This window comes from Nocardioides sp. NPDC004968 (assembly GCF_040608935.1).
Classification (GTDB): Bacteria; Actinomycetota; Actinomycetes; order Propionibacteriales; family Nocardioidaceae; genus Nocardioides.
This window is the reverse complement of sequence record NZ_JBEXJF010000001.1, coordinates 394,073-451,743: the sequence shown is the minus strand read 5'-3', so window position 1 is coordinate 451,743 and position 57,671 is coordinate 394,073. Positions and strand designations below refer to the sequence as shown.

The following is a 57,671-nucleotide window of genomic DNA, read 5'->3' as shown; positions in this document are numbered from 1 at the left end:
CGCCGTAGCGGTAGAAGTCGACGTAGCCCGTCGCGGGCTCGCCGGACCGGTCGAGCGCGGTGATGTCGAGGCCGTAGCGCTCCTCCTCCTTGACCAGCGCGGTCGCGGTGCGCACGGTGATCTCGCCGGAGGTGGCGACGACGGCACCGCTGTACTTACCGGTGAGGGCGGCGTCATCGGCGTCGGCCGTGATCGTCACCTCGGCGCTTCCACCGGCAGGGACCACGACCTCCTCGGCCGAGAGCGAGACGAGGTCGCTCGCCTTGCCGTCGGGCCCGACGACGTCGGTGCTCAGCGCGAGGGTCACGTCGGCGTCCGTGGAGTTGGTGTAGGTGACGGTCTCGCTGACGGGCTCGTCGCCGTCGTGCGGCCAGCCGTAGAAACCGAGGAACCCGTCGCCGGAGCCGTCCACGCCGTCGAGAGCGGCGGGTACGTCGAGGCGGCCGGTGCCGACCTCGTACGCCGGTGCGTCGATGTCCGCGGCCGAGGAGACCAGGGCGTTCTTGAGCTGCTCACCGGTGAGGTCGGGGTGGGCGCCCTTGAGGATCGCGGCGGCTCCCGCGACGTGCGGGGTGGCCATCGAGGTGCCGTTCATCGAGGTATACCAGCCCTCGCCGGACGCCTGCTGGGAGCGAGCCGCGACGATACCGACGCCGGGGGCGGTCAGGTCGGGCTTGATCGCGTGGTCGCCGACCCGCGGACCGTAGCTGGAGAAGTCGGCGCGTACGTCACCGTCGTCCACCGCACCGACAGTGAGGGCGGCGTCCGCGGTGCCGGGGCTACCGAGCGATCCTTCGGCGTAGCTGTTGCCGGCGGCGACGACGAACAGGGCGCCCGTCTGCTCGCTCAGCGCGTTGAGCGCCTGCGCCATCGGGTCGGTGCCGTCGTTGAGGCTGGAGTCGCCGAGGCTCATGGAGACGATGTCGGCGTTCGCGGCACCCCACTCCATGCCGGCGATGATCCAGGAGTCCTGGCCGTACCCGGCGTTGTCGAGGACCTTGCCGACCATCAGGTCGGCGCCGGGGGCGACGCCCTTGTAGGAACCCTCGCTGGCCGAGCCGGTGCCCAGGACGGTCGAGGCCACGTGGGTGCCGTGACCGTGCGCGTCGCTGGTGGCCTCCTCCCCCGGGACGAACGACTGCGCCCCGTCGACCTGGTCGGCGACGTCGGGGTGGGTGGCGTCGATGCCGGTGTCGAGGACCGCGACGGTCGCACCCTTGCCCTCGAAGCCCGCGGCCCACGCCTCGGGCGCACCGATCTGCGCGGTACTGCGGTCCAGGGTCGTCTCGGCCTTGCCGTCGAGCCAGATCTTCTCGACGCCGCCGCCGAGCTTCCCGGCCGCACCGGCGGCGCGAGCGGACGCCCCGCCGTCGGTGGCCACGGCCGACCAGAACGCGGACGACTTCTTCTTGTTCACCGCGACGGCGTCGGCGTCGATGCTCGGCAGGTCGAGCGTACGCTCGGCACCCGGCAGCTTCGCCGCCTTGGCGCGGGTCGAGGCCTGCTCCAGGATCAGCGGAGTGGCCTCGACCGTCTCGTCGTCGTAGCGCATCTCGAGGAGCGCGGTGACGTCGAACAGCCGGCGGTCGAGAGTGCCCGCGGCCAGGTAGGGCTTGGCAGCGGTGGGGATGGCGTAGAGGTGGTCGCCCACCTGCTGTGTCTCGATGGCAGCGCCGGCGGGGTCGAACCCGAGCGTCAGGACGCCGTCGTCGGTCGCGGTCACGTCGATGACGTCGCCGGTCACGAGGGTGATCGTGGTCCGTCCGTCGTCGAGGGCGGGCGTACGTGGTGCCGTGCCGGCCGTGGTGCTGCCGGCATCGGTCTGGGGGCCCTCAGGCGTGGGGTCGGTGCCTGGGGTCGCATGCGCGCTGGTGGCCATGGTCGCGACCAGGGCGGTCGCCGCAGCAGCTGCCGCGACGGCCTTGGTAGCGGCCGACAGGCCAGAGGTGGTTGGGGGTCTCATGGGGATGGACCCTGTCAATGGGGCGCGACAGGCGACAAGAGCGTTGTCGTGGCGGTTTTACGGCATGGCGAGACTCCGTCAGCGCTGGAACGCCCCCGGTCTGTCGCAGAAGTGCCATGCTCGGCGACGTGCTCGGTCTGACCCCTGATGAGACCCTCGCCTACGGCGAGCTCATCGCCATGCCCTCCGCCACCGCCGCCGAGTTCGCGGCTGCCCTCAGCGCCTTCGGCACCTCCCCGGGAGAGGCTCATCTGCTGCTGCGCCGCCTCGAGGAGCACGGCCTGGCCGCCCGGATCACCGGCGACGAGCGGCGCTTCGCCGCGGCACCGCCCGCGATCGCGCTCGGCGCGCTGCTCGCCCGGCAGCAGGACGAGGTGCGGCATGCCGAGATCGAGCTCAGCCGGCTCGACGAGGCCTATCGCGTGGCCGCCGCCGGCCGTGGCCCCACGGACGTGGTCGACGTCATCCACGGCGAGGATGCCGTCCGGCACCGGTTCGAGCAGGTCCAGCTCGGCGCGCGCGAGCGCGTCTACGCGTTCGTCCGCCCGCCGGTGATCGTGACCTCCAGCCAGGAGAACTCCGCCGAGAACAAGGCCGTCGCCCGCGGCGTGCTCTACCGCGTCGTCGTGGAACGCAGCATGCTGGAGAGCCACGACGTGACCGTCGACGAGGCGATCGAGGCGACCGACGCGGGCGAGGAGGTCCGGTTCGCCGATCAGGTGCCGCTCAAGCTCATCATCGTGGACCGGCGCCTCGCCCTGATGCCGCTGACCTCCTCGGGCGACGTCGTCGGTGCGCTGCTGGTCCGGGAGAGCACCCTGCTCGACGCGCTGATCGCCCTCTTCGAGAACGTGTGGGACCAGGCGACACCGATGCTGGTCGGCACCTCAGGGCTCACCGGCGACGTCGCTCAGCAGGTCGATGACGAGGACGCGCAGGTCCTCGGGCTGCTGCTCGCGGGGCTCACCGACCAGGCCGTCGCCAAACAGCTCGGTACGTCGCTGCGCACCGTGCAGCGAAGGGTGCGGGCGCTGCTCGACCTGGCCGGCGTGGAGACCCGGATGCAGCTCGGCTGGCACGCCGCGAACAACGGCTGGGTCCAGGCAGGGGCGGACGGTCAGCTGACGCCCGCCCCGCCTGAGGACTAGCGCTTGCGCTTCTCCCGAACCCGCTGCTGGAGCACGATCGGGGTGCCGACGAAGCCGAACTCCTCACGCAGGCGACGCTCGATGAAGCGCTCGTAGGAGGCCTCGAGCTTGCCGCTGGTGAAGAGCACGAACGTCGGCGGCGCGGTCGAGGGCTGGGTGCCGAAGAGGATCTTCGGCTGCTTGCCGGACCGGACCGGGTGCGGGTGCTCGGCGACGAGGCGGCCGAGGAACGAGTTGAGCGCGCCGGTGCCGATCCGCGTCTCCCAGCCCTCGAGCGCCTTGTCGAGAGCCGGGACCAGGCGGTCGACGTGCCAGCCGGTGCGGGCGGTGACGTTGATCCGCGGGGCCCACTGCACCTGGACGAGATCGCGCTCGATCTCGCGGTCGAGCTGCCAGCGACGGTCCTCGTCGACGAGGTCCCACTTGTTGAACGCGATCACCAGCGCCCGGCCGGCCTCGCGGACGGTCTGCAGGATGCGGATGTCCTGCTCGGAGATCTTCTCGCCACCGTCGAGGACGAGCACGGCCACCTCGGCACGATCGATGGCGGTCGTGGTGCGCAGGGAGGCGTAGTACTCGTGGCCCGAGGCCTCCTTGACCCGCTTGCGGATTCCGGCGGTGTCGATGAAGCGCCACTCGCGGCCGCCGAGCTCGATCAGCTCGTCGACCGGGTCGACGGTGGTGCCGGCGACGTTGTCGACGACCGCCCGCTCCTCCTTGGCCAGCTTGTTCAGCAGGCTCGACTTGCCGACGTTGGGCTTGCCGACCAGGGCGATCCGACGCGGGCCACCGATCTCGGTGCCCTCGGGAAGCGGCGGCGGGTCGGGGAGCACCGCGAGGATCGCGTCGAGCATGTCACCCGAGCCGCGGCCGTGCAGCGCGGAGACCGGCCAGGGCTCACCGAGCCCGAGGTTCCACAGCGCGGCGGCCTCGGCCTCGGTGCGCATGTCGTCGACCTTGTTGGCCGCCAGGACGACCGGCTTGCCGGACTTGCGCAGGATGCGTACGACTGCCTCGTCGGAGTCGGTGATGCCGACGGTCGCGTCGACGACGAAGAGGACGGCGTCGGCCAGGGAGACCGCGATCTCGGCCTGGGCGGCGATCCGCTCGGCCAGGCCCTGGGCGTCGGGGTCCCAGCCCCCGGTGTCGACCAGCGTGAACGCCTTGCCGTTCCAGTCGGCGTCGTAGGAGACGCGGTCGCGGGTCACGCCGGGGACGTCCTGGACGACGGCCTCGCGACGACCGATGATCCGGTTGACCAGGGTCGACTTCCCGACGTTCGGGCGGCCGACGACCGCCAGCACCGGCAGCGGGCCGGTCGGGGTCTCGTCGGTCTCGGTCAAGTTCCGTACGTCCTCATACGAAACGTCGGGGTCAGTCATTGTTCTCCTCGCTAGGTAGCGGACCGGGCAGTTCGCGACCGGTCAACGCCAAGGCATGGTCCTGTTGGACCTGCATGTGCTTCTGGATCAAACCCGAGACAAGCCCGACTTGTTCCCTCGTACGCGGCCAGCCTACGCGCTCGACGGCGAAAGGCTCGCCATAGACGATGTCGATGCGCGCACCCTTGTGCGGCAACGACGAGATGCCACCGCCCGGCTCGCGGCTGCCGAGCATCGTCACGGGCACCACGACAGCACCGGAGGCGAGGGCGAAATAGGCCGCTCCGCGGTTGAACCGCACCAGGTCGCCCGCGCCGCGGGTGCCCTCGGGGTAGATCCCCATCGCGTTGCCCTCACGCAGCACTCGCAACGCCAGCTTCACCGCAGCCGGGTCGCTGCCGAACCGGTACAGCGGGATCTGGCCCGCCCAGCGCAGGAACGGACCGAGGAACCAGTGCTCGAACATCTCCGACTTGGTCAGCGCATGCACCGGACGTGGCGTGAAGATCGCCAGCAGCGGACCGTCGATGATGCCGACGTGGTTCGAGGCGAAGACCACCGGCCCCGTCTCCGGGATGTTGGCCGTCTCGTGCAGCCGGACGTCGAAGCGGCGCCGGATCAGCCACCGCGCGTAGACGTTGATGTGATACAGCGCCCACCGGCTTGGATGCGGGACCTCATCCAAGGAGGGGAGCTCGGTGCGGGGCGTACCCGCGTGCGGGCTCGCGCTCACTCCCCCGCCTTCTGAGCGAGGTCGACGACGAGGTCGATGACCTCCTCCAGCGTGTAGGGCGTCGTGTCGAGGTGGGTGGCGCCGTCCGGCACCGCCGCACCGCCCTTCGTGGAGTCGATCCTGTCGCGGTTCTCCAGCGACGCACGGACGGCCTCCGCGTCGGTGCCGCCCTCCTCGGCCGCGCGGCGCGCGGCGCGGGCGGCGGGGTCGGCGGTGACGTACAGCTTCAGGTCGGCCTGAGGCCAGACCGCGGTGCCGATGTCGCGACCCTCGACCACGATGCCGGAGCCGGCGGTGAGCGCTTCCCGGATCTCCTGCTGCTGGAGCGCGATCAGCCGGGCGCGGACCTCGGGGACGGTGGCGACCGGGGAGACCGCCGCGTTGACGCGGTCGCTGCGGATCTCGACAGAGACGTCGGACCCGTCGAGGGCGATCGTCGGTCCGAGCGGGTCGGTGCCGGAGGTGATCACCGGCTTGCCGGCCGCTGCGGCGACCGCGTCCGCGTCGTGCACGTCGATGTCGTTGCTGAGCATCCACCAGGTCATCGCGCGGTACATCGCACCGGTGTCGAGGAAGCGCATGCCCAGGCGGTCGGCGACCCCGCGGGAGGTGCTCGACTTTCCGGAGCCGGAGGTGCCGTCGACGGCGATGACGATGCTTGCGGGGACAGTGGTGGGATTGCTGCTGCTCACGGGCGGGAGCCTACCGGTGAGCGACCCAACCCCGAGACTCCAGAACCGCCTGCATCCGGTCGGCCGCGTCGTCGGCCACGATCAGCTCCATGACACCGACCGGGCGGCCGGGGTCGTGGTCGATGCGTACGTCCTCGATGTTGACGCCGCTCTCCCCCGCGTCGGCGAAGAGACGGGCCAGGTTGCCGGGCTCGTCGGGCACCGTGACGTAGATGGTCGCCTGCGCGGTCTGCGGCCGGCCGTGCTTGCCGGGGATCGCTCTGGTCCCGGCCTGACCTTCTTTGAGCAGTACGTCCAGGGCGGCCGCGTCACCGGTGCCGACCGCCGCGATCATCTCGTCGAGCTGGGTGCGCACCTCGGTCAGCAGGTCGGTCACCGCGCGAGCGTTGCCGGCCACGATCTGGCCGTAGAGGCCGGGGTCACCGGCGGCGACGCGGGTCACGTCGCGTACGCCCTGGCCGCTGAGGCCGAGGTGTCCCTCCGGTGCCACCGCGAGGCGGCCGGCCACCAGGGCGGCCATCAGGTGCGGCACGTGCGAGGTGCGGGCGACGGCCTGGTCGTGGTCGTCGGGGCTGAGGGTGAGCGAAACGGCGCCGCACAGCGTGGCGAGCTCGCCGACGAGCTCGGTCGCCTCGGGGTCGGCCTCCGCGTGCGGCGTGACCGCCCAGGGCCGCCCCTCGAACAGCGTCGCGGTCGCGGCCAGCGGCCCGGAGCGCTCGCTGCCGGCCATCGGGTGCCCACCCACGTAGCGTCGTACGTCGCCGGGGCTGTGCTCACGGACGTAGGCCAGCGGCGAGGCCTTCACGCTGCCGACGTCGGTCACGACGGCGTCGGGGCTGTCGGCGAGCGCTCGGGTGATCACCTCGCCGAGGTGTGCCGGCGGGACCGCGACCACGATCAGCTGCGGCGTGTCGCCGGGCTTGCGGCGGCGGCCGGCGCCGAGGCCGGTCGCGGTGCGCACGTGGCTGGCGACCGAGTCGCTCAGCAGCACCTCGAGGCCGGCGGAAGCGCAGGCGAGCGCGACCGAGGTGCCGAGCAGGCCGACACCGACGATCTCGACCGGCCCGGTCAGCGCTCCCCCGGTTTCACCCATGTCCCCAAGGCTAAAGGGTCGACGCTGCCGAACCCTCTTCGTCTCAGCGCCCGTGGTGCGCTATCGCGACTGACGACCAGGGTGTGCGATATCGCCGTGCGCTCATGACGGCTGGTAGCTGCCGAAGGACCACGAGTTGCCCTCCGGGTCGGTCACCGTGCCGCCTCGGCCGCCGTAGTCCTGGTCGACCATCGGGCGGTCCACGGTGGCGCCGGCGGCGACCGCCTTGTCGAAGAGGGCATCGGGGTCCTGGTCGATCAGGTAGACCCCGGAGCCGCCGGTGACCTTCAGGCTCCCACCCTCGCGTACCTGCCCGAACATCAGCCCTCCCCCGCCGGGCCAGAGCCATTCTGCGTGGGCGACGATGCCGCCCTCGCGGTAGGTGGAGTGCTCGACGAAGCCGATTGCGCTCAGCCACGTCATCATCGCCTCGGCGTCCCGGAACGCCATCGACTGCCAGTACTTGATCTTCGCTACATCGAACTTCTGCTCATTGCTCATGCATCCGAGTCAACCGCCTGCGGGTCGGCCAGGTCTTGCACGAATGGGAACTCCTCACGCAACCAGGTAGTCGGCGTACACCCGGCGAACTCCTGCCACTCACGCGTCAGGTGCGCCTGGTCGGCGTAGCCGCAGACTGTCGCCGCCCGGGCCAGCGGCATCCGGCCGATGAGGCCGCGGGAGCGGTCGAAGCGTGCCAGCCGCTGGAACTGCTTCGGCGCAACCCCGGTCTCTGCGCGTACGAGGTCGCTCATCCTCCGGCGGCTGTAGCCGACGTCGTCGGCCACCTCCTGCACGGCCGCTCCCCCGGTCAGCAGGGCCAGCGCGCGACCCACCTCCGCACTCGGCCCCGGCTCGCCATGCCGCGCCAGCGCCTCGACCAAGCCACTTACGACCAACCGCGACCACTCCCGCGGATCGGCCTCGGCCAGCCGCTCCGGAAGATGACGTACGCCGCCAGGCGCCGCGACCTCGTCGAGGGCGAGGAGCTCGCCCCGCCACGCCGCGGCCGGCATCCCGAACAGCGCCCGCACCCCGGCGGTCGTCAGCCCCAGCTGCACGCCGCGTTGGTAACCGTGATGATGGATCGCCGCCGGCCGGGTGTGCAGCCCGGAGACCAGCGACCATGCCGTGACCGGCTCCGTCCCGCTCCCCCACGAGGTCACCAACGGCTCGTCGACCGAGAGCACGAAAGTGATCTCGGTCGACGGCATCCCCCGATGCACCCCCGGCGCCCCGAAATCCACGTCGTAGGTGACCAGCGAGGTGACATAGGGCCGCAGCACCTCCGGCACGATCATGTCTCGATGGTGCCACGGTCGGCGCGGGTTGCCCATGCGCTATCGCGCTGAGCGGAGATGGTGTGCGATAGCGCTTGGCGGCACGGCCCAGATCTCACCAGGAGATCTCAACCGCCCGAGACACATACGCCGCCTTCATCACCACCACCAGATCGTCGACATCGACCTTCCGCTCGACACCCGCCGCGACGTCGCGTACCTGAACCTGCCCGGCGTCGGCCTCGACCGCCCCGATGATCGCGATCAACGGCTCCCGCCGACGACGAGACTCCCGGATCCTGCCCCCGAGAGAGCCGCCCGCGTCCAGGCGCGGACGGAGGCCCTCGGCGACGAGCGCGTCGACGAGCCTGCGAGCCTCGGAGTCCTGGTCTGCGGAGACCGGGAGGACGGCGATCTGCGCCGGCGCCAGCCACAGCGGGAGACGACCCTGGTAGCGCTCCAGGAGCGCGGCGGTGACGCGCTCCATCGAGCCGACGGTGCCGCGGTGGACCATCACGACCCGTTGCTGGGATCCGTCGGCGGCGTCGTAGGTGAGGTCGAAGCGCTCGGGCTGGTTGAAGTCGATCTGGACGGTGGCAATGGTCTCTTCGTGGCCCGCGGGGTCGATGACCTGCACGTCGAGCTTCGGTCCGTAGAAGGCGGCCTCGCCCGGCGCCACGACGACCTCGACGCCGGCCTCGGCCGCCGCCTTCCTCAGCGCCTCCTCGGCACCGTCCCACTGCTCGACGGAGCCGAGATAGGACGGGGAGGCGTCGCGGAGGGAGAGGCGTACATAGTCGACCCGCAGACCGAGGATCTCCTGGGCCTTCAGCGCCGAGTGCAGCGCCTTCCCCGCCTCCTCGGCCACCTGGTCGGGGCGGCAGAAGACGTGGGTGTCGTCGAGGTTGATCTGGCGTACCCGGCTCAGCCCCGAGAGCACCCCGGAGCGTTCGGCGCGGAACATCGGGGCGAGCTCGTGCAGCCGGATCGGGAGCTCGCGGTAGGAGTGCTGGCGGGCCTTGTAGACCAGCGCATGGTGCGGACAGTTGGCCGGACGCAGCACGAGCTCCTCGCCGCTCTCCCCCGCCGGACCCGATCCCATGGCCATCGGCGGGAACATGTCGTCGGCGAACTTCGCCCAGTGACCCGAACGCTCGAAGAGCGCGCGTTTCCCGAGCACCGGGGTCTTGACCGGTACGCAGCCGTCGGCCCGGGCCAGGTCGGCGGCGAGTCGCTCGAGCTCGGCGAAGATGACGGCCCCGTCGGGCAGCCAGAGTGGCAGCCCGGAGCCGGCCAGCGGGTCGGTGGCGAAGATGGCGAGGTCTCGGTTCAGGTCTCGATGATCGAGGTTCATGGTGAATGCTCCTGGGTCTTGGCCCGGAGCATCACCACCAGAGACGAGAACCGCCCCGGAGCAATGCTCCGGGGCGGTCTGCGAAAAGTGGACAGCAGGTCAGCGCCGGAGTGGGTCCGGCGTCGTCGTGCTCATCGCGCGCTGCTGCATGCCGCTCATCTTAACGGCTCGGGCCGGCGTACGCACCAGGGTTTCCGGGCCCTCAGAGCTCGGTGGTGTCGAGGAGCTCGCCGAGCTCCTCGCGGGAGAGGTCGCGCATCTCACCGGGCTTCATGGTTCCGAGCCGTACCGGGCCGATCCGGGTGCGGGTCAGCCGGGTGACCGGGTGGCCGAGGTGGTCGAGGAGGCGGCGAACGATGCGGTTGCGTCCCTCGTGGATGACCAGCTCGATGATCGACTTGTCCTTGCGGGTCTCCATGATCCGGGCCTTGGTCACGGTGACCGGGCCGTCCTCGAGGGTGACGCCGGCGAGGAGTCGCTTGCGTACGTTGGGGAAGATCTCGCCGGTGACCTCGGCGACGTAGGTCTTGTCGACCTCGTAGCTGGGGTGGGCCAGCCGGTGGGCGAAGTCACCGTCGTTGGTGAGGATGATCAGGCCCTCGGTGTCGGTGTCGAGACGGCCGACATGGAAGAGCCGCTCCGGGCGGTCGGCGACCAGGTCGGAGAGGTTGCGGCGGCCCTCGGGGTCGCTCATCGTCGAGACCACGCCACGCGGCTTGTTGAGGGCCAGGTAGACCTTGCCGGAGATCGGCGGGAGCCGCTTGCCGTCGACGCGTACGACGTCCTTGCCGGGGTCGACCTTGGTGCCGAGGCGGGTGACCACCTCGCCGTTGACCTCGACAGAGCCGTTGAGCATCAGGAGCTCGCTGCCGCGCCGCGACGCGATGCCGGCCAGGGCCAGCAGCTTCTGGAGCCGGATCAGGCCCTCGTCGTCCAGCGGCAGATCGTCTCGCTCAGGCAGGTCACTCACGCTTGCGATTCTGCCGCATCGTCAGAGTCCGACCCATTCGCCGCGCCTTCTTCGGGCTGCGCGGCGAGCGCCTCCTGACTGACCTGCTCGGTCAACTCCTCCTCCATGTCGGCGAGGTCGGGCAGGTAGGGGGCGAGCTCCGGCAGGTCGCCGAGGTCGGTGATGCCGATCCGCTCGAGGAAGTAGCCGGTGGTGCGGTAGAGGTTGGCGCCGGTCTCGTGGTCCTGCCCGGCCTCTTCGACGAGGCCGCGGGTGAGCAGCGTACGCATCACGCCGTCGACGTTGACGCCGCGGATCGCGGAGACCCGGGCGCGCGAGACGGGCTGTTTGTAGGCGACCACGGCCAGCGTCTCCAGGGCCGCCTGGGTGAGCCGGGCCTGCTGGCCCTCGAGGACGAAGCCCTCGACGACGGCGGCGTACTCCTCGCGGGTGTAGAACCGCCAGCCGCCCGCGACGTTGCGCAGGTCGAAGCCGCGGCCCTGCTCGGTGTATTCGGCCGCCAGCGCCTGCAGAGCGTCGATCACCGCGGCCGTCGGGTGGCCCACCGCCGAGGCCAGCGATTCCGCGGCCAGCGGCTCGTCGGCGACCATCAGCACCGCCTCGAGCGCGGGCCGCAGGTCGGCGAACTCGATCGCCAGGGTCTCCTCGGTGGACTCCCCTGTCGCAGCCTCAGTCATCGTCCTTCTCCCCGTCATCGGCGCCGCCCTCCGCGGGCGGCTGCCCCTCGAACTCGTCCTGGATCAGCTCATCGACATCGAGCGCCTCGTCGCCGGTCCAGCGTACGGTCAGCTCGCCCAACGCGGTGACCTGGTCGAAGGCGACCGCACCCTCGCGGAAGAGCTCCAGCAGCGAGAGGAACCGGGCCACCGTGGTCAGCGTGTCCGGCGAGTCGGAGCACAGGCCGCGGAAGGTGACCTGCCCGGAGGCGCGCAGCCGCTCGATGACCAGCGCCGCCTGCTCCTTGACCGACACCTTCGAGCCGTGGATGTGGGCGAGCCCGATCTCGGGTGGCCCTGGCTTGGGCGCCATCGCGGCGGCCGCGAGCTGGGCGAACTGGTCCAGCCCGATCCCGATCAGCACCTCGGGCAGCAGGCCGGCGTAGCGCGGCTCGAGCTGGACCGAGCGCGGGTGTCGCTTGGACTCCTTCGCGAGCCGCTCGCCGAAGACGGCCGCGACCTGCTTGAACGCCTTGTACTGCAACAGTCGGGCGAAGAGGAGGTCGCGCGCCTCGAGCAGCGCGAGGTCCTCCTCGTCCTCGACGTCGCCCTGCGGCAGTAGCCGGGCCGCCTTCAGGTCGAGCAGCGTGCTCGCGACCAGCAGGAAGTTGGAGGTCTGCTCGAGATCCCAGGACCCGCTGTCGGCGGCGCCCTTCTTGACGTAGGCGATGAACTCGTCGGTCACCGTGGCCAGGGAGACCTCGGTGATGTCGAGCTTGTGCTTGGCGATCAGGCTGAGCAGCAGGTCGAAGGGGCCCTCGAAGTTGCCGAGGTGCACCTCGAAACCCCCGGTGCCACTCGGCTCCTGCTCGGCCCCCGCAGGGGCGTCTGGCATCTGCGTGACCGTCACTCGGCGAGCCGGTGCACGAGGGCGCTGTCGTCCCCGTACTCCTCGAGGTCGGCCAGCACGATCGCGAGCGCCTCGCGCACCAGCCGGCCGCGGTCGACCGCGATGCTGTGCTTGGCCCGCAGGTTGAGCCGGGCGTGCTCGAGGTCGAGCAGCTCCTCGGAGGTGATGTAGACCGTCATCTTCTCGTCATGACGTACGCGGCCGCTCGACCGCTTCTTGGCGGCCGGCGTCTCCTCGGCCGGCTCGGGCACGGCGTGCACTGGGCGGGCCTTCGCCTCGGCGGCAGGTCCTGCGGCGGCAGCGCCGTCGGACGTACGCCGGAACAGATCATCGGCGGCCGGAACCCTCACTCGCCGCGTTGCCATCGGGCCAGCACCTCCTTGGCGAGCATCCGGTAGGAGTCGGCGCCGGTGGAGCTGGAGGCGTACTCGGTGATCGGCTCGCCGACCACGGTGGAGTCGGCGAACTTCACGGTGCGGCGGATGACGCTGTGGAAGACACGGTCGCCCCAGCCGTTGACCAGGGTCTCCATGACCTCGCGGCTGTGCATGGTGCGGCTGTCGTACATCGTGCCCAGTATTCCGTCGATCTTCAGACGCGGGTTGAGCCGCTCCTGAACCTTGTCGATGGTGTCCTTGAGCAGCGCGACGCCGCGCAGCGCGAAGTACTCGCACTCCAGCGGAACCACGACGGAGTCGGAGGCGGTGAGCGCGTTGACGGTCAGCAGGCCCAGGCTCGGCTGGCAGTCGATGAGGATCACGTCGTAGTTGGCGACGGCCGGAGCCAGGGCTCGGGCCAGGGTCTGCTCACGGGCGACCTCCTGGACCAGCTGCACCTCAGCGGCGGAGAGGTCGATGTTGGCCGGCAGCAGGTCGACACCGTCGATGCCGGAAGGGACGACGACGTCGTCGAGCGTGATGTCACGCTCCATCAGCAGGTTGTAGACGGTCAGCTCGATCTCGTTGGGCTGGAGACCCAGACCGACCGAGAGCGACCCCTGCGGGTCGAAGTCGACCATCAGTACCTTGCGTCCGTGCTCGGCCAGCGCGGCACCCAGGTTGATGGTGGTCGTGGTCTTGCCGACGCCACCCTTCTGGTTGACCATCGCGACCGTACGCGCGGGGCCGCCGGTGGCGGGGCCGGGCTCGGGAAGGTTGGGCCAGGGGCGACCAGTCGGGCCCTTCTTGTTCTTACCCGGGCCGTCGAACGAACCCGCGTCGGGCTCAGGGGCGTTGGCGCGCAGCCGGGCCGAGGGCGGATAGGCCGGCGGCGGGGCCGCCGGCGTCTGCGGAGGCATCTGCGGCGCGGTCGCACCACCTGCTCCGAAATAGCTGTCTTCCATTCCTCCACCCCCGGTTGAGTTGCCGCGGCCCTGGGTCGATCACGGCTAGCGGGTCTATATGTCGACACGGCGACTCTAAGACCCGGATCTGCGCGACTGTAGGAGCCGCGCCGGGCGTGTCACAAGGCAAATCCGGGTGATTCTGCTACGCGACCCGAATCTGTTGATGACCTGTGCACTTGGCGCACCGCCAGCCCCACAGGAAGGGCCTTCGATGTGGAGAAACCTGTGGAGGAATCTCCGCTCGAACAGCCGGTCTCAGTGCGACCGACGGCGCTTCTGGAACTGGTCGTAGGCCTTGCCCGCTGCGTCCTTGATCTTCTTCTGGTTCTCGGGCTTGCGAGCCTCGTTGGCGATCTTGGCGATGGCCGCGACGACGACGGGGTTCTTCAGTAGCTTGCGCACGCCCCAACGCTAGCGGAACCGAGCAACCCGTCACAGCCGACGCATCGCCACCGTCGCCAGAACCAGCTCGCCGGCCTCGTCGCTCGCGTCCAGGTCGGCCACCGCCTCGATCACCCAGTCGTGGTCGCCGGCCGGGTCGTCGAGGGTCTGGGTGACCCGCCAGATGCGGGTCTCGTCGTACGTCTCGTCATCCTCGTCGACGCCCGCGGGAGCACCGCGCTCGACGGTCCAGGTGAGCAGCTTGGGCGAGCGCGAGTCGGCAGAGATGCCCACGTCGTCGTGCTCGGCGAAGTAGGCCTCCAGGGCGTCGTCCCAGCGAGACCTGGTCATCACCACGTCGCGCGCGGGCTCGAGCCGGTCTGCGGCGGAGCGCTCCAGCGACATCAGCGTGTCGAGGTCGTCTCGCGAGACCGCGTCGACCCGGGCCCACATCGCGTTGCGGACCATGATCTCGAAGGCCCGTTGCTGCTGCGACAGGGACCGCGGGGGCGGCGGCGCCTCGTGGTGGGCCACCGCCGAGGGGATGTGCTCGGGATCGGAGAGCGCCTCCCACTCGTCCAGCAGGCTCGAGTCGGTCTGCCGGATGGTCTCCCCCAGCCACTCGACCAGGTCCTCGATCTCGGGGCTCTTGTGCGTCTCGGGGAGGGTGTGCCGGAAGGTGCGGTAGGCATCGGTCAGATAGCGCAGCACCAGGCCCTCGGAGCGAGCGAGCTGGTAACGGCGTACGACGTCGGTGAAGGTCATCCCCTGCTCGTACATCTCGCGCAGGATCGACTTCGGGTCGAGGGCGTCCTCGGGCAGCCACGGGTGGGTGCCGCGGTAGACCTCGAAGAGCGCCTCGAGGCGCTCGGCCATCGGCTTGGGCCAGGTGATCTCCTCGATGAGGGCCATCCGCTCGTCGTACTCGACGCCATCGGCCTTCATGTTCTCGATCGCCTTGCCGCGGGCCTCGTGCTGCTGGGCGAAGAGGATCTGGCGCGGGGGCTCGAGGACCGACTCGATCACCGAGACGATCTCGAGGGTGTGCTCGGGCGACTCCGGATCGAGCGTGTCCAGCGCGGCGAGGGCGAAGTGCGCCAGCGGCTGGTTGAGCGCGAAGTCGGCGGGAAGGTCCTCGGTGAGGACATAGCGCCGCCCGTACGTGTCGGGCTCGGCGAGCCTGGTCAGGACCCCGCTGTGGACCAGGGAGCGGGTCAGGCGCAGGGCCCGGCGGGCGAGCTTGAGCTGGGTGCGCCGCTCCTCGTGGTTGTCCATGGTGATCCGGCGCATCACCTCGAACGCGTCCTCGTCGCGGGCGACGACGTTGAGGATCATCGAGTTGTCGACCTTCATCTTGCTCTGCAGCGGCTCGGGGGCGCCGTCGACGAGCTTGGTGAAGGTCGCCTCGGTCCACACGACCGTGCCCTCGGGCGGCTTCTTGAGCTGGGCCTTGGAGTTCTTCTTGCCGGCCTTGCGGCGCTCCTCGGACTTCGCCTTGGCCTTCTCGTTCTCGATGATGTGCTCAGGCGCCTGGACGACGACGTAGCCCTGAGTGTCGAAGCCCGCCCGGCCGGCTCTTCCGGCGATCTGGAGGAACTCCCTCGTGCGCAGGATGCGCTGGCGGCGGCCGTCGAACTTGGCCAGGCCGGTGAAGAGCACCGTCCGGATCGGGACGTTGATGCCGACGCCGAGGGTGTCGGTGCCGGCGATGACCTTGAGCAGCCCGGCCTGGGCGAGCTGCTCGACCAGCCTTCTGTATCTGGGGAGCATGCCGGCGTGGTGGACGCCGATGCCCTTGCGCAGCAGCTTGGAGAGCGTCTTGCCGAAACCGGCGGCGAAGCGGACCGGCTCGAGCCGCTTGGCGATCTGGTCCTTCTCCTCGTTGGACAGCTTCAGCCAGCCGGCGTTGAGCAGGGAGGTGCCGTGGGTGACGGCGTCCTTCTGGGTGAAGTGGACGACGTAGACGGGCGCCTGGCCGGTGGTGACGAGCTCCTCGAGGGTCTCCTGGAGCGGCGTGAGGCGCCAGTCGAAGGTGAGCGGAACGGGTCGTTCCGCTTGGTCGACGAGGACGGTCTCGCGGCCGTTTCGCCTGGTCATGTCCTTGGCCAGCGCGCTGGTGTCACCGAGCGTCGCGGAGAGCAGCAGGAACTGGGCCTGCGGCAGCTCGAGCAGCGGCACCTGCCACGCCCAGCCGCGGTCGGGCTCGCCGTAGTAGTGGAACTCGTCCATGATCACGAGCCCGACGTCAGCGTGTTTGCCCTCTCGCAGCGAGAGGTTGGCGAGCACCTCGGCGGTGCAGCAGATGATCGGGGCGTCGGCGTTGACGCTGGCGTCGCCGGTGAGCATGCCGACGTTCTCGGCGCCGAAGGTCTCGACGAGGTCGAAGAACTTCTCGCTGACCAGCGCCTTGATCGGCGCGGTGTAGAAGGAGACCTTGTCCTCGGCCAGCGCGTACGCGTGCGCGCCTGCCGCGACGAGGGACTTCCCCGAGCCTGTCGGGGTCGCCAGGATGACGTTGTCGCCGGCCAGGATGGACATGATTGCCTCGTCCTGGTGGGGGTAGAGGCTGCGGCCACTCCCCTCGACCCACTCCACGACCGCCTCGTAGACGTCGTCGGGGCTCGCCCCGACCTTGGGGATCCAGTCGCCGGCTTTGGTCGAAACGGTCACAGGGCCCTCGGGTGTGCGGTCGCGAAGACCTCTCGGAGATTGTCCACGGTGACAAGAGTGTAGATCTGCGTCGTGGTCACCGACGCATGGCCCAGCAGCTCCTGCACGACACGTACGTCGGCGCCGCCGTCCAGCAGGTGGGTGGCGAAGGAGTGACGCAGGGTGTGGGGCGAGACGTCCTTGTGGATCCCGGCGCGCTCGGCGGCACGGGTCAGGACGGTCCAGGCCGACTGGCGGGAGAGGCGGCCGCCGCGGGCGTTGAGGAAGAGCGCGCCACCCGAGCGGGCGGCTGCGAGGTCGGGTCGTGCCCGGGTCAGGTAGGCCTCGACCGCCTCGATGGCGTAGGAGCCGACCGGGACGATCCGCTCCTTGCCGCCCTTGCCTCGCAGGAGTACGACGTGGTCGACCCGGTCGAGGTCGTCGACGTCGAGGCCGACCGCCTCGGAAATGCGGGCGCCGGTGCCGTAGAGCACTTCGAGGAGGGCCCGGTCGCGCAGCGCGAGCGGCGTCCCGGGCGCGCCCGACGCCTCCAGGATCGCCTCCACGTCGGCCAGCGGCAGGGCCTTCGGCAGCCGCTTCTCCGCGCGCGGCGGCTTCACATGGCCGGCCGGATTGGCCTCGACCATCCCGTCGGCCACCGCGAACTTGTGGAACCCACGCACCGCGACGACCGTCCGCGCCGCCGAGGTCGCGCTGAGCGCCGGGTGCTCCTCGCTGCCTTCGCGCAGGTGTGCCAGGAACGCCGACACCGTCGCCTCCGAGACGCCGGCGAGGTCGTCGATGCTCTGCTGGGCGAGGAACTCGGCGTACCGCCTCAGGTCGCGCCGGTAGGAGGACAGCGTGTTCGCCGCCAGCCCCCGCTCGACGGTGAGGTGGTCGAGGTACGTGCGCATCGCGTGCTCCACCGCCGTAGCGGAGCCCGAGACGTTCGATGCGGTCACGGGTCCATCCAACCAGGGGTGGTGGATCCGGTCGGGGAGGAATACCCGGTTAACCGGGTATTCCGGCACTTCTCGGGCATTGCATTGCCTGAGAAGTGCCGGAATTGCCTGTACGGCGTGACTCCTGTGACTCCTGAGGAGATCAGCCGAGCACGTCCGAGAGCGCGACGGAGTCGATGCCGACCGCCTCGCCCACGGGGCCGTAGGTGAGCTGGCCGGCGTGGGTGTTGAGGCCCTTGGCGAGCGCGGCGTCGTCACGCAGCGCTTGGGCCCAGCCCTTGTTGGCCAGGGCGACGGCGTACGGCATCGTCGCGTTCGTGAGCGCGTAGGTGGAGGTGTTGGGCACCGCGCCGGGCATGTTGGCGACGCAGTAGAAGGTCGAGTTGTGGACCTGGTAGGTCGGGTCCGCATGGGTGGTGGCGTGGGAGTCCTCGAAGCAGCCACCCTGGTCGATGGCGATGTCGACGAGCACCGAGCCCGGCTTCATCCGCGAGACCAGGTCGTTGGTGACCAGCTTCGGCGCGGCCGCGCCCGGGATCAGCACGGCGCCGATGACCAGGTCGGCCTGGAGCACCTGCTCCTCGAGCGCGAGCTTGTTCGACGCGAGCCCGTGGACCTGGTTGGAGTAGCGCCAGAACGACATCCGCAGCTTCTCCAGGTCGGTGTCGAGCAGCGTGACGTCCGCGCCCATCCCCAGAGCGATGTTGGCGGCGTTCTGCCCCGAGACGCCGGCACCGATGATGACGACCTTGGCGTTGGCGACACCGCCGACACCGCCCATCAGCGTGCCGCGGCCGCCCTGGGCCTTGAGCAGGTTGTACGCCCCGACCTGGGGCGCCAGGCAGCCGGCGACCTCCGACATCGGGTAGAGCAGCGGCAGCGCCCGGTTGGGCAGCTCGACGGTCTCGTACGCGATCGCGGTGACCTTCTTGGCCAGCAGCTCCTGCGTCAGCGGCTTGTCGGCGGCCAGGTGGAGGTAGGTGAACAGGGTCAGGCCCTCGCGCAGGCGGTGATACTCCTCCGCGACCGGCTCCTTGACCTTGAGCACCATGTCGGCGTTGCCCCAGGTCTCGTCGGCATCGCCGAGGATCTTGGCGCCGACCGCGGCGTACTCGCCATCCGAGATCGAGGAGCCGACTCCGGCACCGGCCTGGACGAAGACCTCGTGGCCGTTGGCCACCAGCTCGTGGACGCCCGAGGGGGTGATCGCCACCCGGTACTCGTGGTTCTTGACTTCCTTGGGTACGCCGATTCTCATTGTGTTTCTTCCCCTGAATGTGGTGGTCCGTGGGTCTACGGGTCAGCCGGATGTGCGCCGCCTGACGCGGCATGTCTAACCCGGTGTGGCGCAAGTCACCAAAATCACGTCGATCGGTCCTGACCAGACCCCCTGATCAGACTCTGCCACGTGATTTGAGAGCGGCGTACGCAAGCACGGCCTGGACGACCGGCGAGTCGGTCGCCCGGCCGCTCAGCACTGCCTCCAAGAGCTCCTCGAAGGGCACCCAGTGGACGCTCATCTCGGCCTCCTCGTGCTCGAGCTCGAAGCCGTCGCGGTCGCTGGCGGTGAGGCCGCGGGCGAGGAAGAAGTGGTGGATCTCCTCGGTGAGCCCCGGCGAGGCGTACGTCGAGAGCAGCGGCGTCCACTCGGTCGCCTCGTGGGCCACCTCCTCGCGCAGCTCGCGCACGGCGACCTCGAGCGGGTCCTCGCCGGGATAGTCGATCAGGCCGGCCGGCAGCTCCACGAAGCGCCGCTTGGCGGGATGGCGGTACTGGGTGATGACCAGGGCCCGCTCCTCCTCGTCCAGCGCCAGCACGACCGCGGCGCCCGGGTGCTCGACCACCAGACGGCGGAACGGCTCCTCGTCCTCATGGCCGGGGCGGTTGATCCGGTCGGCGCGCAGCGCGACCACCCAGCCGTCACGGTGGAGATCCTCGCTCGAGGCGACCGGCCAGCTCTCCGGGACGTCCCACTCGGTGAGCGGTCCCTGGTCCAGCGGCACGGCGGAGTCGGAAATTCGTGCGTCCGATGTCATGGCCCGAGGCTACCCTCGGCTCATGTCTGACACCTCCCCCGCCGCCCCTGCCTCACTCACCCAGGAGGAGGCGGCTGCGCGGGCCGCCACGGTCACCGTCGAGCGGTACGACATCTCGCTCGACATGACCGGTCTGCTGGAGGGCGAGACGCTCTCCAGCGTCTCCACGATCACCTTCTCCGCCACCCCGGGCTCGAGCACGTTCGTCGACTGCGTGGCCGAGGTCAGCGCGGCCACGCTCAACGGCACGGAGCTCGACCTCGCCACGATCAGCGCCGGCCGGATCCCGCTCGAGGACCTCGCCGAGACCAACACCCTGGTCGTGACCGCCTCCCAGTCCGACACCGCCTCCTCCGAGGGCGTGCTGCGCACCGTCGACCCCTCCGACGGCAACGTCTACGTGTGGACCTCCTTCGAGCCCGACGACGCTCGTCGGCTGTGGGCCTGCTTCGACCAGCCCGACCTCAAGGCCGTGCACGCGTTCACCGTGACTGCGCCCGAGCAGTGGACGGTGCTCTCCAACTCCGCACCTGCGAGCGTCTCGGACGCGGCAGCCGGCGCGCGGACGTGGGTCTTCGAGGACACTCCCCCGCTCTCGACGTACGTCGTGGTGGTCAACGCCGGGCCGTTCGTCGAGGTCCGCGAGGAGCGCGGCGGCTACGACCTGGGGCTCTACGCCCGTCAGTCGCTGCGCAGCCAGCTCGAGCGGGACCGGGAGGAGATCCTGCAGGTCACCGAGCACGGGCTGGCGTGGTTCGGCACCAAGTTCGGGATGCCGTTCCCGCAGCGTCGCTACGACCAGATCTTCGTGCCCGACATGGGCGGCGCGATGGAGAACTGGGGCGCGGTCACCCACAGCGACGTGTTCCTCTTCCGCACGGCGCCGACCCACGCCGACCGGACCGAGCGCACCAATGTGGTCCTCCACGAGATGGCGCACATGTGGTTCGGCGACCTGGTCACGATGCGCTGGTGGGACGACCTGTGGCTCAACGAGGCCTTCGCCTCGTGGGCGGCCGTGTGGGCCTCGGCCGCGCTCCCCGACCACGCCGACGTGTGGGCCTCGATCGCACTGACCGAGAAGAAGGCGGGCTACGACATCGACGCGACGCCGGCCACCCACCCGATCCGCGGGGTGGTCCCCAGCGTCGACGTCGCGATGGCCAACTTCGACGCGATCACCTACATGAAGGGCCAGGCCGTGCTGCAGCAGCTGCACGCCTACATCGGCGAGGAGGCCTACCTCGCCGGGCTGCAGTCCTACTTCGCCGAGCACGCCTACGGCAACACCGTCCTCGACGACCTGATGGGCGCCTTCGGAACGGCCGCGGGCAAGGATCTCTCCGCCTGGACGACCGCGTGGCTCGATCACGCCGGCACCGACGTGATCACCCTCGCCGACGGCAAGGTGTCGGTCACCAGCCCCGACGGGACCGTACGTCCCCACCGGCTCGACATCGCCTCCTACGACGCCTCCGGTGCCCTGCTCGCCACCACTCCGGTCACGGTGGCGGGCGAGCCCGTCGCGGTCTCGCTCCCCGACGCCGCCGCGCACCTGGTCAACGCGACCGACGTGACCTTCGCGGCGGTGCGCTCGGACGAGGCCAGCGAAGCCTGGCTCGGCCAGAACGCCGGCCTGCTGCCCGACGCGGTGGCACGGGCGGTCGCGGTCAGCAGCGCCTGGACGGCCCTGTTCCGCGGCGACATCGCCGGCCCCGAGGTCGTCTCGCGCGTCCTCTCGGTCCTCGAGAACGAGCGCAACCCGCAGGTCACCGGCGAGTTCCTGAGCATGGCCGTCACCGCTGCCGAGCTGTGGACGGCGCCCGAGCGGGTCGCCGAGCAGCGCGCGCTGGTCGCCGGAGCGGCCGCGGTGCTCGCCGAGGACCCGGCCAACCGCGACACCGCTCTTCGCGTCGTCGCAGCGCACGCCTCCACGCCCGAGCAGCTCGCGCTGGCCGAGGCAGGGGCTAGCGAGGACGTACAGGTGGCCTGGCGGCTGCTCGGCCGGCGCGCCGAGACGGGCGACTACGACGCGGAGGCGGTCGCCGCGCTGGAGGCACGCGACCCGGACCCCGAGTCGTGGGTCAGTGCCCTGGGCGTACGCACCGCGCAGCCGCTCGCGGAGGCCAAGGAGGAGGCCTGGCAGGTGTCCATGATCGAGCGCCGGCTGCCGCGCACCGACGGCGGATACGCGTTGAGCTCGGCGTTCTGGCGGCCGGGCCAGGAGGAGATCCTGGCGCCATACGCCCAGCGCTATCTCGACGCCGTCGCCGCGATCAGGGGTGGCGGGCTGCTCGCCTACGGGCTCCAGCTCCGCTTCTACCCGGTGCATGCCGGTGAGGAGGTCGCCGCTGCCGCACGCGCCGCGTGTGAGGGCGACGCGCTGGTCCCCTTCGTACGGCAGACGGTCATCCGGATGGCCGACGTGCACTCGCGGCAGGTAGCGGCTCGCGCCCTGTGAACCGATGAGCCCCTGGGCCCGGCGCGCGCCGGCCCCAGGGGCTCTGTCAACAGATGCTCAGGCGTCAGCCGTCTCCGGGAGCTCGACCTCGCTGACCTCGCGGCGCAGGTTGGTCTCGTCGATCGGGAACCGCTGCTCCTTCTGGCGGTCGAGGGCCGCCTTCACCAGCCCGGCGAAGAGCGGGTGCGGACGGGTCGGCCGCGAGCGGAGCTCGGGGTGGGCCTGGGTGGAGACGTAGTAGGGGTGTACGTCGCGGGGCAGCTCGACGAACTCGACGAGCTGGTTGTCGGGCGAGAGGCCGGAGAAGACCAGGCCGGCGTCCTCCAGTTGGTCGCGGTAGGCGTTGTTGACCTCGTAGCGGTGGCGGTGACGCTCCTCGATGGAGGTCTCGCCGTAGACCTCGGCCGCGATCGAGCCCTTCTTGAGCTCGGCCGGGTAGAGGCCCAGGCGCATGGTGCCACCGAGGTCGCCCGCGCCCTCGACGTACGCCTTCTGCTCCTCCATCGTCGCGATGACGGGCTCCGGGGTGTCGGCGTCGAACTCGGTGGAGTCGGCCTTCTCCAGGTCGAGCACGTTGCGGGCGTACTCGATGACCATGCACTGCAGGCCCAGGCACAGGCCGAGCGTGGGGATCTGGTGAGCGCGGGTGTAGCTCAGCGCGCCGAGCTTGCCCTCCAGGCCACGGATGCCGAAGCCGCCGGGGACGCAGACGGCGTCGACGTCGTGGAGGTTCTTGGCGGCGCCCTCGGGGGTCGCGCACTCGTCGGAGGGGATCCAGCGGATGTTGACCTTGGCCTCGTTGGCGAAACCGCCGGCGCGCAGCGCCTCGCCGACGCTCAGGTAGGCGTCGGGCAGGTCGATGTACTTGCCGACCAGGCCGATGGTCAGCTCTTCCTTGGGGTGGTGCACCCGGCGGAGCAGGTCATCCCAAAGCGCCCAGTCGACATCGCGGAAGGGCAGGTCGAGCTTGCGTACGACGTAGGCGTCCAGGCCCTCACGGTGGAGCACCTTCGGGATGTCGTAGATGCTCGGGGCGTCGGCGGCGGTCACCACGGCGTCCTCGTCGACGTCGCACATGAGCGCGATCTTGCGCTTGATGCCCTCGGGCAGCTCACGGTCGGCGCGGCACACGATGGCGTCGGGCTGGATGCCGATCTGGCGCAGCGCCATCACCGAGTGCTGGGTCGGCTTCGTCTTGAGCTCCTTGGACGGCCCGATGTAGGGCACCAGGGAGACGTGCACGAAGAAGACGTTGTCGCGGCCGAGGCGCTGGCGCACCTGGCGGGCGGCCTCGAGGAACGGCAGCGACTCGATGTCGCCGACCGTGCCGCCGATCTCGGTGATCACGACGTCGATCTCGGGGCCGTGCATGGCCAGGACCCGCTCGGAGATCTCGTCGGTGATGTGCGGGATCACCTGGACCGTCTCGCCGAGGTAGTCGCCGCGGCGCTCCTTGGCGATCACATTGGAGTAGACCTGCCCGGTGGTCACGTTGGCGTGGCCGACCAGGTCGGTGTCGAGGAACCGCTCGTAGTGGCCGATGTCGAGATCGGTCTCGGCACCGTCGTTGGTCACGAAGACCTCACCGTGCTGGAACGGGTTCATGGTGCCGGGGTCCACGTTGAGGTACGGGTCCAGCTTCTGCATGGTCACGCTCAGACCACGCGACCGGAGCAGGCGGCCGAGGGACGATGCCGTCAGGCCCTTTCCCAATGAGGAGGCGACGCCCCCGGTGACAAAAATGTGCTTGGTCAAGCTCGCCGACTTCATGGGCCTCAATCCTATCAACGCTTCAGCAGGCCACCGAAACCTGACGCACCGAAATCGCCACCTTGTTGACTCATCTGTCGAGCCAGCGCGAGCGGAGCGGCGATCTGACCGGTGGTGGTCTCGATGCCGTCGACCGACGCGAACCAGCCCGGCCAGTCGTTGGCGCGGAGCGCCTCGAGGTCCTCGGAGCCCGTGGGTGCCGTCACGACCAGGCCTTTCGTGGTCGCGCCGAGGCCCTGGACCAGGCCCTCGACCGCGGTCGTGTCCTCGCTGTCCTCACCGAGGACGACCAGGACGAGCCCGGCCGGTCCGGTCGGTCGTCCCTGGGCCTTGACCAGGTCACCGGTGAGCAACGCCACAGCGGCGGTCTTGGCGGGCTGGTCGAACGCTGTGGGCGGCTTCGTGCCGGCGTAGGTCTCCCCGATCACCTGGCCCATCCGCTGATAGGTCGCCTGTTTCGTTTCGCCGCGACCCAGCTGCTTGACCAGCTGGGTGGCCAGGCTGTCGACGTACTGCTTGCGGTCGGGGTCCAGCAGATTCGGTCGTACGTCGAGCACCCCCGTCGTCTCGCCGCCGGCCGCCTCGATGTTGCCGGTGAGCGCTGCGACCGTCTTCTGGTCGGCGCCGGGCATGGTGACGACGGCGACCTTCTGGCCGGTGAGCCTGCCAGGCAGGAGGGCGTCGCCGGCCTCGGCGACGAACTGCGCCTCGGCGCTCTGCTTCGGGTCCTTCGCGGCCTTCGTCTCGCTCTCACCGGAGGTGGGGCTCGCCGCCGTCCCGTCGCCGGCTCTGTTCACGATCCCCGTGCCGATCGCGGTGAGGTCGTGGTCGGCGGCCCAGATGCCGGCGGGTACGCCGATCGCCAGCGCCGTCACCGCGGCCAGGACCGGGAGGACGAGCCGACGGCTGCGGGGCTCCCTGCGGCGCACCGCCCGAACAGCGGACGCGTCGATCAGCGTCGGGCCGAGGGCGAGCCGGGTCAGGTACGTGCCGGCCAGGCCCGGGCGCTGGTCCTCGAGGAAGTCGGTCAGCGTGGTGCTCAGCCCGGCCCCGACCACCAGTGAGGGGTGCTGGGCGTAGGCGACCAGGAGGGCGGCGTCCTCGGGGGCGAGAGCGGACTCGAACCGCTTCGGCTGCACGCCGATCCGGTCGAGGAGCTCGGTGGCGTTCTCGCTCGCGGAGGCGCCGGGCGCGAGGACGACCTCGGCGGCACTGGTGAGCACCTTCGGCTCGGGGTAGCTGTCGGTGTCGGGGCCCAGGACGACCACGGCGTGGCGTACCTGCGTCTTGGTCAGCCTCTTCGCCGCAGGACCCACCGCGATGATCGCCGGGCGCTGCTCGCGCAGGAAGCCGGCGAGGTCGCCGAGGAGCCGGTCCAGGTCGGGATGGTCGGCGACCACCACGACGGGCCGGCCGGCCAGCGGCGTGTCGAGAGGAGGTACGCCGTTGCCGTGCAGCAGCACCTCCTCCTCGCGCTTGAGCAGCTCGCTGCTGTTGTGGGTGAAGAGGTCCAGGTGGGAGCTCAGGCCCCGCTTGGCGTCCTCCAGGTCCTTGTCGAGGGACTCCTGGTCGAGCGCACGACCCGAGGTCAGCAGCTGCTCACCGTCGAAGATCTCGCCGTCGAGGATCCGGGCCTTCCGCCCGTCGACCAACTTCTCCAGCCCCGCCTCACCGATCTTGTCGATCAGCTCGATCCCGGCGTCGGCCAGCGTCTGCGGGCCCCGGTTCGGGTAGCGGCCCGAGACCATCGGCTGGGCGTTGACCACGGCGATCACGCCCTTGGCCACGATCGCCAGTGCGGTGCTCCGGTCCAGGTCGACATGGTCGATGACCGCGATGTCGCCCTCTTTGAGCCGCGGGATCAGGGCCCTGGTCGGCCGCCCCGCGCGGAGCGTGCCGCGGATGCCTGGGAGTACGGAGGGAATCTGGCGAGTAGGCAGTCTCATGTCCCGCCAATCCTCCCCCGTCGCCGGTGCGCGTCCCAGGATCTCCCATCCGGCGAGTCGGTCGTTGTGGCGGCCGAATGCGTACGTTTGGCGGCCGAGTCGGTCGTTGTGGCGTGTGTCGTTCGCCACAACGACCGATTCGGGTCGCCAGAACTGAGGTTTCGGCGGGATCAGACCTTCGCCGCGCGGGCCACCTCGAGGAGCTCGCGGGCGTGCGCGATGGCGGTGTCGGAGGCCGTCAGCCCGGCCAGCATGCGGGAGAGCTCGCGTTCGCGGGACTCGTCGTCGAGGACGGTGAGGCCGGAGCTGGTGACCACGCCGTCGCTGGTCTTCTCGACGGCGACGTGGTGGTCGGCGAAGGCGGCGACCTGGGGCAGGTGGGTGACGACCAGGACCTGGGCGGTGCGGGCGAGGTGGGCCAGACGGCGGCCGATCTCGACCGCGGCGGTGCCGCCGACGCCGGCGTCGACCTCGTCGAAGACGAAGGTCGGGACCGGGCTGGTGGCCGCCAGGACGACCTCGATCGCCAGCATCACCCGGGAGAGCTCACCGCCGGAGGCGCCCTTGTGGAGCGGGCGAGGCTCCGAGCCGGTGTTGGCGGCCAGCAGCAGCTCGACCTCGTCGAGGCCGTTGGAGCCGTAGCGCAGCCAGCGGTGGTTCTTGCCCGAACCGACGTTCAACGGTGCATGCGGCTCGTCCTCGGATGAGGGCGCGTCGGTCTCCTTCTGGCGTACGTCGACCACCAGTCGCGCGTGCGGCATGGCCAGCCCGGTGAGCTCGTCGCTGACCGCCTCGGCCAGGGAGCCGGCGGCGTCGGTGCGAGCGGCCGACAGCGCCATGCCGGCGTCTGCGAGGGCGGCTCGCAGTCGGGTGCGCTCCCCGCGGAGCTCCTCGATCCGGTCGTCGTCGGAGTCGAGCTCGAGCAGGCGCTTGGCGCCGGTCTCGGCCCAGGCGAGCACCTCGTCGATGGTCTCGCCGTACTTCCTGGTCAGCGCGGTCAGCGCCGCGCGGCGCTCGGAGACCACCGAGAGCCGAGCCGGGTCGGTCTCGATCGCGGTCGCATAGGAGGCGACGTCGGCGGCCAGGTCGGAGAGCAGGTAGGAGACCTCGGCGAGGCGGTCGGCCAGGGAGGCGGCGTCGGGGTCGTGGTCGCGGACGCCGTCGAGGGCCTGGCGCGCGGCCGAGATGGCGCCCAGCGCGTCGGGGGCGTCGACCTCCGAGGAGAGCGCCTCGCGGGCCTGCTCGGCGGCGGTGCGCAGCGTGTCGGCGTAGCCGAGCTTCTCCTCCTCCTGGGCGAGCGTGACGTCTTCGCCGGACTCCGGTGAGACCTCCTCGACCTCGCCGAGGCCGAAGCGGAGCAGGTCGGCCTCCTGCGCCCGCTCACGGGCGTGGGTGGTGACCTCATCGAGCTCGCGCTCGACGCCTCGGAGCTCGGCGTGGATGTCGCCGTAGGCGGCGATGAGCTTGTCGACCGCGTCCCCGCCGAAGCGGTCGAGCGAGTCGCGCTGGGCACGCGGCTGCAGCAGCCGGTGCTGGTCGGACTGGCCGTGGACCGCGACCAGCGGTGAGGTCACCGAGCCGAGGGTCGCGACCGGGACGGTCGCTCCCCCGACGTACGCCCTCGCTCGGCCTTCGGCGGCGACGGTGCGGGCCACCAGGACGCGGCCCTCCTCGACCTCTCCCCCGGCCTCCTCGGTCGCCTCGATGACGCCGGGCAGCGACCGGGCGTCAATGACGCCCTCGACCCGGGCCGCCTTCTTGCCCTTGCGGACCGAGCCGGCGTCGCCGCGGCCGCCGAGCAGCAGCCCGAGCGCGGTCACGATCATGGTCTTGCCGGCGCCGGTCTCACCGGTCACCACGGTCAGCCCTGGTCCGAGCTCCAGGGTCGAGGACTCGATGATCCCGAGTCCGGAGATCCTGATCTCCTCAAGCATTCTCGCCTCCGTTCATCCTGAACGGACGCCGTTCCGCGGCGCCTCGCCATCCCTCCACAGACAGTCCGAACTTCCGCACCAGACGATCCGTGAACGGGGCCTGGTGCAGGCGAACGAGTCTGACAGGCTCCACCCCCCGGGTGACCTCGATCCGGGCACCCGGGCCCAGGTCGTAGGAACGCCGGCCGTCGCACCAGAGCACGCCGGCGCCGTCGGCCCGGGAGATGACCTCGACGGCCAGCACCGAGGTCGGCGCGACCACCATGGCCCGCGCGAAGAGCGCGTGGGCGCTGATCGGGGTCAGCAACAGCGCCTCGACGCCCGGCCACACGACCGGGCCGCCGGCGGAGAAGTTGTAAGCCGTCGAGCCGGTCGGGGTCGCACAGACGACGCCGTCGCAGCCCCACCTCGACAGCGGTCGGCCGTCGATCTCGACGACGACCTCGAGCATCCGCTCGCGCGCGGCCTTCTCGACGCTGGCCTCGTTGACCGCGAACGTACGAAAGACCTTCTGACCATCCTCGAAGACGCTGACCTCGAGCGCGAGGCGGTCCTCGGAGGTGTAGCGGCGCTGCACGATCGCCTCGATAGTCGACTCGACGTCGTCGTACTCCGCCTCGGCCAGGAACCCGACGTGTCCGAGGTTGACCCCGAGCACCGGGGTGCGGTGGGGCTGGACGATCTCGGCCGCGCGCAGGATGGTGCCGTCGCCGCCGATGACCAGCGCCAACTCGCAGTCGCGGCTCGCGTCGTCCTCGTCGGCGGCGAGCTCGAGCTGCGGTTCGTACGCCGCCGGGTCGATGCCCAGGTCGGCGGCCTCGCTCGCCAGCACGCGGACCACGATCCCGTGGACCGCCAGCGACTTGGCACAGGCGAGGCCGACCTCACGGGCCTCCTCGCGCCCGGTGTGGATGAGCATGAAGACCCGCCGAACCTCGGCTGGGTCCACAGGCGCTGGGTCCACCTGAGCGGCATCGGCGTCAGTCACGTCGCCACCTCCGTCGCGCGAGCGCCAGAATACGGATGTGGCGACGTGTTGGCCCGATGGCTCACTCGCTGACGCTCGATCACGGATCAACCTTCTCAGACGGCACCGACACATCCCCGGTGGCGGGGCTCTCCAGGCCGCGCTGCTCGCGCACGGCCTCCTCGATCTCCGCCTCGGTGACGGTGGCCTCCCCGCGGCGCAGCCACAGGAAGAACTCGACGTTGCCCGACGGGCCCGGGAGCGGGCTGGTGGTGACCGCGCGTGCGCCCCAGCCGCGTCGCGCGGCGGCCGCGGCGACGGCGTTGACGGCCTCGGCGCGCAGCGCGGGGTCGCGGACCACGCCACCCTTGCCGACCCGGTCCTTGCCGACCTCGAACTGGGGCTTGACCATCAGCGCCAGGTCGCCCTCGGGGCTGGTGACCCCGATCAGCGCGTCCAGGACGAGCTCGAGGGAGATGAAGGAGAGGTCGCCGACGACGACGTCGACGGGTTCGCCGACCACGTCGAGGGAGAGGTCGCGGATGTTGGTGCGGTCGTGGACGACGACCCGCTCGTCCTGCTGCAGCCGCCAGGCGAGCTGGCCGTAGCCGACGTCGACGGCGACGACCTGGCGGGCCTCGTTGCGCAGCAGTACGTCGGTGAACCCGCCCGTCGACGCGCCGGCGTCGAGGCAGCGGCGGCCCTTGACCGAGAGCCCGAGCGGTTCGAACGCCGCGAGGGCTCCGGCGAGCTTGTGCCCGCCGCGAGAGACGAAGTCGGGCCGGTCGGGGTCCTCGGTGACCACGATCGCGACGTCGGTGGTGACGCCTGTGGCCGGCTTGGTGGCCCGGTTTCCCGACACCGTGACCCGCCCGGCGGCGATCAGCTCACTGGCGTGCTCGCGGGACCGGGCCAGCTTGCGCCGGACCAGCTCGGCGTCGAGACGCAGGCGGCGAGGAGGCATGCGCTCGCCTCTCAGGGCTGGTCGGTCGGCTGGGACTCGCCGGACGCCGCGGCGATCCGGGCCATCGCGTCGTGGGCCCCGGTGTCGGGGTCCAGGGCGCGGCGCAGCTCGGTGTGAGCGGCCTCGAAGACCCCGACGTGCTCGGCCAGCGGCAGTTCGTCGAGCCGGTCGAGCGTCTCGAGCACCGCGTCGACGCGGGCGACACCGGTGTGCGGCGCCGTGCCGGCGCCACCCAGCCCGGCCGAGGCCTCAGCCGGAGTCTCGTCGAAATGCTGCTCGCTCATGAGGCTGAGACTACCGTCCCGCCGTCGGCATCCGGGCCAGGCGGCACGGCCTGTGCGCCGATCGTGGCCACCGATCCGGTGGCGTCCAGGTGTGCCCAGGCGCCGGCCGCGGCCACCCGCCACCAGTCGTCGGGTCTCCCTTCGCCGGTGACCTGCAGCTCTCCGTCGCGCACCTCGGCCGTCCAGCCGCCGAGCCGCGCGGTCGTGCCTTCGGTCTCCGGCGCCGAGTGGGTCTCCAGCAGCCCGCCCAGGTCGGCGGAGATGTAGGAAGGCCGCCGATGCGGCTCGGCCGCGACCAGGTCCTCGAGCCCGGTGACCCCGGTGAGCACGAGCAGCGTGTCGATGCCGGCGTTGCGGCCGCCCTCGATGTCGGTGTCGAGCCGGTCGCCGACCATCAGCGGGTGATCGGCTTCGGTGCGCCGGATGGTCTCCTCCAGCAGCGGTCGCGACGGCTTGCCCGCCACGACCGGCTCGACGCCCGAGAAGCGGCGCAGCGTGTCGACCAGGACGCCGTGCCCCGGCGCGATCCCGTAGGCCGCCGGGAAGGTCATGTCGGTGTTGCTGGCGACCCAGAAGAGCCCGTCCTTGATCCGCACGGCCGCGCGCAGGATGTCCTTCCACAGCAGCTCGGGGTTGTAGCCGGTGACGATGGCCTCGGCGTCCTCGTCGACGGCCACCGGCACCAGGCCGGCAGCCTCGAGCGGCTCGCGCAGGCCGGCGGCACCCAGGTTGACGACCTTCGCCCCCGGGGCGAGCCGCTCGGCCAGGACCCGCGCAGCCGCCTGGGCCGAGGTGACCACATCCTCCGCGGTCGCCTCGATCCCCAGGTTGCGGATGTTCTCGGCGACCTTGGCCGGAGGCCGGGCGGCGTTGTTGGTGATGAACGCCAGCCTGAGCCCGGACTCGCGTGCGGCGGCGAGCGACTCGGGGGCGCGCCGGACCGCGGTGCCGCCGATGTAGACCACGCCGTCGAGGTCGAGCATCGCCACGTCATGGGCGGCGGCGAGCGGCTGGGCTGAGCCCTTCAACTGATGGCCGGTCAGCACACGAAGTTCCTTCTCTGGGTCGGGGGTTCGGCGAATGGCACCAGTGTGACCCTACGATGTGCGGATGGACGATACGGGTGTGGTCAGGGCGCCGTACCTCGGGCGTCCGCTGCGCCTGGAGCCGTTTCGAGCGCTCTCGTTGGCCCCTTCACGGATCGGAGACCCGACCTCCGCACGGCTCTACTCCCGCCCCTATCGAGGGGTCGCCTCTCGGATCAGCTCGTGGCTGGCGCGTGGCGATCTGCGCCAGCACCAGGACCTAGCGCTCTACCTCCACGAGTACACCGCCGCCGGGATCACCGTGCGTGGCGTCGTCGGGATCCTCGACGTCTCGCACCGCACCGAGGACCCCGCGGTTGCTGCGGTCATCCCCCACGAGGGCGTACGCACCGCGCAGGCCGAGCAGCTCGCCTCCCGGATGCGGCAGATGCGGGTGCATCCGGCGCCGATCCTGCTCACCTACCACGCTCCCGACGGGATCGCGGCCCTGCTCGACCGGGTGCAGAGTGGCACCCCCGAGGAGCAGTACGACGACCACGGTGGCCAGCACCATCGCGTCTGGGCGATCACCGACGAGGCGCTGATCGGGCAGCTGCGCACCGCATGGGCGGACCAGCAGGCCCTGATCGCCGACGGGCACCACCGCTACGCGGCGTATGCCGAGCTCCAGGGTCTCGCCGAGCCCGGCGACGGCGCCGCGACCGACTTCGGTCTGGCGATGCTGATCGACCAGGACGACACGCCGTTGCAGCTCGGGGCGATCCATCGGGTGCTGGCCGGGGTGAACCTGCGCGATCTACGGGCCGCGGCCGAGTCCGTCGGCGCCGAGTGGACCGCCGGCAGCCGCGACGCCGCCCTGGGCAGGCTCGGACCCGGTGTCATCGTGCTCAGCGACGGCCGGGGCTGGGCGACCCTCGACGCCGACACCGCCAACAGCCCGATCACCGGTGATGTCGGCTATCTGCACGACCGCGTCCTCCCGGAGCTGCGCCGACAGCCGTCGCGAGTGCTGCACGCCCACCAGGTCGACGCTGCGCTGAAGCGGGCCCGCCCGGGCCGGGACGTGGCGGTGCTGTTGGCAGCACCGACCTTCGACACCATCCTCTCCTCCGCCTCGATCGGGCAGCTGCTCCCGGAGAAGGCGACCTCCTTCCAGCCCAAGCCGCACCCGGGCGTGCTCATCCGCCTCCTGGACTCGGCACGGTTGGAGAAGTCGCGCCACTAGCTCGCCTGCCTCGTGGCGGCGGCCGCTCTGCTCACCCGCCTGGCCGACGACACCTCCACCTCGGTCATCGATTGCAGCCTGCCGCCGGTCTTGAAGAACCGGCGACGCAGGGAGCCGTTGACCTCGATGACATCTCCGACCTGCCAGGTCATCGCCGCTCGCCGGACCCGGGCGACCCAGGTGTGACACTCGAGCGCGTCGATCTGCACCCGGCTCCCTCGGCGTTTGTCGCGTGGTCTGTTCACGACCACCCGGAACGCGGTCAGTTGATCCCCGCTCGGCAGCTCCTTCTCCTCAGCGGCCAGCGACAGCCGACCGATCAACCGCACCTCGTTGACCGTCGCCAGCCCGCCGGCCGGCCCCATCCGCTCGCCATCGTCCGGCGATGGCTCCTTCTCTACCCTTGCGACCGTCATCTCGATCACCTCCGACCACCATCCTGATCAGGGGCACCGACAGTTCCGCCCGGGCCTGTGCGGCCTGTGGAGAACCGCGGTCCGAACCGGGCCTGTGGACGGTGATCGGCCCGTCCGGCTAGCTATCGGAGGGCTTTCGCCGGCCGGTAGGGCGAGACGGTCGGGTCATCTGCGACCCAGAACCGCCAGGGACGGTCCGGGGCGAGACGCAGCCCGACGCGCGGCCCGGCCGCGACCTCGATCCCCGCCCACGTCTCGTCCGGCGCCAGGTCCAGCTCGAAGTCAGTCGTCCCGTTCATCGCGAGGTCGATCCCGAGCGCCGAGCAGAGCCGCGCCGGTCCTCGGGCGAGATCGACGTCGCGTACCGGTCCACGTCGCTCCCGGGCGATCTCGATCCCGTCGATGATCTCGCCGGCACGCAGCAGGATCCCCCCGGGCTCACCGTCCGGATGGCAGACGAGGTTCGCGCAATAGTGCATCCCATAGGTGAAGTAGACGTAGAGCCGCCCGGGCGGACCGAACATCACCCGGTTGCGGTTCGTCTCACCCCGGAAGGCGTGCGAGCCGGGATCGTCGGCTGCGTACGCCTCCACCTCGGTCAGTTGCACCTTCACGCCGTCGAAGGACAGCGTCGCCCCGAGGAGCCGCGGAGCGGTCACCTCGGGGCGCTGGTTCAACAGGTTCGCGAGCACTACGAGGGACGGAACCCGGCTGCCTTGGCCCGGAGCTCGGCGAGCTGCTCGGCGACCCGGTCGGGAGCCGTGCCACCTCGGCCGTCGCGGGACGCGACCGAGCCTTCGATAGTCAGCACCAGGCGTACGTCAGGGGTCAGCGCCGGCGAGATCGTGGCGAACTCCTCGTCGGTGAGCGCGTCCAGCTCCACGCCGCGCTTCTCCGCCGCCTGGACGCAGGCGCCGGCGAGCTCGTGCGCGATCCGGAAGGGGGTGCCCTGCCGGACCAGCCACTCGGCGATGTCGGTGGCCAGCGAGAAGCCTTGCGGGGCGAGCTCGGCCATCCGGTCGGTGTTGTACACCAGCGTGGCGACCTGGCCGGTGAAGGCAGGGAGCAGCACCTCGAGGGTGTCCAGGGAGTCGAAGACCGGCTCCTTGTCCTCCTGCAGGTCGCGGTTGTACGCCAGTGGCAGCGCTTTCAGCGTCGTCAGCAGCCCGGTCAGGTTGCCGACCAGGCGTCCGGCCTTGCCGCGGGCGAGCTCGGAGATGTCCGGGTTCTTCTTCTGCGGCATGATGCTCGAGCCCGTCGACCAGGAGTCGTGCAGCGTGACGAAGTCGAACTCCTTGGTCGCCCACAGGATGATCTCCTCGGCGATCCGGCTGATGTCGACCCCGATCTGCGCGCACACGTAGGCGAACTCGGCGACGAAGTCACGCGAGGCGGTCCCGTCGATCGAGTTGGCGCTCGAACCGGTGAAGCCGAGCTCGGAGGCGACCAGCTCGGGGTCGAGGCCGAGCGACTGCCCCGCGAGCGCCCCGGACCCGTAGGGCGAGTCGCACACGACCCGCGCCTGCCAGTCGTTGAGCCGGTCGACGTCGCGCAGCAGCGACCAGGCGTGGGCCATCAGGTGGTGGGAGAGCAACACCGGCTGGGCGTGCTGGAGGTGCGTACGTCCGGGCATGATGCTGGGCCCACCTGGAAGGGCCATATTCGCGTCAGCCTGAGCGGCGAGCGCGTCGATGAGATCGAGCACGAGCCCACGAAGCACCCGCTCGTGGTCGAGCAGATAGCTCCGGAACAGGGTCGCGATCTGGTCGTTGCGCGAGCGCCCGGCCCGCAGCTTGCCGCCGACGTCGGGTCCGATCTCCTCGATGAGGAGCCGCTCCAGCGCGCCGTGTACGTCCTCATCCGAGGCAGCCGGAAGCAGCCGCCCGGCGGTGAACCGGTCGGCGAGAACGTCCAGACCCCGGTGGATCTCGTTCTCCTCGTCACCGGTGAGCAGCCCGGCCGCGCCCAGCGCCTTCGCATGGGCATGGGACCCGGCGATGTCGTAGAGCGCCAGCCGCCAGTCGAACTGCGTCGAGCGCGAGAGCGCCTCGAGCTCCGGCGACGGACCACCGGCGAACCGGCCGCCCCAGAGCTTGCCCTCGTTGGTGGTGTTGGCAGGCGTGGTCACGACTCTCCTCGTACGGCTTTGATGGCGATCTCCATGATGTCAGGAAGTGCGGCCGGCGACGCGGTGCCCTCGGCGCGGAGCTTGTCCGGCGTCCACCAGCCGGCCTGGACGACCGACCCGACCTCGATCGTCTCCAGGTTGGCGAAGCTGATCTCGACCTCACGGTCGAGCGCGAGGGCGAAGTAGGTGTTGTGTCCGCTGTAGTCGACGCCGTTCCAGCTGTACTCGTCGGCGTGGATCTGGACAGGGCCGACCAGCGCCTCGGGCAGGACCCGGATGCCGGCCTCCTCCCACAGCTCCCGCGCCGCGGCGCGTACCGCGTCCTCGCCGGGATCGATGGCGCCCCCGATGCTGGTCCAGTAGGCGCCCCGCGACGGGTTCCCCGGGTCGGTGTCCTGCAGAAGCAGCACCTCGCCGTCGGCGCTGACCGGGAGAACCCGCGCGGACTCGCGGTGCACACGCACCATCAGTCGTTGCCCGCCTCCAGCGCGGCCTCGTCCAGGATCGTGTCGTCCAGGACGGACGCCTCAACCGGGAGAGCGGCCGGGAGCGGCTTGCCGTCGGTGGCGGCGATGCGGTCGAAGCCGCCGGCGGGCAGCTCGCCGAAGAGGGTGCCGTGCTCGACGAGCACCGTTCCCTGGTCCAGGGGATGCCCGGCGTAGATCTCCAGCTTGGAGCGGGAGTCGGCGATGTCGAGGTTGCGCATGGTGAGCTGGCCGATGCGGTCTACGGGACCGAAGGCGGCGTTCTCGACGCGCTCCATGGAGAGCTTCTCGGGGTGGTAGGAGAAGTGGGAACCCTCGGTGTTCAACACGGTGTAGTCCTCGCCGCGGCGCAGCCGAAGCGTGACGGTCCCCGACACCAGCGAGGCGATCCAGCGCTGGATCGACTCGCGCAGCATCAGCGCCTGCGGGTCGAGCCAGCGGCCCTCGTAGAGCAGCCGGCCGAGCTTGCGTCCCTCGTTGTAGTAGTTGGACATGGTGTCCTCGTTGTGCACGGCGTTGAGCAGCCGCTCGTAGGCCGCCCACAGCAGCGCCATGCCCGGCGCCTCGTAGATGCCGCGGGACTTGGCCTCGATGATCCGGTTCTCGATCTGGTCCGACATGCCCAGGCCATGGCGGCCGCCGATCGCGTTGGCCTCGTAGACCAGCTCGACGGGGTCGGAGTAGGACTTGCCGTTGATCGCGACCGGGCGGCCCTCGACGAAGGTCACCGAGACGTCCTCGGTCTCGATGGCGACCGACGGGTCCCAGAACTTCACGCCCATGATCGGCTCGACCGTCTCCAGCGACACGTCGAGGTGCTCCAGGGTCTTGGCCTCGTGGGTGGCGCCCCAGATGTTGGCGTCGGTGGAGTAGGCCTTCTCGGTGGAGTCGCGGTAGGGCAGGTTGTGCGCGACCAGCCACTCCGACATCTCGTGGCGTCCACCGAGCTCGTGGACGAAGTCGGCGTCGAGCCACGGCTTGTAGATGCGCAGCTCGGGGTTGGCCATCAGGCCGTAGCGGTAGAACCGCTCGATGTCGTTGCCCTTGAAGGTCGACCCGTCGCCCCAGATGTTGACGTTGTCGGCCTGCATGGCCCGGACCAGCATGGTGCCGGTCACCGCACGCCCCAAAGGCGTGGTGTTGAAGTACGCACGGCCACCGGAGCGAATGTGGAAGGCGCCGCAGGCGAGCGCGGCCAGGCCCTCCTCGACGAGCTGCGGCTTGATGTCGATAGCGCGGGCGATCTCGGCGCCATAGGCCATCGCACGGTCCGGTACGCCGGAGATGTCGGGCTCGTCGTACTGCCCGATGTCGGCGGTGTAGGTGCACGGCACCGCGCCCTTGTCGCGCATCCAGGCGACCGCGACGGAGGTGTCGAGACCTCCGGAGAAGGCGATGCCGACGCGCTCACCCTTGGGAAGGGAGGTCAGGACCTTGCTCACGAGATGTTGCTCCTTGCTCTGAAACTTTACGGAATGTCTGTGGTCTTGCCGGCGAGGCTGAGGAAGCGGTTGACGAGCGCAGCGCCGCCCTTGGGCTCGCGGCCGATGACGAGCACGGTGTCGTCGCCGGCGATGGTGCCGAGGATGTCGGGATATTCGGCTCGGTCGATCGCGGAGGCGAAGTACTGGGCACCCCCTGCAGGAGTACGCAGCACCACGAGGTTGCCACTCCCGTCGGCGCTCACCAAGAGCTCTCGGGCGAGTCGGCCGAGCTTGCTGCGTCCGCTGGCCGACTCCCCCGGTGCGACCGCGGTGCGGTCACCACCCTCGCCGGGAACCGCGTAGACCAGCGCACCCGAAGGCGCCCGCACCTTCACCGCGTCGAGCTCGTCCAGGTCACGCGAGAGCGTCGCCTGGGTGACGTTGACCCCGTGGGCGAACAGCGCCTCGGAGAGCTCGGTCTGGGACCGGATCTCCTTGCCCCAGATGATGTCGACGATGAGGGACTGGCGCGCGCCCTTGGTCGCTGGCCGCTGGGTCTCGTTCGTCGTCATCGTCGCTCCCACAGGAAGGCCAGGATCGCCTTCTGGGCGTGGCGTCGGTTCTCCGCCTCGTCCCACACCAGGCTGCGCGGACCGTCGAGCACCTCGGCCTCGATCTCCTTGCCGCGGTAGGCGGGCAGGCAGTGCAGCACGACCGCGTCGGGGTCGGCGTGGCCGAGCAGGTCGGCGGTGAGCGCGTAGGGCGAGAAGACCGCGACCCGCGCGGCCGCCTCGCTCTCCTTGCCCATCGAGACCCAGGTGTCGGTGATGAGTACGTCGGCCCCGGCTGCCGCCGCGACCGGGTCGGAGGTCACCGTGACCGAGCCGCCGGTCTCCTCGGCGATCTCCTTGGCCCGGACCAGCACCTCCGCGTCGGGCGCGTAGCCGTCCGGCGCGCCGAACCGGACGTGCATCCCGGCGATCGCTCCGGCCAGCGCCCAGGAGTTGCCCATGTTGCAGGCCGCGTCGCCGAGGAACGCCGCGGTCAGGCCCGCCAGCGATCCCTTGTGCTCGCGCAGCGTCTGCAGGTCGGCGAGCAGCTGGCAGGGGTGGAACTCGTCGGTGAGCGCGTTGACGACCGGGACCCCGGAGTGGGCGGCCATCTGCTCGAGGTCGGTCTGTGCGAACGTACGCCACACGATCTCCCCCGCCTGTCGGCCGAGGACTCGGGCGACATCGGCGACGGACTCCCGCTCGCCGATCCCGGCCAGGCGGCCGTCGACGAGCATCGAGTGACCGCCGAGCTCGGCGATCCCGGAGGAGAAGGACGCCTGGGTGCGCAGCGTCGGCTTGTCGTAGATCGTGGCCACGGTCACCGGGCCGGCGAGCGGCTTGGCGGCGTAGGGGTCCTGCTTCATCGCTGCCGCGAGCGCCAGCACCTCGGCCTGCTCGGCCGGGGTGAGGTCGTCGTCGCGGAGGAAGTGTCTGGTCACTTCGCCCCCGCCTCTTGGGCCGCGTCGAGGATGGACGGCCAGGCGGCCAGGAGGCTCTCGGCGTCGTCCTCGGTGAGCACGAGCGGCGGGACGATCCGGATCCGCTCGGGCGTGGCGTTGTTGAGGATGAAGCCCGCCTCGAGGGCGGCCGCGGCGACGGCGCCCGAGTCGAGACCGGCGAGAACCACTCCGATGAAGAGGCCCTCCCCGTCGACCCTGGCGACCCGCGGGTCGGCGGCGAGGCCGTCGCGCAGCTTCTGGCCGAGGACGGTGACGTGCTCGAGGAGCCCGTCGGCCTCGATGGTGTTGATCACCGCGAGGCCCGCCGCGCAGGCGACCGGGTTGCCACCGAAGGTGGTGCCGTGGTTGCCGGGCTCGAAGAGCGTCGCGGCCCGGCCCAGACCGATGCAGGCACCGATCGGGAACCCGCCACCGAGGCCCTTGGCGAGAGTGACGATGTCGGCGGTGATGCCCGAGGTCTCGTGGGCGAACCAGCGACCCGTGCGGCCCAGACCGGACTGGATCTCGTCGAGCCAGAGCAGGGCGCCGTGCTCGTCGGCCACGGCCCGCGCCGCCGCCAGGTAGTCGGCGGGCGGCACGATGACGCCGGCCTCGCCCTGGATCGGCTCCAGGATGATCGCCGCGGTCTCGTCGGTGACCGCCGCGGCCAGCGCCTCGGCGTCGCCGTAGGGGACGAAGGTGACCTCGCCCGGCAGCGGCTCGAACGGGGCCCGGTAGGCCTCCTTGGCGGTCAGCGCCAGGGCGCCCATCGTCCGGCCGTGGAAGGCGCCCTGGACAGCCACGATGTGCTTCCGCCCGGTGCGTCGGGTCAGCTTGAAGCCGGCCTCGTTGGCCTCGGTGCCGGAGTTGGTGAAGAAGACCCGGCCGGTCTCGCCTCCGGGGACCCGGGCGAGCAGCGCCTCGGCCAGCTCGACCTGCGGGTGGGAGGTGAAGAAGTTGGAGACGTGGCCGAGGGACTCCATCTGGGAGGTCACGGCGGAGACCAACGCGGGGTGGGCGTGGCCGAGCGCGTTGACCGCGATGCCGGCCAGCAGGTCGACGTACTCCTTGCCGTCCTCGTCCCACACGTGGGCACCCTCGCCTCGGGTGAGGACCAGCTTGGGAGCACCGAAGGTGTTCATCAGCGCGCCGGCGTAGCGCTCGCCGTACGAATTCGACGCCGTGTTGGTCATTTGTCGAGCTCCCTTGCCTTGCGGGTCTTGGTGGTGACGCCGGGGAGCACCTGGGTGCCGACCCCCTCGGCGGTGAACAGCTCCAGCAGTACGGCGTGCTCGGCGCGGCCGTCGACGACGGTGGCGCGCTTGACGCCGCCCTTGACCGCCTCGAGGCAAGCGCTCATCTTCGGGATCATCCCGCTGGCCAGCTCCGGAAGGATGCTCTCCAGCGCTTCGGGACTGATCTCGCCGATGACCTCCTCGGGGTCCGGCCAGTCGAGGTAGAGGCCCTCGACGTCGGTCAGGACCAGCAGCTTCTCGGCCTCGAGCGCGACCGCCAGGGCTGAGGCGGCGCGGTCGGCGTTGACGTTGTAGACGGCGCCGTCGATGTCGGGCGCGACGCTGGAGACGACCGGGATCCGGCCGGCCTGGATGAGGTCGAGGACCGATTCGGGGCGTACGTCGACGACCTCGCCGACCTGGCCGAGGTCGATCTCCTCGCCGTCGATGATGGTGCTGGCCGGCTCGGCGGTGAAGAGTCCGGCGTCCTCGCCGGAGAGCCCGACTGCCAGCGGACCGTGCTCGTTGATCAGCCCGACGAGCTCACGCTGGACCTGGCCGACCAGGACCATCCGCACGACGTCCATGGCCTCGGGGGTGGTCACCCTCAGCCCGCCGCGGAACTCCGACTCGATGCCGAGCCGGCCGAGCATGCTCGAGATCTGAGGGCCGCCGCCGTGCACCACGACCGGCTTGAAGCCGGCGAACCGCATGAAGGCGATGTCCTCGGCGAAGGCACGCTTGAGCTTGTCGTCGGTCATGGCGTTGCCGCCGTACTTCACCACGACGATCTTGCCGTGATACTCCTTCAGCCACGGCAGGGCGCCGGCGAGCGTACGCGCCTTGGCGGGGTCGGGCCGACCCGGCTCGTGGGCCACGGTCTCCAGATCGATCACGGGGCCACTCCAACCGTCGTCAGGCCCGTGGTCTCCTCGAGACCGAGCGCGAGGTTCATGCACTGGATCGCTCCCCCGGCGGTGCCCTTGGCGAGGTTGTCCTCGGCACCGACGACGACCAGCCGCCCGGCGGCCTCGTCGACGGTCACCTGCAGGTGGACAGCGTTGGAGCCGAGCACGGCCTGGGTCTGGGGCCACTGGCCCTCAGGCAGCAGGCGGACGAAGGGCTCTTCGCCGTACGCCTTCTCGTAGACGGCGCGCGCATCGGCAGCCGTCACGCCCTCGCCGAGCTTGGCTGAGCAGGTGGCCAGGATGCCGCGCGGCATCGGCACCAGCACCGGGGTGAAGGAGACCGACACCTCGCCGTCGACCAGCGCGGAGAGGTTCTGGACGATCTCGGGGGTGTGCCGGTGGACGCCGCCGACACCGTAGGCGCTGACGTTGCCCATGACCTCGGCACCGATCAGGTGCGGCTTGGACGACTTCCCGGCGCCGCTGGTGCCGGTGGCGGCGACCACGACGACCTCGGGCTCGACGATGCCGGCCTCGACCGCCGGGGCGAGGGCCAGGGTGGAGACGGTCGGGAAGCAACCCGGCACCGCGATCCGGCTGGCCGTGGAGAGCGCGGCGCGCTGCCCGGGAAGCTCGGGGAGCCCGTAGGGCCAGGTGCCGGCGTGGTCGGTGCCGTAGAACTTCGTCCACGTCTCGGCGTCGGCGAGCCGGTAGTCGGCGCCGCAGTCGATCACGACCACGTCGTCGGGAAGGCCGGCCGCGATCGGCCCGGACTCGCCGTGCGGCAGCGCCAGGAAGACGACGTCGTGACCGGCCAGGGTCTCGGCGGTGGTGGGCTCCAGGACTCGGTCGGCGAGCGGGATCAGGTGGGGCTGGAGGCTCCCCAGGGTCTTGCCCGCGCTGGAGGCGGCGGTCAGGGCACCGATCTCCACCTCGGGGTGGGCCAGCAGCAGCCTGAGCAGCTCACCTCCGGCATATCCACTGGCACCGGCGACGGCGACGCGCTTCTTCGTCATGTGCATGAACATACGTCAGGCTGCATGTATGTCGCAAAACCCGTTCGGAGATTGAGACGCAGGCGCTTAGTGTTCGCTCCATGACAACCCGCCTCACCCCCACCGCCTACCTCGACCACATCCGGTCGGAGTCGGCGCGCTTCCGTGCCGTACTCGCAGACACGGACCCCACCACCCCGGTGCCGACCGCGCCGGAGTGGACCGCCGCCGACCTGCTGTGGCACGTCGCCGCCGAGGTCCAGCACTTCTGGACGTACGTCCTGGAGACCCGGCCCGCCGCACCCACCAGCGAGACCTACTCCGAGCCGGAGCGCCCGGAGGACGCGACCTACCAGAACCTGCTCGCCCACTTCGACGAGCTCAACGCCAGGTTCATCAAGACCCTGGAGCAGACCGGGCCCGAGGAGCCCACCTGGTCCTGGTCGCCGGACCAGACGGCCGCCTTCACCTACCGCAGGCAGGCCCACGAGATCCTCATCCACCGCCTCGACGCCGAGCTCACAGCCGGCGCCGTGACGCCGCTCGACCCGGCCCTGGCCGCTGACGGGATCGACGAGATCCTCGATGTCTTCTACGGCGGCAAGCCCGACTGGGCGAGGTTCACCGGCGGCGGTCAGTACGTACGCGTCGACGCGGTCGACACCGACACCCAGACCTGGGTCGAGCTGGGCCTCGTCTCCGGCACCCGCCCCAACGGCGACAGCCTCGAGGACGAGCCCGACCTCAGCGTCGTCTCCCAGGACGAGATCCCTGGCGGCACCGAGCCCGACGTGGTCATCGAGGGCACGGCGGCCGACCTGGACGCCTGGCTTTGGCGCCGGCGCGACGACGAGGGCATCAAGGTCACCGGCGACAAGGACGTCTACGAGCACTTCCGCGCGTTGACGAACCAGGCGATCACCGACGACGACTAACCTCACGCCCATGATCAAGCACCTGGCGGTCTTTCTCGGCTCCCGCGACGGCAACGACCCGGCGCTCTCGGAGACGGCCTACGAGGTCGGCAAGGGGCTCGCGGAGCGCAGGATCGAGCTGGTCTACGGAGCGGGCGGCGGGGGCCTGATGGGCCAGATCTCCCAGGGCGCGATCGACGGCAACGGCAAGGTCTTCGGCGTGATCCCACGGTTCATGGTCGAACGCGAGTGGGGTCGCGTCGAAGGCGCGCCGGGGATGCAGACGGTCGTGGTCGACAGCATGCACGAGCGCAAGGCGCTCATGGCCGAGCGCGCCGACGCCTTCCTCGCGCTCCCCGGCGGGATCGGCACCCTCGAGGAGCTCTTCGAGGTCTGGACCTGGCAGACCCTCTCCCTGCACGGCAAGCCGGTCGGCCTGCTCAACATCAACGGCTTCTGGGACCCGCTCGTGGAGATGATGGAGCGCATCGCCGCGGCGGGCTTCCTGCACGGCTCCCCCGCCGAGTCGCTGGTCGTGGGCGACGATCTCGACGACGTCCTCGCCCGCCTCGACGCCGCCCGCTGAAAACCGGGCACTGAAACCGGGCTGGCAGTCGTGAAACCACGGTGAAGGCGCCCTGAAACCGGCGCCCCACACCCTGGGAGCATGACAACAACCACCGAACTGGCCGTATCGGCCTCGGGTCTGGTCAAGACCTTCGGAGACTTCACCGCGGTCGACGGGATCGACCTCGAGATCCGCCGCGGAGAGGTCTTCGGCGTACTCGGCCCCAACGGCGCCGGCAAGACCACGACCTTGAAGATGCTCGCGACCCTGCTCCCGATCGATGCCGGCAAGGCGGAGATCTTCGGGGTAGACGTCAAGGCGCACCCCCACCAGGTGCGTCAGCTCGTCGGCGTGACGGGGCAGTACGCCTCCGTCGACGAGAACCTCACCGCCACCGAGAACCTGGTCCTCTTCGGCCGCCTGCTGGGCATGTCCGGCAAGTCCGCCCGGGCCGCCTCGGAGGAGCTGCTGGAGTCCTTCGGGCTCCAGGAGGCCGCCAAGCGTCAGATCTCGAAGTTCTCCGGCGGCATGCGCCGCCGCCTCGACCTCGCCGCCTCGCTCCTGTCCCGCCCGCCGCTGATCTTCCTCGACGAGCCGACCACCGGGCTGGACCCACGGACCCGGGGCCAGATGTGGGACACCATCCGTACGCTTGTGGCCGGCGGCTCCACCGTCCTGCTCACCACCCAGTACCTCGACGAGGCCGACCAGCTCGCCGACCGGATCGCGGTCATCGACCGCGGCGTCAAGGTCGCCGAAGGCACCTCGGAGCAGCTCAAGACCTCCGTCGGCAACTCCACGCTGCACCTGCGCCTGAGCAACAAGACGCAGGTCGCCACCGCCGCCGCCGTGGTCGAGAAGGTCACCGGCGATCATCCGGTGCTCACTCCCGAGGCGGGCGGCGTCAACGTACCGCTGGCCGATGCCGACCGCGCCGCCGACGTGCTCATCGGCCTTCGCCACGCGGGCATCTCGATCACCACCGCCAACGTGCAGCAGCCGACCCTGGACGAGGTCTTCCTCGCCCTGACCGGTCACGGCACCGAGAGCCCCCAAGACTCAGCGCACACCGACGTCCACACCGACATCCACACCGAGGAGGTGGCCTGAGATGGCTGCACTGATCTCCACGTACGCCGTCGCCGACCGCCCGCTCAAGGCTCGCCCGGGCGTGGGCGAGACGATCGGCCAGACGCTGACCATGGCCCGCCGGGCGTACATCAAGATGATGCGCAACCCCGAGCAGTTCTTCGACGTGACGATCCAGCCGCTGCTGTTCACCGCGATGTTCGCCTACATCTTCGGTGGCGCGATCTCCGGTGACGTGAAGTCGTACCTGCCGACCATCATCACCGGCATCCTGGCCCAGACCGCGCTGACCGCCTCGATGGCGCGCGGCACCCAGCTGCGCGAGGACATGGACAAGGGTGTCTTCGACCGGTTCAAGGCGCTTCCGATCGCCCGGATCGCGCCGCTGGCCGGTCCGGCGGTCGCCGACCTGCTCCGGTACGGGATCGCGGCGACGCTGACCATCGTGGTCGGCCTGCTGATGGGCTACCGGCCCGGTGGCGGCGTCGGCGGGGTGCTCGCCGGCTGGGCGCTGACCATCTTCGCCGGCTGGTCGCTGAGCTGGATCTTCACCTGGCTCGGCACGGTCCTGAAGACCGCGGGCGGGGTGCAGGGCCTGGGCATGATGATCATGTTCCCGCTGACCTTCCTCTCCCCCGCGTTCGTACCGAAGGAGACCATGCCGGACTGGCTGCAGCACTTCGTCGACGTCAACCCGGTCACGCTGGTCATCAACGCCACCCGCGACCTGATGAACGCGGGCGACGTCACCCTGAGCGTCGTGTGGGCGCTCGTCGGCTGCGCCGCGGTCGTCGCGATCTTCGCGCCGCTCTCGGTGTGGAGCTACAGCAAGAAGCTCTGACGGCTCCCGGGTCTCAAGCCAGGCGGGCGATCACGCCGCGGGCCTCGTCCAGCAGGGCGAGCCCGCGGCGTTCGCCGTACTCCTCGCAGACCCGTTCCAGTACGCCCGGCGCGAGCCGGTTCGCGTCGGCGACCGCACGCTCCCAGCGCATGTCCAGGAACGAGCGGGAGTAGCCGAACCGGTCGGCCAGCACGACCAGCCGCACCGACTCCTCGCGCGGCAACGCGTCCCGCAGCAGGCCCCACAGCCCGAGCGCGAGCAGCACCATCCCGGTGACGGGATAGTCCTGAGCCCGGCGCTCCTCGGAGACCAGGCGCGGCGCCTTGCCCATCAGGGCCTCGAAGAGGTCGGAGCCCTCCGCGCCCTCCCCGTGCCGGGCGCAGGCGACCACGGTGACCGCCTCGGCCGCCACGCGCCACGGCACCAGATCGGGGTCGTCTGTGAACCCCGGGAACGGCATCTCGCCCATCGTCTCCACCACCTCGCGGAACAGCGCGAGCCCCTCGCCGACACGTCCTTGGGCGAGGAGGAGCTGCGCCCGGGCGCCGTGGACGGCGCCCCGGGAGCCGAAGCCACCGCGAGGCTGCTCTTCGGCGAGCTGGGCGAGGATCTCGGCGGCCTCGTCGAGACGGCCCTGCTCCACGGCGTACGTCACCAAGATGGCGTTGGTCTGGACGAGGTCGTCGTCGGCACCGAGGCGGCGCAGGACCGGGACGGCCTCGCGGGCGTGCTCGGCCGCCTCGCCGAGGCGGCCGAGCTGGGCATAGAGGCCGCTGAGCTGCGCGTGCAGCATCGCCTGCGGCCAGAGGCCGCCGTCGGTGCCGGTCAGGCGCAGCGCCTCCCTCCCCGCGGCGACCGCACCCTCGGGGTCGCCGAGGTTCTCCCGCTCGTGGCTGAGGAAGGTGTAGGCCCGAGCGCGTACCTCCTGGTCGGGGTCGGTGACCAGATCGGCCAGCTCGTTCTCCAGCGACCGGCCAGTTCCGCCGGCGACACTGCCCGCCATCGCCTGCATGACCTTCAGCATCACCCTGAGCTGGGGATCTGCGGCGTCTGCGCCGACCCGGTCCAAGATCGTCATCAGCCGCTCGAGGCCGGAGCCACCGGTCACGGCGGCGCCGAAGAGCAGCAGGGCCAGGACGAGGCGGGTCTTCTCCAGCAGCTCGGGCGGCGGCTCCCACTCGGCGAGCAGGTCGGCGACCGGTCCGGCCAGCATGATCACCCGCTGGTGCTCGCCCGCGATGGTCCAGAAGACACCCATCGCGCAGAAGAGACGGATCACCGACTCGGCCTCGTCGTCGGCCAGGACCTGGCGCAGGATGTCGGCGAGGTTGCTCTCCTCGGCGCGCAGCTCGTCCATGGCGTCGAACTGCTGCGGGGAGTAGATCCGGCCGGCGCTCGCGTCGGCGTAGTCGCGCGCCCAAGCGCGCTGCGCCGCCCGGGCCGCGGCGTCCTCGCCGGCGTCGATCAGCTGCATCCGGCCGAACTCGCGGACGGTCTCGAGCATCCGGTAGCGGAAGCCCAGCGGTGCCTCGACGACGGTCAGCAGCGACTGGTCGACGAGCTCCTCGATCGCGGCGAACGTGTCGGCGCCGAGCATCGCCTCGGCCGCCGCGAGGGTGAACCCGTCGTGGAAGACCGAGAGCCAGCGCATCGCCTTCCGGTCGCGCTCGGAGAGGAGGTTCCAGGACCAGTCGATGACCGCGACCAGGGTCTGGTGGCGGTCCGGGGCGCTGCGGTCGCCACCGCGCAGCAGCTCGAACCGGTTCTCCAGCCGCCGTGCGATGTCGTCGACCGACATCGCGCGCACCTTCACCGCCGCCAGCTCGATCGCCAGCGGCAGGCCGTCGAGCCGGGTGACGATCTCGTCGACCCGGCCCTCGTCGAGGTGGACCCCGGGCCGCGCGGCGACGGCTCGGCGCCGGAACAGCTCGCTGCCGTCGTACGTCCCCAGCCGGCCGAGCGGGTAGACCCGCTCAGCGCCGATGGCGAGCGGGCTCCGGGAGGTGGTCAGCACGGTCAGGTCGCGCACCGTAGCTACCAGGAAGGCGACCAGGTCGGCGACGGCGGCCACGATGTGCTCGCAGTTGTCGAGCACGAGCAGGGTCGGCACGCCGTCGAGCTGCTGCGCGATCCGCGACCGCACGTCGGCCCGCTGATCGGGAGTGAGCCGGTCACGGTGGGCGACCGAGTCGCGTACGCCGAGAGCCGAGCCGACCTCGCTGACCAGGTCCTCGGGAGCGGTCACGCCGACCAGCTCGACGAAGTGGACCACCGGCTGCTCGGCGCCGTGGGCGATGACCTGGGCCAGGCTGGTCTTCCCGAGTCCGCCGGGACCGAGGATCGTGACGACCCGTGAGCCCTTCAGCAGGGCGGAGACCTCGGCGGCGTCCTGCTCGCGGCCGATCAGCACGTCGGCGTCGTGACGCAGCCCCGAGCGCACCGGGCGGTCGCGCGCGAGCAGCTCGGCATGGACGGCCCGCAGGCGCGGGCTCGGGTCGACCCCGAGTCCGTCGGCCAGCCCGGTCCGGTACGTCTCGAAGCGCTCCAGCGCCGCCGGCACACCGTGCACCGCGGCGACCGCCCGCAGCACCGCCTCGGTGACCTCCTCGTCGGGGTCGAGCCGGACGAGCCGTTCTAGGAGCGGGAGCGCCTCGGCGTATCTCTTCTCGGCGGCCAGCCTCAGTGCCTCCGGACGCAGTGACCAGGCGTCGACGTCGCCGGCCTGGAGGGTGAGGCGGTAGCCCCGCGGCGTACGTTCGATGGCGCTGGAGTCGGTCGCCGTCCGGGCGCGGGAGACCACCACCTGGAGCGCCTTCGACGGGTTGGCCGGGACGTCGTCTCGCCCCCAGATCTCCTCGACCAGAGCACCCTCCGAGGCACCTCGCGGACCGGCCTCGACCAAGGCGCGCAGCAGCGCCCGGGTTCGCTCGCCGGCCACCGGCGCGCCCGCCCAGGTGACCTCGTCCAGCACACTCAGCGTCGTCACAGCCGCCATTCTGTCATAGCGATATATCGCGTACGTACGGGATAGATCCCAGCCTCTCCCCGACGCGCCGCCCGCATGTAACACGTCGTTCGTAGGACTGCTCGCCCCATTAGATAGGGCGAGTAGTCCTACGAACAACGTGTTACCCCGCGTCCTAGCCGGCCGCGTCGAGGTCGATCAGGTTCTTGACGGCATCGACGCGGCGCGTCGACTCATCGGGGTCTACCGTGCGGCGGTCGATGAGGGCGAGCTCCTGGTTGGCCTCGACGAACGGGCGCATCCGCTTCTCGTAGGCGACGAAGGCCTCGCCATGATCTGCGGCGCGACCGAGCTCGAGGGCGAGCACGTAGGCGCCGACGAGGGCGAGGCTCGTGCCCTGGCCCGAGAGCGGCGCGGCACAGTGGGCCGCGTCGCCGACGAGGACGGTACGACCGCGCGACCAGGAGTCGATCTTGATCTGCGCCATCGCGTCGAAGTAGAAGTCCTCGGCGGTCCACATCCGCTCGATGAGGTTGGGGACCTCCCAGCCGAACCCGGTCATGTGCTCGGCGACGAGCCGCCGCTGCGCCTCGATGTCGCGGTGGTCGTAGTCGATGGGGTCGGCGGCGAAGCCGAGGAAGATCCGCAGCTCCTGGTTGTCGCGCACGGTCATCACGGCACCACCGTCGCGGCCGTTGTTGATCCAGGTCTGCCAGCGGTCCATGCCGAGGAAGTTCTCCTGGCTGAACACCGACAGGTAGGTGCCGAGGTGGTGGATGTAGTCGGCCTCGGGACCGAAGACGAGGCGGCGGGTGTTGGAGTGGAGGCCGTCGGCGCCGACGACAAGGTCGAAGCGGCGCGGGGCGGCGTGCTCGAACTCGACCAGGACTCCGTCGGCGTCCTCACAGATCGCGGTGATCGAGTCGCCGTAGAGGTGTTCGACGCCGTCGAGACGCCCGTGGACGAGGTCGACGAGATCCTCGCGGAGGATCTCGATGTCGTCGGAGTCGAGCTGCCCCGAGGAGAGCGCGAACTCCTCTGAGCGCATCAGCTCGTCGCCGTCGGCGTCGAGCATGTTCATGCCGTTCGACTCGTTCTTCAGCGCGCGCGCCGGGGCTTCGAGCCCCATGCGGCGCAGGACGGTGAGGGCGGCACCGCGTACGTCGACGGCCTGGCCGCCGCGACGCAGCGCCGGCGCACGCTCGACGACGACGGGAGTCAGGCCCTGCTCGCGGAGCCAGAAGGCGAGGGCGGTGCCGGCGATGCTGGAGCCGGAGATGAGGACAGTGGTCATGGGAGTTCCTTCGGATACGGCGTATATCTGGGTCATCTCGGACCGTAGCGAACATGCCTCTGACCTGGCAATATATAACTTCATCTGGACTAGCACAGTGGTTCTCTGACTAGAATCTGTCCTAGCACAGAGAAGAAGGAGGGCCACCGTGGCCGGCTCGACCGAACCGACGTACGTCCGCATCGCCGCCGAACTGACCCGGCGCATCGATGCCACCGAGATCGCCCCCGGCGACAAGGTGCCCTCGACCCGACAGCTCGCCCAGGAGTTCGGCGTCGCGCTCGCGACCGCGACCAAGGCCCTCGACGTCCTCCGCGCCGACGGACTGGTGATCACCCGCCCCCGGTCAGGCACGGTGGTCGCGCCCCGCGACGACGCCTCACGGACCCCCACGGCGAAGGCCCTCACCCGTCAGCACATCCTGGTCGAGGCGGTCGGGATCGCCGATGCCGAGGGACTGGACGCGGTCTCGATGCGCGCGGTCGCCGGCCGCTGCGGCGTCGCCCCGATGTCCCTCTACCGCTTCGTCGAGGGCAAGGACGAGCTGGTCGCGGCGATGGCCGACGCGGTCTACGCCGCCTCGCCGTTCACCCTCGATCCCGACGCCCCCTGGCGCGAGCGCGCCGAGTCGCTCGGCCGCGAGCTGTGGCGGCTCCATCGCAACCACCCGTGGCTGGGCCGCACCCAGCCGCTGACCCGGCCGATGATGCTCCCCAACCTGCTCCGCTTCGGCGACCGGCTGCTCGGCGCGCTCGAGGGTCTCGGGCTGCCACCGAAGACGCAGTTCGACATGCACGTGCTGCTCTACAACCACGTCGCCGCGCTGGCCGCGAACATCGAGCGCGAGGACGAGGCGATGTCCCAGACCGGGGTCTCGGCCGACGAGTGGACCGACCGCCAGTACGTCCCCCACTTCAGCGACGACGCCTTCCGGACCCGCTTCCCCCACGTCGCCCGCCTCTTCGGCCCGGCCGCCCTGCTCACCGACGGCTACGACATGGACCTCGACGAGCTCTTCGAGCTCGGCTACGGCCTTCTCCTCGACGGCATCGAGGCGTACGCACGACGGCATCGCGAGCCACCCGCCGACCGAGACGACCAGGCGATCGCCAGAATGGGTCCGTGACCGTCGAACTGCGCTCTGACAATGCCGCCTCCGTCTCCCCCGCGATCCTGGAGGCGATGGCCGCCGTCAACTCCGGCTCCGCGCTCGCCTATGGAGGTGACGAGGTCACCGCCGCGCTCGAGGCCCGGGTGCGCGAGGTCTTCGAGCACCCGACGGCGCGCGTGTTCCCGGTACTGAGCGGCACCGCCGCCAACGCGCTCTCCCTCTCCGCGCTGACCCCGCCCTGGGGCTCGGTGCTGTGCCACGAGACCGCGCACATCCTGAGCAGCGAGGGCGGCGCCACCTCCTACCTGAGCGGCGGCGCGGTGATGACGGGCCTCGCCGGCGAGGGCTACAAGATGGCGCCGGAGGCGCTGCAGGCCCACCTGGACGGCGTACGTTGGGGCGACCCGCACCACTCCCAGCCGACCGTCCTCTCGCTGACCTCGCCGTCCGACTACGGCACGGTCTACTCCGTCGCCGAGATCTCCGAGCTCACCGGGATCGCCAAGACCCGCGACCTGCGGGTGCACCTGGACGGCGCCCGGTTCGCGAATGCCGTCGTGGCCACCGGCGCCGCGCCGGCCGACCTCACCTGGCGGGCCGGCGTCGACGTACTCTCCCTCGGCGCGACCAAGAACGGCGCCCTCTCGGCCGAGGCGATCGTCTGCTTCAGCGACGCTCCCGCCGACGAGCTCGTCTACCGCACCAAGCGCAGCGGCCACGTCACCTCGAAGATGCGCTACCAGTCGGCCCAGCTGCTGGCCTACCTCACCGACGACCTCTGGCTCCGCAACGCCCGCAACGCCAACGAGCGGATGGCCGAGCTCGCTGCCGGCCTGGAGAAGGCAGGCGTACGCATCACCAACTCCGTCGACGCCAACCTCGCCTGGGTGGATCTCCCCGAGGAGACGGCCGACCGCCTGGAGGCGGCCGGGGTGCTCTTCTACCGGCTCGGCGGCCAGGTCCGGTTCGTGACGTCGTGGCAGACCACGAGCGAGGACGTCCGCACCGTCCTGAGCCACCTCGAGGTGGGCAGCGCGAGCTGAGACATGGCCGACAGGCCACATCTGGGAATCCAGGGGGTGAACTCGGTAACCTCACCCGCCTATGTCTCACGACCTCCAGGTCCCCCACCTCACCCCCAGCACGACCGTTTCGAACCAGCCTGCCTCCGCGCCGGCGAAACGGCTACGTGGCGACGTCCAGGGGCTACGCGCCGTCGCCATCCTCACTGTCCTAGCCGCCCACGCGGGAGTCTCCTGGTTCGCCGGCGGGTTCGTCGGCGTCGACGTCTTCTTCGTCATCTCGGGCTTCCTGATCACCCAGCAGCTCGTCGGAGAGCTCGGCCGCACCGGCCGGATATCGCTGAGACGCTTCTACGCGCGCCGGGCCCGGCGGATCCTCCCGGCCGCCACCCTCACCCTCGCGGCGACCGTGGTCGCCGCGGTGGTGCTCCTGGGTCCGGCGCAGGTCGCCCCGCTCGCCATCGATGCGGTCTGGGCCTCGGCGTTCGCCGCCAACATCCGGATGGCCATCGCCGGGACGGACTACTTCCAGGCCGAGCTGCCGCCCTCTCCGGTCCAGCACTTCTGGTCGCTGGCGGTCGAGGAGCAGTTCTACCTGGTCTGGCCGCTCGTCGCGCTGATCTGCATCGTCCTGGCGAGCAGGATCGGCGCCTCCCGGGGCGGCGGCGAGCGTGACGTCCAGCAGGGTTCGGCACGGGCTCGTCGGTTCCTCCTCGCCGCGATCGCGCTGATCACCCTCGCCAGCTTCGTCTGGTCGCTCGTGCACACGCCGGGCGAGGCGACCGCGGCCTACTTCTCCTCGCTCACCCGAGCCTGGGAGCTCGGGATCGGCGCGGCGCTGGCGATCCTGGTCACCAGCGGCCGGGTGATGCAGCGGCTCGGGGGCGCGCTCCTGGTCCGGGAGGTCCTGGTCCTGGGCGGGCTGGTCGCGATCGTCTGGGCCTGCCTGGCCTACGACGAGTCCACCCCGTTCCCCGGCTACCACGCCGCGCTCCCGGTGCTCGGCTCCGCGGCGATCATCCTCGCCGGTGCCCTTCCCTCGGGCGAGACGACGATCGGCGCCCGGCTGCTGTCGGTGGCGCCGATGCGGGCGATCGGTGACTGGTCGTTCTCGCTCTACCTATGGCACTGGCCGCTCCTGGTGCTGCCCGAGATCATCCTCCAGCGTGACCTCACCTGGCCCGAGCGCGGTCTGGCCGTAGCGGGCGCGTTCGTGCTGGCGTACGTCTCCTTCCGGCTCGTCGAGGCTCCGTTCCGTGAGGGCGCGCTGTGGCGGCCGACCCGGCGCGCGCTGACCTTCTACCCGGTCAGCATCGCGCTCGTGGCGGCCATCGCTTTCGGCGGCACCGCCTACGCCGACTACGAGGCCACCCGCGGCGACTTCCAGCCGGCGATCACCCTGGCCGACGCACCCGCGGCCGATCCGTCGCTGGACGAGCAGGAGGCACTGGTGCGGGCGTCGGTGCTCGCGGCGCGCAAGGACACGCCGGTCCCGACCGAGCTGCGTCCCGCGCTCACCGAGCTCGACTCCCTCAAGCCGAGCCGGACCAGGTGCGACTACACCGACGACTCCGAGCGCGACCTGTGCGTCGACGGCGACCCCGACGGGGAGAAGACGATGGTGGTCTTCGGGAACTCCCACGCCCTGCACTGGGTCCCGACGCTGAACGACATCGCGAAGAAGCACGGCTTCCGGACCTACTTCCTGGTCAAGAACCGCTGCGTCTCGGCCTCGATCACCACCGACCGCGGCGGCGAGAAGGACCCCTACACCGAGTGCGACGACTTCAACCGCTGGGCTTTCAAGCAGTACCGCCGCCTCGACCCCGACCTGACCGTCGTCTCCACCGCTCCGCCGATCCAGGGGGTCTTCGACGAGGACGGCGACTGGGTCGGCGAGAGCCGCAAGATCGACGAGCTCATGCATCCGGCCTACACCGACTTCCTGCGCCGCGTGGACAAGCACACGAAGCGTACGGTGCTGATCCGCGACATCCAGGGTTTCGACGCCAACGCCGGCACCTGCCTGTCCCGGCCCGGCGCCACCCTGGGTGACTGCCTGATGGGCGCGGTCGAGTCGCGGGAGCGGTCGATCGACGTGCAGGTCCGGGCGGCCGAGGAGGTCGGCGTCGACGTCGCCGACATGAGCTCCTACTTCTGCTGGGACGGGTCCTGCCCCGCCGTCGTCGGTGACACCATCACCCACTACGACGGCACCCACATGTCGCGCCAGTACGCACCCCAGCTCACCGAGCCGCTCGCCCGCGAGCTGGGCATCCGCGGGCGAGGATAACGGCCGTACGCAGCCGGGGAGGGCCGCTCGCATCGCGAGCGACCCTCCCCGTTCTGGTCAGATCCCGGTCAGATCCGGGCAGATCCTCAGCGCTGGACGGCGCCGGTGAGCTCGGCCGCCCTGGCGACCGCCGCGTCGCGTGCGGCCGCGGTCTCCTCGGCCTTCAGCGTGCGGTCGGCAGCACGGAAGCGCAGCGCGAAGGCGAGCGACTTCTTGCCCTCGCCGACCTGGTCGCCCTCGTAGACGTCGAAGAGCCGCACGGTCTCCAGCAGTGGCCCGGCGCCCTCACGCAGCGCCGCCTCGACGGCGGCCACGGTGACGTCGACCGACACGGTGAGCGCGACGTCCTCCTTCGCGATCGGCATGGTCGAGAAGACCGGGCCGGCGGCGGTGGCGGGCACCTTCGAGATCAGGAAGTCGAGGTCGATCTCGACCGCTGCCGAACGGGCAGGCAGCCCGAACGCCTTGCAGACGTTGGGGTGCAGCTCGCCGGCGTGGCCGAACTCGACACCGTCGACGGAGACGACCCCGCAGCGACCCGGGTGCCACGGCGCCCGCGAGGCCGAGGCGACCTCGACCGGGACTCCGAGCTCGGTGCCCAGGCGGCGTACGACGTCGATGGCGTCGGCCCACGATGCCGTCTCGGCGGCGCCCCACCAGCCACCCCGCGTACGCTCCCCGGCGAGCACGACGGCGAGATGCAGCGGCTGGCGCGGGATGGCGGCGAGCAGCTTCTCGAGCTCCTCCTCGGTCGGGCGCCGGTCGACGCCGTAGATCGGCGCGGCCTGGTCCACCGGGAAGGCGACGGTCGCGGTCTCGAAGAGGGAGACCCCGTCCTGACCTCGGGAGACGTTACGGGCAGCGACCTTGAGCAGGCCCGGGAGCAGCGTCGTGGTGTAGCCGGGCTCCTCGCTGCTGAGCGGGTTGGCCAGCTTGACGGTGTGCCGCAGCACGTCGTCGGCAGGCAGCCCGAGGCGATCGAAGTCGGCCTCGCCCACGAACGGGAAGTCGACGACCTCGACCAGCCCGGCGCCGGCCAGGGCACGCCCGATCCGGCGGCGCAGCTGCTGCGCTCGGGTCAGACCACCACCGGTCGCCCGGCGTGGCAGCACCGAGGGGACCTTGTCGTAGCCGACGATGCGGGCGACCTCCTCGACGAGGTCGTAGGGGTCGGTGAGGTCGACGCGGTAGCTCGGGATGGTCGCGCGCAGCGAGTCACCCGACACGGCGACACGGGCGCCGATCAGCTCGAGCGACTTCACCACCGTCGCCTCGTCGATGTCGAGCCCGATGATCCGGGCCGGCAGGTCGACCGGGATCGTGATCGTCCGGAACGGCGCGCGCGTCTCGAGCGAGGCCCCCGGCCCGACCTCGGAGACACCGACGGCCTGGCCGCCACCGTGCTCGACGAGCAGCTCGACGACGCGCTGGGCCGCGGCGGGCGGCAGCAGCGGGTCGACGCCGCGCTCGAAGCGCTTGGACGCCTCCGAGGGGAGCTTGTGGCGCTTCTGGGAGCGGAAGACGGTGGTCGGGTCGAAGTGCGCGGCCTCGACCACGATGTCCGTGGTCGACTCCGAGATCTCCGTGGACGCCCCGCCCATGACACCGGCGATGCCGATCGGGCCGGAGTCGTCGGTGATCAGCAGGTCCTCCTCGGAGAGCACCCGGACCACGTCGTCGAGCGTGGTGATCTTCTCGCCCTCGCTCGCGCGCCGCACCACGATGTCGCCGGACAGCTTGGCCCGGTCGTAGCAGTGCGTCGGCTGGCCGAGCTCCATCATCACGTAGTTGGAGACGTCGACGGCCAGCGAGATCGAGCGTACGCCGGTGGCCTCGAGCCGCTTCTTGATGAACTCGGGCGTCGGCGCGGCCGGGTCGAACCCGGTGATCACCCGGGTGACGAAGAAGTCGCAGCCGTCGTCCTCGAGCCGGACCGGGTAGCCCGACCCGTCGGCGACGGGGTAGTCGACCTGCGCCGGATCGTGGAACGGTACGTCGAAGCCCAGCGCCGCGTCCCGGGCGATGCCACGCATCGACAGGGCGTAGGCACGGTCCGGGTTGATCTCGAACTCGATGATCTCCTCGCCGAGCCCGAGCACCTCGCGGGCGTCGGTCCCGGGCGCGGGAGCGTCGGCCGGCAGCACGATGATGCCGTCGGCCTCCTCCCCCAGTCCGAGCTCGCGCGCGGAACAGATCATTCCGGCCGACATGTGGCCGTAGGTCTTGCGAGCCGAGATCTGGAAGTTGCCCGGCAGCACGCCACCGGGCAGGATCACGACGACCTTGTCGCCCGGCTTGAAGTTGTGCGCGCCGCAGACGATTCCCTGCGGCTCGCCGGTGCCGTTGGCGTCACCGACGTCGACGGTGCACCAGTTGATCGTCTTGCCGTTCTTCTGCGGCTCCTTCTCGGCGGTGAGCACCTGGCCCACCACGAGCGGGCCCTCGATGCCGGCACCGGAGGTCTCGATCGCCTCCAGCTTGAGGCCGAGCGCGGTCAGCCGGTCGGTGATCTCCTCGATGCCGAGATCGGCCGGCAGGTCGACGTACTCCTTGATCCAGGAGAGGGGGGCCTTCACAGTTCACTCCCGAATGCAGTAGTAAGCCGGACGTCACCCTCGAAGAGGGTGCGCAGGTCGGACAGGCCGGTGCGGAACATCAGGGTGCGGTCGATGCCCATGCCGAACGCGAAGCCGCTGTACTTCTCCGGGTCGACACCGCAGGCGACCAGGACGCGCGGGTTCACGATCCCGCAGCCGCCCCACTCGATCCAGCCCTCGCCCTTGCAGGTGCGGCAGGTGACGACCTGACCGTCTCCGGCATCGACGACCTGCGCGCCACGGCAGACGAAGCAGGTCAGGTCGACCTCCGCCGAGGGCTCGGTGAAGGGGAAGTACGACGGTCGGAACCGGGTCACGATGCCCTCGCCGAACATCTGGGTGGCGAAGTGGTCCAGGGTGCCCTTCAGGTTCGCCATCGAGATGCCCTCGTCGATGGCCAGGCCCTCGACCTGGTGGAACATCGGCGAGTGGGTCGCGTCGTACTCGTCGGTGCGGAAGACGCGTCCGGGGCAGACCACGTAGATCGGCGCCTCGCGGGTGAGCATCGTGCGCGCCTGGACCGGACTGGTGTGGGTCCGGAGAACGACGTGGTTCTCGGCGGGCTCGGTCCAGAAGGTGTCCTGCATGGTGCGGGCCGGGTGGTCCGGGCCCAGGTTGAGGGCGTCGAAGTTGAGCCACTCGGCCTCGATGAGCGGGCCCTCGGCGACCTCCCAGCCCATCGCCACGAAGATGTCGGCGATGTACTCGGCGCCGGTGGTGAGCGGGTGCCGCCCACCAGCGGGGAGCCGGTCGGTCGGGAGCGTCACGTCGACGGTCTCCTCGACCAGCATCCGCGCCTCGTGCTCGGCCTCGAGCACCTTCTGCCGCGCCGCAAGCGCCTGGTTGACCGCGCCGCGCGCCTTGCCGACGCGCTGGCCGGCGTCCTTGCGCGCCGCCGGCGGCAGCGCGCCGATCTCACGGTTGGCCAAGGCCAGCGGCGAACGGTCGCCGGCATGGTCGAGCCGTGTCTGCTTGAGCTCCTCGAGACTGGTCGCGGCGTCGATGGCCTTGAGCGCGGCGTCGCGCGCGGCCTCGACCTCCTCAGCCTTCAAGGGGGTGACCTCTACCGGGTCATAGTCGGTGTTGGGACCGGACATCACTGGCTTTCGTCGCATCGAGTGTGTGAGCGACAGTCTAGGAATCTCCCAGCCCCTCGCGCGAACCGGTAACCGGTCCCCCTCTACAACCCGGAGGATAGTTAGGCTAGCCTCACCTCATGCCCCCTGCCCTTTCCGGTCATGACCTCGTGCTCGGCTACGCCCGCGCCACCGTGGTCCATGGCGTCTCGATCGGTCTCGAGTCGGGTCGGGTGACCGCGCTGATCGGGCCGAACGGCTCGGGCAAGTCGACCGTGCTGCGGTCCCTGGCCCGGCTGCACCGGGTGACCTCCGGGTCCGTCCAGCTCGAGGGTGCCGACAGCGCGCCGCTGCACGCCCGCGCGTTCGCACGCAAGGTCACGCTGCTCTCCCAATCCCGCCCGCACCCCTCCGGCCTGACCGTTCGCGACGTCGTCGGATTCGGGCGCCACCCCCACCGCCGTCGGTTCGCCGCCCTGACGGAGGAGGACCTGGAGGGCATCGACCGGGCCATGGAGCTCACCGGGACCGCCACGATGGCGGACCGGGCGGTCGACCAGCTCTCCGGTGGCGAGCTGCAGCGCGTCTGGCTGGCCAGCTGCCTGGCCCAGGACACCGGCGTACTGCTCCTCGACGAGCCCACCAACCATCTCGACCTGCGCTACCA

At 70.6% G+C, this 57,671-nt stretch carries 50 protein-coding genes (2 of these 50 running past the window's edge); 11 read left to right on the top strand and 39 right to left on the bottom strand.

The features are described 5' to 3' along the window. Positions 1-1,963, bottom strand: the 5' portion of a protein-coding gene (locus ABZU72_RS02135; RefSeq protein ID WP_355017257.1) for a S8 family serine peptidase. It extends 1,829 nt beyond the left edge of the window; only the first 1,963 of its 3,792 coding nucleotides appear in the window; its start codon is at positions 1,961-1,963; the stop codon falls past the left edge of the window. Between the two features lie 116 nt (positions 1,964-2,079). On the opposite strand from ABZU72_RS02135, the gene ABZU72_RS02130 reads away from it, so the two are divergent. Then, positions 2,080-3,111 (top strand): helix-turn-helix domain-containing protein, encoded by a 1,032-nt coding sequence (locus tag ABZU72_RS02130; RefSeq protein WP_355017256.1) that lies wholly within the window; start codon positions 2,080-2,082, stop codon positions 3,109-3,111. On the opposite strand, the gene der is transcribed toward ABZU72_RS02130, so the two are convergent. The 17 genes from der to ABZU72_RS02045 form a co-directional block, all read right to left on the bottom strand. Continuing rightward, positions 3,108-4,493 (bottom strand): ribosome biogenesis GTPase Der, encoded by a 1,386-nt coding sequence (gene der, locus ABZU72_RS02125; protein WP_355017255.1) that lies wholly within the window; start codon positions 4,491-4,493, stop codon positions 3,108-3,110. The genes ABZU72_RS02130 and der overlap by 4 nt on opposite strands. After that, on the bottom strand, positions 4,486-5,226 hold the full coding sequence (locus tag ABZU72_RS02120) for a lysophospholipid acyltransferase family protein (RefSeq protein WP_355017254.1): 741 nt from the start codon (positions 5,224-5,226) through the stop codon (positions 4,486-4,488). Before ABZU72_RS02120 ends, der begins: the two co-directional genes overlap by 8 nt. Then, a complete protein-coding gene (gene cmk / locus ABZU72_RS02115) occupies positions 5,223-5,918 on the bottom strand; it encodes a (d)CMP kinase (RefSeq protein ID WP_355017253.1) in 696 nt (231 codons plus the stop codon). The genes ABZU72_RS02120 and cmk overlap by 4 nt, the downstream gene beginning before the upstream one ends. 10 nt (positions 5,919-5,928) lie before the next feature. Next, entirely contained in the window at positions 5,929-7,011 is a 1,083-nt protein-coding gene (locus ABZU72_RS02110) for a prephenate dehydrogenase (RefSeq protein WP_355017252.1), read from the bottom strand. Between the two features lie 102 nt (positions 7,012-7,113). Next, a complete protein-coding gene (locus ABZU72_RS02105) occupies positions 7,114-7,512 on the bottom strand; it encodes a VOC family protein (RefSeq protein ID WP_355017251.1) in 399 nt (132 codons plus the stop codon). Next, positions 7,509-8,312: an AraC family transcriptional regulator gene (locus ABZU72_RS02100; protein ID WP_355017250.1), complete on the bottom strand. Its 804-nt coding sequence runs from the start codon at positions 8,310-8,312 to the stop codon at positions 7,509-7,511. The genes ABZU72_RS02105 and ABZU72_RS02100 overlap by 4 nt, the downstream gene beginning before the upstream one ends. A gap of 94 nt (positions 8,313-8,406) precedes the next feature. Continuing rightward, positions 8,407-9,645: a threonine--tRNA ligase gene (thrS, locus tag ABZU72_RS02095; RefSeq protein ID WP_355017249.1), complete on the bottom strand. Its 1,239-nt coding sequence runs from the start codon at positions 9,643-9,645 to the stop codon at positions 8,407-8,409. Between the two features lie 202 nt (positions 9,646-9,847). Beyond that, entirely contained in the window at positions 9,848-10,615 is a 768-nt protein-coding gene (locus ABZU72_RS02090) for a pseudouridine synthase (RefSeq protein WP_355017248.1), read from the bottom strand. After that, positions 10,612-11,292: an SMC-Scp complex subunit ScpB gene (gene scpB, locus ABZU72_RS02085; protein WP_355017247.1), complete on the bottom strand. Its 681-nt coding sequence runs from the start codon at positions 11,290-11,292 to the stop codon at positions 10,612-10,614. Before scpB ends, ABZU72_RS02090 begins: the two co-directional genes overlap by 4 nt. Beyond that, entirely contained in the window at positions 11,285-12,166 is an 882-nt protein-coding gene (locus ABZU72_RS02080; RefSeq protein WP_355017246.1) for a segregation/condensation protein A, read from the bottom strand. The genes scpB and ABZU72_RS02080 overlap by 8 nt, the downstream gene beginning before the upstream one ends. Before the next feature lie 11 nt (positions 12,167-12,177). Continuing rightward, entirely contained in the window at positions 12,178-12,546 is a 369-nt protein-coding gene (locus tag ABZU72_RS02075; protein ID WP_160023748.1) for a hypothetical protein, read from the bottom strand. Beyond that, positions 12,528-13,523, bottom strand: coding sequence for an AAA family ATPase (locus ABZU72_RS02070; protein WP_355017245.1), 996 nt, complete (start codon positions 13,521-13,523; stop codon positions 12,528-12,530). The genes ABZU72_RS02075 and ABZU72_RS02070 overlap by 19 nt, the downstream gene beginning before the upstream one ends. Before the next feature lie 258 nt (positions 13,524-13,781). Continuing rightward, positions 13,782-13,928 (bottom strand): hypothetical protein, encoded by a 147-nt coding sequence (locus ABZU72_RS02065; RefSeq protein WP_350839477.1) that lies wholly within the window; start codon positions 13,926-13,928, stop codon positions 13,782-13,784. Between the two features lie 30 nt (positions 13,929-13,958). Then, positions 13,959-16,577 (bottom strand): DUF3516 domain-containing protein, encoded by a 2,619-nt coding sequence (locus ABZU72_RS02060; protein ID WP_355017244.1) that lies wholly within the window; start codon positions 16,575-16,577, stop codon positions 13,959-13,961. Beyond that, positions 16,574-17,470 carry a site-specific tyrosine recombinase XerD gene (gene xerD / locus ABZU72_RS02055; RefSeq protein WP_355017333.1) on the bottom strand — a complete coding sequence of 299 codons (897 nt, stop codon included), beginning with the start codon at positions 17,468-17,470 and terminating at the stop codon, positions 16,574-16,576. The genes ABZU72_RS02060 and xerD overlap by 4 nt, the downstream gene beginning before the upstream one ends. A 190-nt stretch (positions 17,471-17,660) precedes the next feature. Further along, positions 17,661-18,776 (bottom strand): alanine dehydrogenase, encoded by a 1,116-nt coding sequence (gene ald, locus ABZU72_RS02050; RefSeq protein ID WP_355017243.1) that lies wholly within the window; start codon positions 18,774-18,776, stop codon positions 17,661-17,663. Positions 18,777-18,912: 136 nt separating this feature from the next. Further along, positions 18,913-19,554 (bottom strand): NUDIX hydrolase, encoded by a 642-nt coding sequence (locus ABZU72_RS02045; protein WP_355017242.1) that lies wholly within the window; start codon positions 19,552-19,554, stop codon positions 18,913-18,915. Between the two features lie 22 nt (positions 19,555-19,576). On the opposite strand from ABZU72_RS02045, the gene pepN reads away from it, so the two are divergent. Then, positions 19,577-22,015, top strand: coding sequence for an aminopeptidase N (pepN, locus tag ABZU72_RS02040; protein WP_355017241.1), 2,439 nt, complete (start codon positions 19,577-19,579; stop codon positions 22,013-22,015). Between the two features lie 57 nt (positions 22,016-22,072). Here pepN and ABZU72_RS02035 read toward each other — a convergent pair whose 3' ends face one another. From ABZU72_RS02035 to ABZU72_RS02005, 7 genes are all read right to left on the bottom strand, one after another. Further along, complete coding sequence (locus ABZU72_RS02035) at positions 22,073-23,785, bottom strand: CTP synthase (RefSeq protein WP_355017240.1); 1,713 nt, start codon at positions 23,783-23,785, stop codon at positions 22,073-22,075. Between the two features lie 14 nt (positions 23,786-23,799). Then, on the bottom strand, positions 23,800-25,731 hold the full coding sequence (gene steA / locus ABZU72_RS02030; RefSeq protein ID WP_355017239.1) for a putative cytokinetic ring protein SteA: 1,932 nt from the start codon (positions 25,729-25,731) through the stop codon (positions 23,800-23,802). Between the two features lie 170 nt (positions 25,732-25,901). Then, positions 25,902-27,665, bottom strand: a complete 1,764-nt coding sequence (gene recN, locus ABZU72_RS02025; protein WP_355017238.1) for a DNA repair protein RecN — start codon at positions 27,663-27,665, stop codon at positions 25,902-25,904. Then, positions 27,658-28,584 carry an NAD kinase gene (locus ABZU72_RS02020; protein WP_355017332.1) on the bottom strand — a complete coding sequence of 309 codons (927 nt, stop codon included), beginning with the start codon at positions 28,582-28,584 and terminating at the stop codon, positions 27,658-27,660. The genes recN and ABZU72_RS02020 overlap by 8 nt, the downstream gene beginning before the upstream one ends. 148 nt (positions 28,585-28,732) lie before the next feature. Then, entirely contained in the window at positions 28,733-29,596 is an 864-nt protein-coding gene (locus ABZU72_RS02015) for a TlyA family RNA methyltransferase (protein WP_355017237.1), read from the bottom strand. An 11-nt stretch (positions 29,597-29,607) separates the two neighbouring features. Beyond that, entirely contained in the window at positions 29,608-29,880 is a 273-nt protein-coding gene (locus tag ABZU72_RS02010; protein ID WP_355017236.1) for a hypothetical protein, read from the bottom strand. Beyond that, positions 29,877-30,926, bottom strand: coding sequence for an HAD-IIA family hydrolase (locus ABZU72_RS02005; protein ID WP_355017235.1), 1,050 nt, complete (start codon positions 30,924-30,926; stop codon positions 29,877-29,879). The genes ABZU72_RS02010 and ABZU72_RS02005 overlap by 4 nt, the downstream gene beginning before the upstream one ends. A gap of 64 nt (positions 30,927-30,990) precedes the next feature. Here ABZU72_RS02005 and ABZU72_RS02000 point away from each other — a divergent pair, with 64 nt between their 5' ends. Then, positions 30,991-32,151, top strand: a complete 1,161-nt coding sequence (locus ABZU72_RS02000) for a DUF1015 family protein (protein WP_355017234.1) — start codon at positions 30,991-30,993, stop codon at positions 32,149-32,151. Here ABZU72_RS02000 and ABZU72_RS01995 read toward each other — a convergent pair. The 10 genes from ABZU72_RS01995 to argC form a co-directional block, all read right to left on the bottom strand. After that, positions 32,148-32,567, bottom strand: a complete 420-nt coding sequence (locus ABZU72_RS01995) for a single-stranded DNA-binding protein (protein WP_355017233.1) — start codon at positions 32,565-32,567, stop codon at positions 32,148-32,150. The genes ABZU72_RS02000 and ABZU72_RS01995 overlap by 4 nt on opposite strands. A gap of 122 nt (positions 32,568-32,689) precedes the next feature. Continuing rightward, the gene (locus tag ABZU72_RS01990; protein WP_355017232.1) at positions 32,690-33,259 is read right to left on the bottom strand and encodes a DNA-3-methyladenine glycosylase; all 570 of its coding nucleotides are present in this window, start codon (positions 33,257-33,259) and stop codon (positions 32,690-32,692) included. Continuing rightward, positions 33,259-34,695 (bottom strand): argininosuccinate lyase, encoded by a 1,437-nt coding sequence (argH, locus tag ABZU72_RS01985; RefSeq protein WP_355017231.1) that lies wholly within the window; start codon positions 34,693-34,695, stop codon positions 33,259-33,261. The genes ABZU72_RS01990 and argH overlap by 1 nt, the downstream gene beginning before the upstream one ends. After that, positions 34,692-35,162, bottom strand: coding sequence for an NUDIX domain-containing protein (locus ABZU72_RS01980; protein WP_355017230.1), 471 nt, complete (start codon positions 35,160-35,162; stop codon positions 34,692-34,694). Before ABZU72_RS01980 ends, argH begins: the two co-directional genes overlap by 4 nt. Beyond that, positions 35,162-36,622 (bottom strand): argininosuccinate synthase, encoded by a 1,461-nt coding sequence (gene argG / locus ABZU72_RS01975; RefSeq protein ID WP_355017229.1) that lies wholly within the window; start codon positions 36,620-36,622, stop codon positions 35,162-35,164. Before argG ends, ABZU72_RS01980 begins: the two co-directional genes overlap by 1 nt. Positions 36,623-36,648: 26 nt before the next feature. Continuing rightward, positions 36,649-37,176, bottom strand: a complete 528-nt coding sequence (locus ABZU72_RS01970) for an arginine repressor (protein ID WP_141804442.1) — start codon at positions 37,174-37,176, stop codon at positions 36,649-36,651. Then, positions 37,173-38,096: an ornithine carbamoyltransferase gene (argF, locus tag ABZU72_RS01965; protein ID WP_355017228.1), complete on the bottom strand. Its 924-nt coding sequence runs from the start codon at positions 38,094-38,096 to the stop codon at positions 37,173-37,175. Before argF ends, ABZU72_RS01970 begins: the two co-directional genes overlap by 4 nt. Beyond that, positions 38,093-39,289, bottom strand: a complete 1,197-nt coding sequence (locus ABZU72_RS01960; RefSeq protein ID WP_355017227.1) for an acetylornithine transaminase — start codon at positions 39,287-39,289, stop codon at positions 38,093-38,095. The genes argF and ABZU72_RS01960 overlap by 4 nt, the downstream gene beginning before the upstream one ends. Continuing rightward, positions 39,286-40,224, bottom strand: coding sequence for an acetylglutamate kinase (gene argB / locus ABZU72_RS01955; protein WP_355017331.1), 939 nt, complete (start codon positions 40,222-40,224; stop codon positions 39,286-39,288). The genes ABZU72_RS01960 and argB overlap by 4 nt, the downstream gene beginning before the upstream one ends. Continuing rightward, the gene (gene argC, locus ABZU72_RS01950) at positions 40,224-41,255 is read right to left on the bottom strand and encodes an N-acetyl-gamma-glutamyl-phosphate reductase (RefSeq protein WP_355017226.1); all 1,032 of its coding nucleotides are present in this window, start codon (positions 41,253-41,255) and stop codon (positions 40,224-40,226) included. The genes argB and argC overlap by 1 nt, the downstream gene beginning before the upstream one ends. 80 nt (positions 41,256-41,335) lie before the next feature. On the opposite strand from argC, the gene ABZU72_RS01945 reads away from it, so the two are divergent. The 4 genes from ABZU72_RS01945 (at position 41,336) to ABZU72_RS01930 (ending at position 44,646) form a co-directional block, all read left to right on the top strand. After that, positions 41,336-42,169 carry a maleylpyruvate isomerase family mycothiol-dependent enzyme gene (locus tag ABZU72_RS01945; RefSeq protein WP_355017225.1) on the top strand — a complete coding sequence of 278 codons (834 nt, stop codon included), beginning with the start codon at positions 41,336-41,338 and terminating at the stop codon, positions 42,167-42,169. A 10-nt stretch (positions 42,170-42,179) separates the two neighbouring features. Continuing rightward, a complete protein-coding gene (locus ABZU72_RS01940; protein WP_355017224.1) occupies positions 42,180-42,734 on the top strand; it encodes a TIGR00730 family Rossman fold protein in 555 nt (184 codons plus the stop codon). A gap of 81 nt (positions 42,735-42,815) precedes the next feature. Further along, positions 42,816-43,826: an ATP-binding cassette domain-containing protein gene (locus ABZU72_RS01935; RefSeq protein ID WP_355017223.1), complete on the top strand. Its 1,011-nt coding sequence runs from the start codon at positions 42,816-42,818 to the stop codon at positions 43,824-43,826. A gap of 1 nt (position 43,827) precedes the next feature. Next, the gene (locus ABZU72_RS01930; protein WP_355017222.1) at positions 43,828-44,646 is read left to right on the top strand and encodes an ABC transporter permease; all 819 of its coding nucleotides are present in this window, start codon (positions 43,828-43,830) and stop codon (positions 44,644-44,646) included. A gap of 13 nt (positions 44,647-44,659) precedes the next feature. On the opposite strand, the gene ABZU72_RS01925 is transcribed toward ABZU72_RS01930, so the two are convergent. Beyond that, positions 44,660-47,632 (bottom strand): BTAD domain-containing putative transcriptional regulator, encoded by a 2,973-nt coding sequence (locus tag ABZU72_RS01925; protein ID WP_355017221.1) that lies wholly within the window; start codon positions 47,630-47,632, stop codon positions 44,660-44,662. 154 nt (positions 47,633-47,786) lie between these two features. Next, entirely contained in the window at positions 47,787-48,905 is a 1,119-nt protein-coding gene (locus ABZU72_RS01920) for an FAD-dependent monooxygenase (RefSeq protein WP_355017220.1), read from the bottom strand. A gap of 148 nt (positions 48,906-49,053) precedes the next feature. Here ABZU72_RS01920 and ABZU72_RS01915 point away from each other — a divergent pair, with 148 nt between their 5' ends. The 3 genes from ABZU72_RS01915 to ABZU72_RS01905 all read left to right on the top strand — a co-directional run bounded on the left by ABZU72_RS01915 (position 49,054) and on the right by ABZU72_RS01905 (position 53,331). Next, complete coding sequence (locus tag ABZU72_RS01915) at positions 49,054-50,031, top strand: GntR family transcriptional regulator (RefSeq protein ID WP_355017219.1); 978 nt, start codon at positions 49,054-49,056, stop codon at positions 50,029-50,031. Then, a complete protein-coding gene (locus ABZU72_RS01910; RefSeq protein WP_355017218.1) occupies positions 50,028-51,059 on the top strand; it encodes a beta-eliminating lyase-related protein in 1,032 nt (343 codons plus the stop codon). Before ABZU72_RS01915 ends, ABZU72_RS01910 begins: the two co-directional genes overlap by 4 nt. Before the next feature lie 61 nt (positions 51,060-51,120). After that, on the top strand, positions 51,121-53,331 hold the full coding sequence (locus tag ABZU72_RS01905; protein WP_355017217.1) for an acyltransferase family protein: 2,211 nt from the start codon (positions 51,121-51,123) through the stop codon (positions 53,329-53,331). An 86-nt stretch (positions 53,332-53,417) separates the two neighbouring features. Here ABZU72_RS01905 and pheT read toward each other — a convergent pair whose 3' ends face one another. Together pheT and pheS are read right to left on the bottom strand one after the other, a co-directional pair. Next, on the bottom strand, positions 53,418-55,907 hold the full coding sequence (gene pheT, locus ABZU72_RS01900; protein ID WP_355017216.1) for a phenylalanine--tRNA ligase subunit beta: 2,490 nt from the start codon (positions 55,905-55,907) through the stop codon (positions 53,418-53,420). Further along, the gene (pheS, locus tag ABZU72_RS01895; RefSeq protein ID WP_355017215.1) at positions 55,904-57,025 is read right to left on the bottom strand and encodes a phenylalanine--tRNA ligase subunit alpha; all 1,122 of its coding nucleotides are present in this window, start codon (positions 57,023-57,025) and stop codon (positions 55,904-55,906) included. Before pheS ends, pheT begins: the two co-directional genes overlap by 4 nt. A gap of 119 nt (positions 57,026-57,144) precedes the next feature. On the opposite strand from pheS, the gene ABZU72_RS01890 reads away from it, so the two are divergent. Beyond that, positions 57,145-57,671: the 5' portion of an ABC transporter ATP-binding protein gene (locus ABZU72_RS01890; protein WP_355017214.1), read on the top strand. The gene runs 271 nt beyond the window's last position; 527 of the gene's 798 nt are visible here — the first part of the coding sequence; it begins with the start codon at positions 57,145-57,147; its stop codon lies beyond the right edge, outside the window.

Bases quoted from the DNA above. Each gene is read 5' to 3' on its own strand.
- ABZU72_RS01970 (WP_141804442.1), bottom strand. From the start codon at position 37,176: ATGACGACGAACGAGACCCAGCGGCCAGCGACCAAGGGCGCGCGCCAG.
- ald (WP_355017243.1), bottom strand. From the start codon at position 18,776: ATGAGAATCGGCGTACCCAAGGAAGTCAAGAACCACGAGTACCGGGTG.
- ABZU72_RS02075 (WP_160023748.1), bottom strand. From the start codon at position 12,546: ATGGCAACGCGGCGAGTGAGGGTTCCGGCCGCCGATGATCTGTTCCGG.
- ABZU72_RS02010 (WP_355017236.1), bottom strand. From the start codon at position 29,880: ATGAGCGAGCAGCATTTCGACGAGACTCCGGCTGAGGCCTCGGCCGGG.
- ABZU72_RS01920 (WP_355017220.1), bottom strand. From the start codon at position 48,905: ATGACCACTGTCCTCATCTCCGGCTCCAGCATCGCCGGCACCGCCCTC.
- pheS (WP_355017215.1), bottom strand. From the start codon at position 57,025: ATGTCCGGTCCCAACACCGACTATGACCCGGTAGAGGTCACCCCCTTG.
- ABZU72_RS02045 (WP_355017242.1), bottom strand. From the start codon at position 19,554: ATGACATCGGACGCACGAATTTCCGACTCCGCCGTGCCGCTGGACCAG.
- argC (WP_355017226.1), bottom strand. From the start codon at position 41,255: ATGACGAAGAAGCGCGTCGCCGTCGCCGGTGCCAGTGGATATGCCGGA.
- ABZU72_RS02130 (WP_355017256.1), top strand. From the start codon at position 2,080: ATGCTCGGCGACGTGCTCGGTCTGACCCCTGATGAGACCCTCGCCTAC.
- recN (WP_355017238.1), bottom strand. From the start codon at position 27,665: ATGCTTGAGGAGATCAGGATCTCCGGACTCGGGATCATCGAGTCCTCG.
- xerD (WP_355017333.1), bottom strand. From the start codon at position 17,470: ATGCGCACGTACCTCGACCACCTCACCGTCGAGCGGGGGCTGGCGGCG.
- ABZU72_RS02100 (WP_355017250.1), bottom strand. From the start codon at position 8,312: ATGATCGTGCCGGAGGTGCTGCGGCCCTATGTCACCTCGCTGGTCACC.
- ABZU72_RS02015 (WP_355017237.1), bottom strand. From the start codon at position 29,596: ATGCCTCCTCGCCGCCTGCGTCTCGACGCCGAGCTGGTCCGGCGCAAG.
- ABZU72_RS01980 (WP_355017230.1), bottom strand. From the start codon at position 35,162: ATGGTGCGTGTGCACCGCGAGTCCGCGCGGGTTCTCCCGGTCAGCGCC.
- ABZU72_RS02105 (WP_355017251.1), bottom strand. From the start codon at position 7,512: ATGAGCAATGAGCAGAAGTTCGATGTAGCGAAGATCAAGTACTGGCAG.
- ABZU72_RS02070 (WP_355017245.1), bottom strand. From the start codon at position 13,523: ATGGAAGACAGCTATTTCGGAGCAGGTGGTGCGACCGCGCCGCAGATG.
- ABZU72_RS02080 (WP_355017246.1), bottom strand. From the start codon at position 12,166: ATGCCAGACGCCCCTGCGGGGGCCGAGCAGGAGCCGAGTGGCACCGGG.
- ABZU72_RS01960 (WP_355017227.1), bottom strand. From the start codon at position 39,289: ATGACCAACACGGCGTCGAATTCGTACGGCGAGCGCTACGCCGGCGCG.
- ABZU72_RS02035 (WP_355017240.1), bottom strand. From the start codon at position 23,785: ATGAAGTCGGCGAGCTTGACCAAGCACATTTTTGTCACCGGGGGCGTC.
- ABZU72_RS01940 (WP_355017224.1), top strand. From the start codon at position 42,180: ATGATCAAGCACCTGGCGGTCTTTCTCGGCTCCCGCGACGGCAACGAC.
- ABZU72_RS01935 (WP_355017223.1), top strand. From the start codon at position 42,816: ATGACAACAACCACCGAACTGGCCGTATCGGCCTCGGGTCTGGTCAAG.
- ABZU72_RS01995 (WP_355017233.1), bottom strand. From the start codon at position 32,567: ATGACGGTCGCAAGGGTAGAGAAGGAGCCATCGCCGGACGATGGCGAG.
- ABZU72_RS02000 (WP_355017234.1), top strand. From the start codon at position 30,991: ATGGACGATACGGGTGTGGTCAGGGCGCCGTACCTCGGGCGTCCGCTG.
- pepN (WP_355017241.1), top strand. From the start codon at position 19,577: ATGTCTGACACCTCCCCCGCCGCCCCTGCCTCACTCACCCAGGAGGAG.
- ABZU72_RS01930 (WP_355017222.1), top strand. From the start codon at position 43,828: ATGGCTGCACTGATCTCCACGTACGCCGTCGCCGACCGCCCGCTCAAG.
- ABZU72_RS01905 (WP_355017217.1), top strand. From the start codon at position 51,121: ATGTCTCACGACCTCCAGGTCCCCCACCTCACCCCCAGCACGACCGTT.
- scpB (WP_355017247.1), bottom strand. From the start codon at position 11,292: ATGACTGAGGCTGCGACAGGGGAGTCCACCGAGGAGACCCTGGCGATC.
- ABZU72_RS02020 (WP_355017332.1), bottom strand. From the start codon at position 28,584: ATGCTCATCCACACCGGGCGCGAGGAGGCCCGTGAGGTCGGCCTCGCC.
- steA (WP_355017239.1), bottom strand. From the start codon at position 25,731: ATGAGACTGCCTACTCGCCAGATTCCCTCCGTACTCCCAGGCATCCGC.
- ABZU72_RS01945 (WP_355017225.1), top strand. From the start codon at position 41,336: ATGACAACCCGCCTCACCCCCACCGCCTACCTCGACCACATCCGGTCG.
- der (WP_355017255.1), bottom strand. From the start codon at position 4,493: ATGACTGACCCCGACGTTTCGTATGAGGACGTACGGAACTTGACCGAG.
- thrS (WP_355017249.1), bottom strand. From the start codon at position 9,645: ATGAACCTCGATCATCGAGACCTGAACCGAGACCTCGCCATCTTCGCC.
- ABZU72_RS02110 (WP_355017252.1), bottom strand. From the start codon at position 7,011: ATGGGTGAAACCGGGGGAGCGCTGACCGGGCCGGTCGAGATCGTCGGT.